Source organism: Ruegeria sp. YTSA226, assembly GCF_059609905.1.
This window is the reverse complement of sequence record NZ_JBXWMQ010000009.1, coordinates 1-56,224: the sequence shown is the minus strand read 5'-3', so window position 1 is coordinate 56,224 and position 56,224 is coordinate 1. Positions and strand designations below refer to the sequence as shown.

At 57.3% G+C, this 56,224-nt stretch carries 56 protein-coding genes and 1 pseudogene (1 of these 57 cut by a window edge); 28 read left to right on the top strand and 29 right to left on the bottom strand.

Annotated features, from left to right (window positions below; translation table 11 throughout):
* The 4 genes in view from AC2FFF_RS12960 to AC2FFF_RS12945 are tightly spaced (each overlapping or abutting the next) and all read right to left on the bottom strand, a layout consistent with a single transcriptional unit that may run on beyond the window.
* Positions 1–1,158, bottom strand: partial view of a hypothetical protein gene (locus AC2FFF_RS12960; RefSeq protein ID WP_496882964.1) — the 5' portion only. 885 nt of this gene lie to the left of the window's left edge; 1,158 of the gene's 2,043 nt are visible here — the first part of the coding sequence; it begins with the start codon at positions 1,156–1,158; its stop codon lies off the left edge, out of view.
* The gene (locus AC2FFF_RS12955) at positions 1,155–3,917 is read right to left on the bottom strand and encodes a DUF4159 domain-containing protein (protein WP_142638557.1); all 2,763 of its coding nucleotides are present in this window, start codon (positions 3,915–3,917) and stop codon (positions 1,155–1,157) included. Before AC2FFF_RS12955 ends, AC2FFF_RS12960 begins: the two co-directional genes overlap by 4 nt.
* Positions 3,914–4,789 carry a DUF58 domain-containing protein gene (locus AC2FFF_RS12950; protein ID WP_142638555.1) on the bottom strand — a complete coding sequence of 292 codons (876 nt, stop codon included), beginning with the start codon at positions 4,787–4,789 and terminating at the stop codon, positions 3,914–3,916. The genes AC2FFF_RS12955 and AC2FFF_RS12950 overlap by 4 nt, the downstream gene beginning before the upstream one ends.
* Positions 4,786–5,793, bottom strand: a complete 1,008-nt coding sequence (locus tag AC2FFF_RS12945; RefSeq protein WP_142638553.1) for an AAA family ATPase — start codon at positions 5,791–5,793, stop codon at positions 4,786–4,788. Before AC2FFF_RS12945 ends, AC2FFF_RS12950 begins: the two co-directional genes overlap by 4 nt.
* A 64-nt stretch (positions 5,794–5,857) precedes the next feature.
* Here AC2FFF_RS12945 and AC2FFF_RS12940 point away from each other — a divergent pair, with 64 nt between their 5' ends.
* The gene (locus tag AC2FFF_RS12940) at positions 5,858–6,433 is read left to right on the top strand and encodes a DUF1285 domain-containing protein (protein WP_281973328.1); all 576 of its coding nucleotides are present in this window, start codon (positions 5,858–5,860) and stop codon (positions 6,431–6,433) included.
* Here the strand turns inward: AC2FFF_RS12940 and AC2FFF_RS12935 are convergent.
* Entirely contained in the window at positions 6,416–7,366 is a 951-nt protein-coding gene (locus tag AC2FFF_RS12935) for a DMT family transporter (RefSeq protein WP_496882963.1), read from the bottom strand. The genes AC2FFF_RS12940 and AC2FFF_RS12935 overlap by 18 nt on opposite strands.
* A 172-nt stretch (positions 7,367–7,538) precedes the next feature.
* Between AC2FFF_RS12935 and AC2FFF_RS12930 the strand changes: the two genes are divergently transcribed.
* Together AC2FFF_RS12930 and AC2FFF_RS12925 are read left to right on the top strand one after the other, a co-directional pair.
* Complete coding sequence (locus AC2FFF_RS12930) at positions 7,539–8,294, top strand: hydroxypyruvate isomerase family protein (RefSeq protein WP_496678454.1); 756 nt, start codon at positions 7,539–7,541, stop codon at positions 8,292–8,294.
* 31 nt (positions 8,295–8,325) lie between these two features.
* The gene (locus AC2FFF_RS12925) at positions 8,326–8,595 is read left to right on the top strand and encodes a DUF2798 domain-containing protein (RefSeq protein ID WP_334223323.1); all 270 of its coding nucleotides are present in this window, start codon (positions 8,326–8,328) and stop codon (positions 8,593–8,595) included.
* 42 nt (positions 8,596–8,637) lie between these two features.
* Here AC2FFF_RS12925 and polA read toward each other — a convergent pair whose 3' ends face one another.
* The 4 genes from polA to AC2FFF_RS12905 form a co-directional block, all read right to left on the bottom strand.
* Positions 8,638–11,436, bottom strand: a complete 2,799-nt coding sequence (gene polA / locus AC2FFF_RS12920) for a DNA polymerase I (RefSeq protein ID WP_271951817.1) — start codon at positions 11,434–11,436, stop codon at positions 8,638–8,640.
* 70 nt (positions 11,437–11,506) lie between these two features.
* On the bottom strand, positions 11,507–11,974 hold the full coding sequence (locus tag AC2FFF_RS12915; protein WP_281973333.1) for a hypothetical protein: 468 nt from the start codon (positions 11,972–11,974) through the stop codon (positions 11,507–11,509).
* Between the two features lie 64 nt (positions 11,975–12,038).
* A complete protein-coding gene (locus AC2FFF_RS12910; RefSeq protein ID WP_281973334.1) occupies positions 12,039–12,386 on the bottom strand; it encodes a DUF2459 domain-containing protein in 348 nt (115 codons plus the stop codon).
* Positions 12,387–12,566 (bottom strand): zinc-finger domain-containing protein, encoded by a 180-nt coding sequence (locus AC2FFF_RS12905; RefSeq protein ID WP_142638543.1) that lies wholly within the window; start codon positions 12,564–12,566, stop codon positions 12,387–12,389.
* 87 nt (positions 12,567–12,653) lie between these two features.
* Here AC2FFF_RS12905 and AC2FFF_RS12900 point away from each other — a divergent pair, with 87 nt between their 5' ends.
* Entirely contained in the window at positions 12,654–13,646 is a 993-nt protein-coding gene (locus AC2FFF_RS12900) for an ABC transporter ATP-binding protein (RefSeq protein ID WP_496750938.1), read from the top strand.
* Here AC2FFF_RS12900 and AC2FFF_RS12895 read toward each other — a convergent pair.
* Positions 13,643–14,110, bottom strand: coding sequence for a DUF1203 domain-containing protein (locus AC2FFF_RS12895; protein WP_142638541.1), 468 nt, complete (start codon positions 14,108–14,110; stop codon positions 13,643–13,645). The genes AC2FFF_RS12900 and AC2FFF_RS12895 overlap by 4 nt on opposite strands.
* A 165-nt stretch (positions 14,111–14,275) precedes the next feature.
* Between AC2FFF_RS12895 and AC2FFF_RS12890 the strand changes: the two genes are divergently transcribed.
* Both AC2FFF_RS12890 and AC2FFF_RS12885 read left to right on the top strand, forming a co-directional pair.
* Positions 14,276–14,707, top strand: a complete 432-nt coding sequence (locus AC2FFF_RS12890; protein WP_281973335.1) for a group III truncated hemoglobin — start codon at positions 14,276–14,278, stop codon at positions 14,705–14,707.
* 112 nt (positions 14,708–14,819) lie between these two features.
* Positions 14,820–15,758 (top strand): DMT family transporter, encoded by a 939-nt coding sequence (locus AC2FFF_RS12885; RefSeq protein ID WP_281973336.1) that lies wholly within the window; start codon positions 14,820–14,822, stop codon positions 15,756–15,758.
* 8 nt (positions 15,759–15,766) lie between these two features.
* Here AC2FFF_RS12885 and AC2FFF_RS12880 read toward each other — a convergent pair whose 3' ends face one another.
* Together AC2FFF_RS12880 and AC2FFF_RS12875 are read right to left on the bottom strand one after the other, a co-directional pair.
* Positions 15,767–16,492: an NYN domain-containing protein gene (locus tag AC2FFF_RS12880; protein WP_281973337.1), complete on the bottom strand. Its 726-nt coding sequence runs from the start codon at positions 16,490–16,492 to the stop codon at positions 15,767–15,769.
* 95 nt (positions 16,493–16,587) lie between these two features.
* On the bottom strand, positions 16,588–17,700 hold the full coding sequence (locus AC2FFF_RS12875; protein WP_496882962.1) for an S-(hydroxymethyl)glutathione dehydrogenase/class III alcohol dehydrogenase: 1,113 nt from the start codon (positions 17,698–17,700) through the stop codon (positions 16,588–16,590).
* A gap of 130 nt (positions 17,701–17,830) precedes the next feature.
* Here AC2FFF_RS12875 and AC2FFF_RS12870 point away from each other — a divergent pair, with 130 nt between their 5' ends.
* On the top strand, positions 17,831–18,118 hold the full coding sequence (locus tag AC2FFF_RS12870; RefSeq protein ID WP_281973339.1) for an I78 family peptidase inhibitor: 288 nt from the start codon (positions 17,831–17,833) through the stop codon (positions 18,116–18,118).
* Positions 18,119–18,152: 34 nt separating this feature from the next.
* Here the strand turns inward: AC2FFF_RS12870 and AC2FFF_RS12865 are convergent, their stop codons facing one another.
* Positions 18,153–18,878 (bottom strand): SDR family NAD(P)-dependent oxidoreductase, encoded by a 726-nt coding sequence (locus tag AC2FFF_RS12865; protein ID WP_496882961.1) that lies wholly within the window; start codon positions 18,876–18,878, stop codon positions 18,153–18,155.
* Between the two features lie 178 nt (positions 18,879–19,056).
* Between AC2FFF_RS12865 and AC2FFF_RS12860 the strand changes: the two genes are divergently transcribed.
* Genes AC2FFF_RS12860 through AC2FFF_RS12840 form a run of 5 tightly spaced genes read left to right on the top strand, consistent with a single transcriptional unit; the run spans position 19,057 to position 23,263 of the window.
* On the top strand, positions 19,057–20,391 hold the full coding sequence (locus AC2FFF_RS12860) for an NAD(P)/FAD-dependent oxidoreductase (RefSeq protein ID WP_281973341.1): 1,335 nt from the start codon (positions 19,057–19,059) through the stop codon (positions 20,389–20,391).
* Complete coding sequence (locus AC2FFF_RS12855; RefSeq protein ID WP_496708241.1) at positions 20,342–20,887, top strand: hypothetical protein; 546 nt, start codon at positions 20,342–20,344, stop codon at positions 20,885–20,887. The genes AC2FFF_RS12860 and AC2FFF_RS12855 overlap by 50 nt, the downstream gene beginning before the upstream one ends.
* Positions 20,887–22,110, top strand: a complete 1,224-nt coding sequence (locus AC2FFF_RS12850; protein WP_281973343.1) for an MFS transporter — start codon at positions 20,887–20,889, stop codon at positions 22,108–22,110. The genes AC2FFF_RS12855 and AC2FFF_RS12850 overlap by 1 nt, the downstream gene beginning before the upstream one ends.
* Positions 22,107–22,724 (top strand): DUF3833 domain-containing protein, encoded by a 618-nt coding sequence (locus AC2FFF_RS12845; RefSeq protein WP_281973344.1) that lies wholly within the window; start codon positions 22,107–22,109, stop codon positions 22,722–22,724. Before AC2FFF_RS12850 ends, AC2FFF_RS12845 begins: the two co-directional genes overlap by 4 nt.
* Complete coding sequence (locus AC2FFF_RS12840; protein ID WP_142638524.1) at positions 22,721–23,263, top strand: DUF3833 domain-containing protein; 543 nt, start codon at positions 22,721–22,723, stop codon at positions 23,261–23,263. The genes AC2FFF_RS12845 and AC2FFF_RS12840 overlap by 4 nt, the downstream gene beginning before the upstream one ends.
* Before the next feature lie 60 nt (positions 23,264–23,323).
* Here the strand turns inward: AC2FFF_RS12840 and AC2FFF_RS12835 are convergent, their stop codons facing one another.
* The 6 genes from AC2FFF_RS12835 to AC2FFF_RS12810 form a co-directional block, all read right to left on the bottom strand.
* Positions 23,324–24,331, bottom strand: a complete 1,008-nt coding sequence (locus AC2FFF_RS12835; protein WP_142638522.1) for a porin — start codon at positions 24,329–24,331, stop codon at positions 23,324–23,326.
* Between the two features lie 442 nt (positions 24,332–24,773).
* Complete coding sequence (locus tag AC2FFF_RS12830) at positions 24,774–25,907, bottom strand: energy transducer TonB family protein (RefSeq protein ID WP_281973346.1); 1,134 nt, start codon at positions 25,905–25,907, stop codon at positions 24,774–24,776.
* Positions 25,904–26,281: an ExbD/TolR family protein gene (locus AC2FFF_RS12825; protein ID WP_271951792.1), complete on the bottom strand. Its 378-nt coding sequence runs from the start codon at positions 26,279–26,281 to the stop codon at positions 25,904–25,906. Before AC2FFF_RS12825 ends, AC2FFF_RS12830 begins: the two co-directional genes overlap by 4 nt.
* 4 nt (positions 26,282–26,285) lie before the next feature.
* A complete protein-coding gene (locus tag AC2FFF_RS12820; RefSeq protein WP_271951790.1) occupies positions 26,286–26,651 on the bottom strand; it encodes a biopolymer transporter ExbD in 366 nt (121 codons plus the stop codon).
* The gene (locus tag AC2FFF_RS12815) at positions 26,644–27,309 is read right to left on the bottom strand and encodes a MotA/TolQ/ExbB proton channel family protein (RefSeq protein WP_281973348.1); all 666 of its coding nucleotides are present in this window, start codon (positions 27,307–27,309) and stop codon (positions 26,644–26,646) included. The genes AC2FFF_RS12820 and AC2FFF_RS12815 overlap by 8 nt, the downstream gene beginning before the upstream one ends.
* On the bottom strand, positions 27,306–27,740 hold the full coding sequence (locus tag AC2FFF_RS12810) for a hypothetical protein (RefSeq protein ID WP_281973349.1): 435 nt from the start codon (positions 27,738–27,740) through the stop codon (positions 27,306–27,308). The genes AC2FFF_RS12815 and AC2FFF_RS12810 overlap by 4 nt, the downstream gene beginning before the upstream one ends.
* Positions 27,741–28,188: 448 nt before the next feature.
* On the opposite strand from AC2FFF_RS12810, the gene AC2FFF_RS12805 reads away from it, so the two are divergent.
* The 6 genes from AC2FFF_RS12805 to AC2FFF_RS12780 all read left to right on the top strand — a co-directional run bounded on the left by AC2FFF_RS12805 (position 28,189) and on the right by AC2FFF_RS12780 (position 36,880).
* A complete protein-coding gene (locus tag AC2FFF_RS12805) occupies positions 28,189–31,392 on the top strand; it encodes an adenylate/guanylate cyclase domain-containing protein (protein WP_281973350.1) in 3,204 nt (1,067 codons plus the stop codon).
* A gap of 53 nt (positions 31,393–31,445) precedes the next feature.
* Positions 31,446–32,327: an encapsulin gene (locus AC2FFF_RS12800; RefSeq protein WP_271951782.1), complete on the top strand. Its 882-nt coding sequence runs from the start codon at positions 31,446–31,448 to the stop codon at positions 32,325–32,327.
* Positions 32,328–32,341: 14 nt separating this feature from the next.
* Complete coding sequence (locus AC2FFF_RS12795; RefSeq protein ID WP_281973351.1) at positions 32,342–33,169, top strand: DUF3237 domain-containing protein; 828 nt, start codon at positions 32,342–32,344, stop codon at positions 33,167–33,169.
* Positions 33,162–35,210 carry a hydroxysqualene dehydroxylase gene (locus tag AC2FFF_RS12790; RefSeq protein ID WP_281973352.1) on the top strand — a complete coding sequence of 683 codons (2,049 nt, stop codon included), beginning with the start codon at positions 33,162–33,164 and terminating at the stop codon, positions 35,208–35,210. The genes AC2FFF_RS12795 and AC2FFF_RS12790 overlap by 8 nt, the downstream gene beginning before the upstream one ends.
* Before the next feature lie 3 nt (positions 35,211–35,213).
* Positions 35,214–36,284 carry a polyprenyl synthetase family protein gene (locus AC2FFF_RS12785; RefSeq protein ID WP_282022069.1) on the top strand — a complete coding sequence of 357 codons (1,071 nt, stop codon included), beginning with the start codon at positions 35,214–35,216 and terminating at the stop codon, positions 36,282–36,284.
* A gap of 131 nt (positions 36,285–36,415) precedes the next feature.
* Positions 36,416–36,880 carry a hypothetical protein gene (locus AC2FFF_RS12780; protein ID WP_282022068.1) on the top strand — a complete coding sequence of 155 codons (465 nt, stop codon included), beginning with the start codon at positions 36,416–36,418 and terminating at the stop codon, positions 36,878–36,880.
* A gap of 510 nt (positions 36,881–37,390) precedes the next feature.
* Here AC2FFF_RS12780 and AC2FFF_RS12775 read toward each other — a convergent pair.
* Positions 37,391–38,287, bottom strand: coding sequence for an alpha/beta fold hydrolase (locus AC2FFF_RS12775; protein ID WP_281973355.1), 897 nt, complete (start codon positions 38,285–38,287; stop codon positions 37,391–37,393).
* A gap of 26 nt (positions 38,288–38,313) precedes the next feature.
* On the bottom strand, positions 38,314–39,561 hold the full coding sequence (locus AC2FFF_RS12770; RefSeq protein ID WP_496750922.1) for an MFS transporter: 1,248 nt from the start codon (positions 39,559–39,561) through the stop codon (positions 38,314–38,316).
* A gap of 70 nt (positions 39,562–39,631) precedes the next feature.
* Here AC2FFF_RS12770 and AC2FFF_RS12765 point away from each other — a divergent pair, with 70 nt between their 5' ends.
* Positions 39,632–40,048 (top strand): helix-turn-helix domain-containing protein, encoded by a 417-nt coding sequence (locus tag AC2FFF_RS12765; RefSeq protein ID WP_281973357.1) that lies wholly within the window; start codon positions 39,632–39,634, stop codon positions 40,046–40,048.
* Positions 40,049–40,144: 96 nt separating this feature from the next.
* Here the strand turns inward: AC2FFF_RS12765 and AC2FFF_RS12760 are convergent, their stop codons facing one another.
* Complete coding sequence (locus AC2FFF_RS12760) at positions 40,145–41,167, bottom strand: alpha/beta hydrolase family protein (RefSeq protein ID WP_281973358.1); 1,023 nt, start codon at positions 41,165–41,167, stop codon at positions 40,145–40,147.
* A 137-nt stretch (positions 41,168–41,304) separates the two neighbouring features.
* On the opposite strand from AC2FFF_RS12760, the gene AC2FFF_RS12755 reads away from it, so the two are divergent.
* A complete protein-coding gene (locus AC2FFF_RS12755) occupies positions 41,305–42,327 on the top strand; it encodes a helix-turn-helix domain-containing protein (protein ID WP_281973359.1) in 1,023 nt (340 codons plus the stop codon).
* A 237-nt stretch (positions 42,328–42,564) separates the two neighbouring features.
* Positions 42,565–43,221 (top strand): helix-turn-helix domain-containing protein, encoded by a 657-nt coding sequence (locus AC2FFF_RS12750; protein WP_185956716.1) that lies wholly within the window; start codon positions 42,565–42,567, stop codon positions 43,219–43,221.
* Here the strand turns inward: AC2FFF_RS12750 and AC2FFF_RS12745 are convergent.
* From AC2FFF_RS12745 to AC2FFF_RS12725, 5 genes are read right to left on the bottom strand one after another with little or no spacing between them, the layout of a single operon-like run.
* Positions 43,199–43,696, bottom strand: coding sequence for a GNAT family N-acetyltransferase (locus AC2FFF_RS12745; RefSeq protein WP_281973360.1), 498 nt, complete (start codon positions 43,694–43,696; stop codon positions 43,199–43,201). The genes AC2FFF_RS12750 and AC2FFF_RS12745 overlap by 23 nt on opposite strands.
* A gap of 28 nt (positions 43,697–43,724) precedes the next feature.
* Positions 43,725–44,792: a heme-dependent oxidative N-demethylase family protein gene (locus AC2FFF_RS12740; RefSeq protein ID WP_142638490.1), complete on the bottom strand. Its 1,068-nt coding sequence runs from the start codon at positions 44,790–44,792 to the stop codon at positions 43,725–43,727.
* A gap of 13 nt (positions 44,793–44,805) precedes the next feature.
* Entirely contained in the window at positions 44,806–45,768 is a 963-nt protein-coding gene (locus AC2FFF_RS12735) for a PDR/VanB family oxidoreductase (RefSeq protein ID WP_281973362.1), read from the bottom strand.
* On the bottom strand, positions 45,765–46,361 hold the full coding sequence (locus tag AC2FFF_RS12730; protein WP_496692834.1) for a dimethylamine monooxygenase subunit DmmA family protein: 597 nt from the start codon (positions 46,359–46,361) through the stop codon (positions 45,765–45,767). Before AC2FFF_RS12730 ends, AC2FFF_RS12735 begins: the two co-directional genes overlap by 4 nt.
* 54 nt (positions 46,362–46,415) lie before the next feature.
* Positions 46,416–47,561: an aminomethyl transferase family protein gene (locus AC2FFF_RS12725; RefSeq protein ID WP_142638484.1), complete on the bottom strand. Its 1,146-nt coding sequence runs from the start codon at positions 47,559–47,561 to the stop codon at positions 46,416–46,418.
* Positions 47,562–47,900: 339 nt separating this feature from the next.
* Between AC2FFF_RS12725 and AC2FFF_RS12720 the strand changes: the two genes are divergently transcribed.
* The 6 genes from AC2FFF_RS12720 to glnT all read left to right on the top strand — a co-directional run bounded on the left by AC2FFF_RS12720 (position 47,901) and on the right by glnT (position 54,022).
* Positions 47,901–49,274 carry an ammonium transporter gene (locus tag AC2FFF_RS12720; RefSeq protein ID WP_142638482.1) on the top strand — a complete coding sequence of 458 codons (1,374 nt, stop codon included), beginning with the start codon at positions 47,901–47,903 and terminating at the stop codon, positions 49,272–49,274.
* 11 nt (positions 49,275–49,285) lie between these two features.
* Positions 49,286–49,501 (top strand): hypothetical protein, encoded by a 216-nt coding sequence (locus AC2FFF_RS12715; RefSeq protein ID WP_142638480.1) that lies wholly within the window; start codon positions 49,286–49,288, stop codon positions 49,499–49,501.
* Between the two features lie 148 nt (positions 49,502–49,649).
* Positions 49,650–50,579 carry a class II glutamine amidotransferase gene (locus AC2FFF_RS12710; protein WP_142638478.1) on the top strand — a complete coding sequence of 310 codons (930 nt, stop codon included), beginning with the start codon at positions 49,650–49,652 and terminating at the stop codon, positions 50,577–50,579.
* A 1-nt stretch (position 50,580) separates the two neighbouring features.
* Positions 50,581–51,264 carry a GltB/FmdC/FwdC-like GXGXG domain-containing protein gene (locus AC2FFF_RS12705; RefSeq protein ID WP_142638476.1) on the top strand — a complete coding sequence of 228 codons (684 nt, stop codon included), beginning with the start codon at positions 50,581–50,583 and terminating at the stop codon, positions 51,262–51,264.
* 20 nt (positions 51,265–51,284) lie between these two features.
* Positions 51,285–52,613 (top strand): FMN-binding glutamate synthase family protein, encoded by a 1,329-nt coding sequence (locus AC2FFF_RS12700; protein ID WP_142638687.1) that lies wholly within the window; start codon positions 51,285–51,287, stop codon positions 52,611–52,613.
* Positions 52,614–52,693: 80 nt separating this feature from the next.
* The gene (glnT, locus tag AC2FFF_RS12695; RefSeq protein WP_142638474.1) at positions 52,694–54,022 is read left to right on the top strand and encodes a type III glutamate--ammonia ligase; all 1,329 of its coding nucleotides are present in this window, start codon (positions 52,694–52,696) and stop codon (positions 54,020–54,022) included.
* 432 nt (positions 54,023–54,454) lie between these two features.
* Here the strand turns inward: glnT and AC2FFF_RS12690 are convergent, their stop codons facing one another.
* On the bottom strand, positions 54,455–54,889 hold the full coding sequence (locus AC2FFF_RS12690) for a group II truncated hemoglobin (RefSeq protein WP_281973364.1): 435 nt from the start codon (positions 54,887–54,889) through the stop codon (positions 54,455–54,457).
* Between the two features lie 139 nt (positions 54,890–55,028).
* On the opposite strand from AC2FFF_RS12690, the gene AC2FFF_RS12685 reads away from it, so the two are divergent.
* Positions 55,029–55,874 carry an EamA family transporter gene (locus AC2FFF_RS12685; RefSeq protein ID WP_142638470.1) on the top strand — a complete coding sequence of 282 codons (846 nt, stop codon included), beginning with the start codon at positions 55,029–55,031 and terminating at the stop codon, positions 55,872–55,874.
* A gap of 248 nt (positions 55,875–56,122) precedes the next feature.
* Here AC2FFF_RS12685 and AC2FFF_RS12680 read toward each other — a convergent pair.
* Positions 56,123–56,224: pseudogene (locus AC2FFF_RS12680) on the bottom strand (bifunctional methylenetetrahydrofolate dehydrogenase/methenyltetrahydrofolate cyclohydrolase); the annotation flags it as partial.

Sequence of the window (56,224 nt, the reverse complement as noted above, 5' to 3'; positions counted from 1 at the left end):
GGCACTGGCAAAATCAGGACCAGCCGCAATCAGAACCGCACCACCATCATTGATGTAATTGGTGACATTCTCCAGATAGACCGCAGGCAGAATACCGCGCCGCTTATAGCGATCAAAGATGATCAGATCGAAATCGTTGATCTTTTCCAGAAACAGTTCTCGAGTCGGAAAAGCGATCAAAGACAACTCGTCCACAGGCACACCATCCTGCTTTTCAGGCGGTCGCAGGATCGTGAAATGCACCAGATCAACCGAGCTGTCGGATTTCAGAAGGTTCCGCCAGGTCCGTCCACCTGGATGCGGTTCACCCGAAACCAGCAGCACCCGCAGACGGTCGCGCACACCGTTCATCTGAATCAGTGCGGTGTTGTTGCGGTCGGTCAACTCTCCTTCGACGCCGGGTACGGTAAACTGGATGACATTCCGCCCGCCATGGGACAGCTTGACCGGTAGCTCGACATCGACACCGATTGGAATGGTGAAATGCTCTGGCGCATTGCCATCAACCGAAATTTCCAAAGGCGCATTCGCAGCCGCAACAGGAACTGCGCCGCTATCCTCAACCCGCAACGTCAGCGTGACCGGCTCTCCGATAATGGCAAAAGCCGGTGCATTGCGGACGATCAGACGGCGGTCCCAGTCGCTGGCCCGCCCAGTCTGCAACAGGTGCATCGGTGCAGGCAGGTCAGGGGCCTGATCAACGTCATGCACGATCCCATCCGAAACCACGAGGATCCCCGCAATGCGCGCACGGGGTTCCTCGGCCAGGACTTTGTTCAGCGCAGCCATGACCTGTGTGCCCTCATCCCCATCGCTGTCAGCCACCCGGATCCGGCGCAGCTCGGTATTGTCGCGCGTGTCGATCTCGGCCGCCAGTTCGGCAGCGGCCTGTGCTGTCTGTTCCGGGCGATCGGACAGGGTCTGGCTGGCGCTTTCATCCTCGATCATCACCACGATGTCGGTCAGCGGAGTGCGATCTTCGACCTGATAAACAGGCCCCGCCATGGCCGCGATCACGACCAGGGCGGCCAACCCGCGCAAGGCCCAGCCAGACAGGCCCCGCCACAGGGCTAGAACAACGCCTGATATGGCAATCGCGGTAACGACCATCAGAACGGGCCACGGAATCAGAGGGTCAAAGATAACGGTTCCGGTCATTGTCCCAACCTGTCCAGCAGCGCAGGCACATGGACCTGATCCGATTTGTAATTCCCGGTCAGCACATGCATCACCAGATTGACGCCAAACCGATTGGCCAATTCCCGCTGCCGCTCACCGGCATATCCGCGCCCGACCGGCAACAGGGCCTGCCCGTTTCGGTCGACGGCCCAGGCTCCGGCCCAGTCATTCCCGCCGATCACTACCGGGGTCACATTGTCGTTGAGGTTGCGGAACGGCATGCCGTCGATTTGTTCCGCATCCGGCGGGGCGGCTTCGACCCAAATCTCGGTACCGGCATATCGGCCCGGGAAATCCTGCAGCAAATAGAAGGCCCGCGTCAGAACATGGTCATCCGGAACAGGCTCTAACGAAGGGATATTCAGCGGGGCGGCCAGTTGTTGCAGCTTGCGGCCATTGGGGCTGGCTGCACCGAAACGCGCCACATCCGCGTCGCGCGTGTCGAACAAGATCATGCCGCCCGAGCGGAGATAGGCATTCAGCTTGGCATAGGCTTCGTCCGAGGGTTGCGGCTGTTCCGGCGTGATCGGCCAGTACAGCAGCGGGAAAAACGCCAGCTCGTCCCGTTCCAGATCAACGCCGATGGGCTCTGCCGGTTCGACCGAAGTGCGGAAGAACAAAGTTTGCGCCAAGCCACGCATCCCGGCGCCCGCGATATCGTCAACCTGCGCGTTTCCAGTCATGACATGAGCCAGTACCAGCTCTTGCGTTGCCATCAGGGCAAAATCGGTTTCCTTGGACGTCTGTGCCTGAAGGTCAGGTGCAATCAGCAACGCACCCAGCGCCATCGCCGCGGCCCGGGCCAGCCCAAGTCGCCCCGACAACAGAAGTGACGCAATAACGTCCACCGTCAGCAAGATCAGCGCGAGGCTAAGCAAAATGCCCCCGATCGGCGTTTCGGCGCTGATTTCCTGCCCTTTGATGGGCACATCGGATGGCCAGACAGCGGGCATCAGAACCGAGTCCGCGTCCAGCACATTCAGTGCCAGCTTCTGCTTACCGCTTTCATACAGGCCGGGTCGCAGTTCTGGCCCGATAGCGCCGGCGGCAAGATCAACCCCATCGACGCCTGCTAGATTATCTGCATCCGATAAGCCTCCAAATCCGTCCATGACCTGCAGCGGTTCCCAAGTTGTGCCCTGCAACTGCGACTCCTCTCGGGATTTCGCAGCCGAGGCGACGGCCAGCCGATCCAGCATCTCGACAAACAGGCCCGAGAGGGGAAGGCTCGACCATTCGGCATCAGCGGTGACATGGAACAGCACCACCTGCCCCAGCCCCAAGGCCTTGCGCGTGACCAAAGGCGTGCCATCCGAGAGCGATGCAATCACCCGATCGGCCAAATTTGGGTCTGGTTGCGCCATGACCTGTGTGGTCACGGAAACATCCGATGGCACGCGCAGCCCGTAGAAGGGTGAGGTTTCGGGGAACGGGGCCAGACCTTTGGCCTCACCCCAGCTCATCGCGCCGCCGACCGAACGGCCACCGCTGCGCAGGCGCACCGGCAGCAAGGTATCCTCGACATCCCGCCCCAGATCGCTGGCGGCCATGCGCGGCCCGGCAAAGCGCAACAGCAGCCCGCCCTGTTCGACCCATTCGGTCACCGCCAGTTGTTCCGCTTCGGCCAATTTCGCCACATCCGCCAGAACAATCACATCCGGATTGGCGGGCAACACATCCATCAGGCCGCCCTCGACAAAATCCGCGGTCGGGACCAAAACCTGTGTCAGATAATGCAGCGGCGACAACAGCTCTAACCCTTCACGGTTCAAACTGCCCGCAAGCAAGGCCACCTCACGCCTGCGCAGGCTGTCATCGGTCAGCGTTACGGCACCCGCCGACCGCTGACCCTGAATCTCGAACCGGGTGATTCTGGCCCGTAGTTCCGAGGGCAGCGCCAGCTCCACCTGAGCAAGCGTTTCGCCTTCAGCAAAGACGATATTGGCGGATTGCAGAACCCGCATTGCGCCCGCCGGATCGCGCCCCTGTGCCAAAATGGTCAGGATGTTTTCCGGACCAGCAGTGGCGCGTTGGGCCGTCAGTTGAATGACACCATCCTGATAGGCGGCGGGCAGAATCGCATAAACAGGCGAGCCTGACTGGTACACGGTTACTTCCCCGCGCGATTGCAACGCAGCCAGAACCGTTTCCCGACCCGCAAATTCCAGACCGTCGCTGAACCAATATGTATCAAAACCACCATCAAGCTGATCCAGCATATCGAGCACCTGATCCATCTGCAGCTGAGTTGGTTGCCAGGGCATCGGAGTCACCCCCGGAAGCCGACCCCGCCACGCTTCGGCGGCCTGAAAGACTGGGGCTTCTGGCTCCGTCAAGTTGAGCAAGGCCACCGTGCGTCCGGCGCGTCCGGCCTCGGTCAGCTGCGTATCAAGCTGGTCCTGAAGCGATGGCCAGCCGCTTGCACCTGCCCAGCTGGCATCCAGCACCAACAACAGCGGCCCCGAACCCACCTGATCCCGCGAGGGATTCAAAACCGGCCCGGCCAGACCGATAATGATCGCCGCCGCCGCCAGCATTCGCAACAGCAGCAGCCACCATGGTGTCCGATCCGAAACACTCTCGTCGTCCTTCAGCCCCAGCAGCAGCGTTACGGCCGGAAACATTCGCCGGATCGGCGCAGGCGGCACAGCGCGCAGGACCAGCCACAGGATGGGCAGGGTCAACAATCCCAGCAACACCCAGGGCGCGGTAAAGCCTATCCCAGCCAAAACCGTCATACTCTGCCCCCGTCCAAAGCGCTATACAGCCATAACAGAGCCGCCTGTGCGCTGTCGCCAGTGTGGTGCAGCCCCAGTTGCCATCCCGTCACCCGACACAAGCGCATCAAGGTATCCTTTCGTTCGGCAAGGCGCGCAAGATACCGGTCACGAAGATCAGAAGCCTTTAGCGTTTCATGCCGGGCCGAGCCGCCCACGCTTTCGAAAATGGTGCGTCCACGATAGGGGAAATTCTCTTCACCGGGATCCAGCACCTGCAGGACCACCCCGCGCACGCCACGATCCGCAGCTTTGGACAGGGCCAGTTCAACCTCTTCCATCGGGCCAAGAAAATCGGAGATGAACACCGCCCGCGCATGGGGGATCATGGCGCGGTGTTCGGGTGGCGCATAGTCGGCTTGATCATCCTCGGACCAGGCCTGCGCAAGCCGGATGATCTGGGCATTGCCGCGCCGGGGCGGCAGAGTTGTGCCCGTCAGGCCCACACGCTCACCACCACGCGCCAGCAAGATCGAAGTTGCCAGGCCCAGCAACCGCGCCCGATCCGCCTTGGTGGGCAGCGAAGCGTCCGAGGCAAAGCGCATCGACGCGCCCTGATCCACCCACAGCATCACCGATTGGGCAATCTGCCACTCGCGTTCGCGCACAAATTGTTGATCGCCACGGGCCGAGCGGCGGTGGTCGATCATCCGGCGGCTGTCGCCAACCTGTGCCGGGCGGTATTGCCAGAAATCATCACCCATCCCGGATCGGCGACGCCCATGGTCACCCAGCAAGACGGTTCCGGCCAGATGTTCCGCCCGCGCCAACAGGGGCGGTAGCCGGGATGCCTCGGCCTCGGATCTTTCACGAAGAGTCAACCCGGCATTCACGCCGCAGCCTCGGTTCGGATCAGCCCAAGCGCGGTCGAGTCAATCAGATCAGCCAGGCTGTCACCGCGCGCCCGGGCCGCAAAGTTCAGCGCCATACGATGGCTGAGAACCGGGCGGGCCATCTCAAGAACATCCTCGGCATTGGGGGCCAGTCGCCCCTGTAACATGGCGTTGGCACGCACCGTCATCATCAACGCCTGCGCCGCGCGGGGGCCAGGGCCCCAGGCCACGGTTTCGGCCACACGATCGGACACGCCTGCCTCGCCGGGGCGGAACGCGCGGACCAGATCCAGTATCAATTCGACCACCGACTCGCCGACCGGCATCCGGCGCAACAAAAGCTGCGCCGCCAGCAATTCCTCTTTGGTGAAAATCTGATGAGCGTCGTCTTCTTCGACACCGGTCGTGGCCAGTAGGATATCCCGCTCGGTCTGACGATCCGGGTATTCGACGTCAATCTGCACCAAAAAGCGGTCCAACTGCGCCTCGGGCAGCGGATAGGTGCCTTCTTGTTCAATCGGGTTCTGCGTGGCCAGTACGTGAAACGGCTCATCCAGCGCACGATTCTCGCCCGCGACGGTGACGGTGCGTTCCTGCATCGCTTGCAGCAAGGCCGACTGTGTGCGCGGGCTGGCGCGGTTGATCTCATCCGCCATCAGCAATTCACAGAAGATTGGGCCGGGAATGAACCGGAAGTGGCGACTGCCATCCTCGGCCGTATCCAGAACCTCGGACCCCAGAATATCAGCTGGCATCAGATCCGGCGTGAACTGGATACGGTTGCCATGCAGGCCCATCACGGTCGACAAAGTCTCAACCAGCCGGGTCTTGCCCAGCCCTGGCAATCCGATCAGCAATGCGTGCCCGCCGCATAACAGCGCGGCCAGCGTCAGATCCACGACCCGCTCTTGCCCGATAAAGCGTCGGGTGATCGAGGCCTTGGCCTCTTGCAGTTTAGTTTCCAGCGCTTCGATCTCGGATACGAGGTCGGCAGGTTCGCTCATGACTTTCCCTTCCGTGGACGAGTATGGTTGAAGTGTATCGCGCGAAAAGGAAATGGCAAAAGTAATGAGCGGACAAATCCCTGTGACACCTTCTCCTGATGGCATTGCGGCATCAGTCAAAGCCGCGAAAACACGGGATTTACCCCCTGTTCACCTGTGGAATCCCCCGTTTTGTGGCGATCTGGACATCAAGATCGCAAAAGATGGTTCTTGGAGTTATTTAGGCTCGCCCATCAACAGGTTCGAGCTTGTGAAGCTTTTTTCCTCAATTCTTAAGAAAGAAGAAGGCAAATATTACCTGGTGACCCCGGTCGAAAAGGTGGGAATCACGGTTGAGGATGTCCCGTTCGTCGCTGTCGACTTTGATGCCACGGGCTCAGGCGCGGCGCAGATTTTGACTTTCAGCACCCATGTGGGTGACACGGCCAAGGCCGGACCGGATCACCCGATCCGTGTTGAGTTTGATCCGAAGACCCAGGAACCCTCGCCCTATATCCTGATCCGCGCAAATCTAGAGGCGCGCATTGACCGCAAAAGCTTTTACCGACTGGTCGAGATCGGCACCGATCATGAAGACTGGTTCGGGGTGTGGTCGGGAGGTCAGTTCTTTCCGCTGATCCGCTCAGCCGATCTGGGCTGAGCGCGGCCTGCGATCCTGCGCCAGAACAACGGCGACCGCCACGATGCCCGCGCCCAGTGCGCGGGTTGAATTCCACTCATCCCCCAGCACAATCATGATCAGCATCACGTAAAATGGCGCGATGTTCATATGGAATGAGGCCAGCGCCACGCCCAGCTTTCCAACCGAAGCAACGAACAGGATCTGGCTCAGCCCCAGCGAAATCAGCGCGTAAATCCCCAGCATCCCGATCTGCTGCCCGTCAATCGCAACCTTAGGCACCACATCCATACCCAGCAGCCCAGCGGCAAAGCACAAGATCACGGCCATGGCAAAGCCCCCGATCAACGTGATCGTCGCGCGCCCGGTCTGGCTGAGTTCGGGAAAATCGCGCGCTGTGGTCATGCTGCCCCAGCTGAAAAAGACGACCGACACGACCGCGCATAAGGCCCCAAGGCCCAGCTGCGCCGGGGCGACGGCGCTGGTGGCGATCAGCCCGCCGATAATTGAAACCAGAACGCCTAGGCCAAAATTCCAGCTCAGCCGACGTGTGCCCGCCTTAAGCTCCAGCAGGGTTGCGATTAGTGGCGCGCAAGAGGCGATGATGACGACGGTTACCGGATCGGTCAGCTTTTGCGCCAGGATCAGCAGGAACATCGGGCAGCCAAAGCCAAACGCTCCGACAATCATCGCCCATCCCCATCTGGCCCTTAGAATACGGCTGGGACCGTCCAGCATCAGCCAGATCGGCAGCAGCACCAGAACCGCCAGACCCAGACGTGCCGCAAGCAAGCCCACCGGCGACCAGCTTTGCAACAAGACCTCCGCCGCCGGAAAACCTGCGGCCCATGCCAGCATCGAGGCAACCGCCAACCCGTTGCCAGACAACGCGGAGTTGCGGTCGGCAGACATAGAAATAGCGGTCCCGCGCACGGGGTCAGGGCTCAGTGCCATGGGTCATACCTCTGGTCAAAGCGACGCCAGAAATGATTCGCCGCATTGTCCCGAACGTCACTGAATTAAACTGGGTGATCTGGCCGATTTTCGACAATCTGTCGTTTTCAGTCCCTTTCGCTGAAATCACCCGACCGATATGGTCCGGCGAACAGACACGCAAAGGCCATCCATGCCCAAATTCGCTGCAAATATCTCATTGCTCTTTACCGAACTGCCCTATCTCGACAGGTTTCAAGCTGCCGCGCAGGCCGGGTTCAAGGCTGTTGAGGTTCTGTTTCCCTATGATCTGGCTTCCAAGGAAACCCGCCGTGCTCTGCTGGCTAACGGGCTCGACCTGGTGCTGATCAACGCGCCGCCACCCAACTACACCGACGGAACTCCCGGATATGCCGCCGTTCCGGGCGGTGAGGCGCGGTTCCAGTCCGACATCCGCCGTGTTCTACGCTATGCTCAGGCGCTGCGGCCCGAGAAAATCCACATCATGTCGGGATATGCGACGGGTTCGGCTGCCATGGATTGTTTTGTGCAGAACCTGCAATGGGCAGCGGACCACGCGCCCCAGCAACCCTTCACGATCGAGCCGCTCAACCCAGTATCGCAGCCCGACTATTTCCTGAATTCCTACGATCTGGTGGCCGAGGTTCTGGATCGCGTCGACCGACCCAATGTCGGCCTGCAATATGACAGCTTCCACGCCCAGATGATCCATGGCAACGCGCTGCAAGTCTGGAAGGATTACCAAGACCGCATCGTACACGCCCAGATCGGAGCGGCCCCGGATCGCTCAGAGCCCGGTCGAGGTGAGATGAATTTTGCCGAGTTGTTCCGAGCGATTGATGACAGCGGCTACACCGGCTGGGTCAGTGCCGAATATCAGCCCTCGATCCAACGTACCGTCGAGACGCTCGGCTGGATGCACCTTTAATTGTCCGCTGGCACTGGTATTACCCGGAAAAATGTCGCCGATCAGTGCCACTCACACCAAGGATGTCCGGATGATCCCTGCCCGCTATGCCCGCGCCCTGTTCAGCCTGATCATGTCAGGCATGATGTCCTGCATCGTCACCGGTATCGCCACGGCCAAGGCCGTCGGCTTCGGTCCTGCGACGCTGGGCGACTGGATGGGCTCATGGGTTTTCTCCTGGCCCATCGCGTTCACAGTTATCCTACTGCTGGGCCCCAGCGTGCAACGGATGGTCAACCGCATGGTCAGACCGCAGGGCTGATCCGCCGCGAAGAGGGCCCGCAGGGCTTGATGAACGGCGGCGCTAGTGCGCCTCGGCCCAATTCGCGCCCTGTCCCGCATCAACGCTGAGTTTCACATCCAGTTTCACCGCTGGGTCCGAGGCCCCCTCCATCACGTCGCGCGCCGCGTCGATCAGCGGGTCAACGGCGTCCTCGGATACTTCGAACAGCAATTCGTCATGCACTTGCAGCAACATTTTCGCAGGCAACCCATGGATCGCATCCGGCATCCGCACCATGGCGCGTCGGATCACGTCGGCCGCGGTGCCTTGAATCGGAGCGTTGATCGCTGCCCGACGCGAAAATCCCGCATGCGGCCCCTTGGCATTGATTTCGGGCGTATGGATTTTGCGCCCGAATAGGGTCTGCACATAGCCATTCTCTTTGGCAAAGGCGACGGTGTCGTCCATATAGGTCCGAATGCCGGGGAAGCGTTCGAAATAGCGGTCGATGAAGCCCTGCGCCTCGGCCCGTGGAATACGCAGGTTGCGCGCCAGACCAAAACCCGAGATGCCATAGATCACACCAAAGTTGATCGCCTTGGCCTGACGGCGAATATCCGGCGTCATCTCATCCAGCGGCACGTCGAACATTTCCGACGCGGTCATGGCGTGAATGTCCAACCCATCGGTAAACGCCTGTTTCAAGGCCGGAATATCGGCAATATGCGCCAGAATGCGCAGCTCGATCTGGCTATAGTCGAGGCTGACCAGCACATTTCCGGGCTCGGCAATGAACGCCTCGCGGATGCGGCGGCCTTCTTCGGTGCGCACGGGGATGTTCTGCAGGTTCGGATCGGTCGAGGCCAAACGACCGGTGTTCGCCCCGGTGATCGAATAGGATGTATGTACCCGGCCCGTATCGGGGTTGATATGGGTCTGCAGCGCGTCCGTATAGGTCGATTTCAGTTTCGATAGCTGCCGCCAATCCAGCACCCGACGCGGCAATTCATGCTCGGTCGCCAGATCCTCAAGGATATCGGCCCCGGTTGAATATTTACCGGTCTTGCCCTTCTTGCCGCCTTCCAGACTCATCTTGTCGAACAGAATCTCGCCCAGCTGAGCGGGCGAGCCGACATTGAAGCTTTCACCAGCCAATTCGTGGATTTCAGCCTCTAACCCGGCCATTTTCTGGGCAAACGCGTTGGACATGCGGCTGAGGACATCGCGGTCAACCTTGATGCCATGCATCTCCATTTCGGCCAGAACCGGCACCAGAGGGCGCTCCAGCGTTTCATAGACGGTCGTTACCTGAACCTGATGCAGATGAGGTTTGAACAGTTTCCACAGCCGCAGGGTGATATCAGCGTCCTCGGCGGCATAGGCCGTGGCCTCGTCAATCGGAACCTTGTCGAAGGTGATCGCGGATTTGCCGGATCCCAGCAGCGGTTTGATCGGAATCGGCGTGTGGTTCAGATAACGCTCGGACAGGGTGTCCATGCCATGCCCATGCTCGCCGCCATGCATCGCATAGGACATCAACATCGTGTCATCAATCGGCGCCACATCCACGCCATAGCGGGCAAAAATCTTGGCATCGTATTTCATGTTTTGCCCGATCTTGAGGATCGACGGGTCCTCTAACATCGGTTTTATCAGTGTTAGAGCCTGTTCAATCGGCATTTGCCCCTCGGCCAGAGCGTCCGAGCCGAACAGATCGTCGGTGGCGCTTTGACGATGGATCAATGGGATATAGCAGGCCTCGCCCGCCTCAATGCAGAGCGAAATGCCGACCAGATCTGCGATCATCTCGTTCAGCCCAGTGGTCTCGGTGTCCACTGCAACCCAGCCACGCTCATATGCCTGGTCTATCCATTTCTGCAAAGCCCCCGCGTCGCGGACGCATTCATACTTCGACGCGTCGAATGGAATGTCTTCAGCCTCGGCCACATCTGCAACGGGCGCAGGCGCGTCTGCAATCACCGGTGCCTCGGCCCCCAGCTTGTCCGCTATGCGCTTGGTGAGGGTGCGGAACTCCATCTCAGCAAGAAAGCCCAGCAGAGTGTCCGGTTCAGGGTCTTGCACCTCAAGATCGTCTAAGGTGAAATCCAGCGGCGTATTCTCATCCAACTGCACCAGTCTTTTCGACAGCTCAATCTGGGCGCGTTTGTCGATCAGGGTCTGGCGGCGTTTGGGTTGTTTGATCTCTTCGGCGCGGTCCAGCAGGGTTTCCAGATCCCCAAATTCATTGATCAAAAGCGCCGCCGTCTTGATCCCAATGCCCGGAGCCCCCGGCACATTGTCCACGCTGTCCCCGGCCAGCGCCTGCACGTCCACCACACGTTCAGGCCCGACGCCGAATTTCTCGAACACGCCATCGCGGTCGATGCGTTTGTTCTTCATCGCATCCAGCATTTCGACCCCATCGCCGACCAGCTGCATCAGGTCCTTGTCGGAACTGACGATCGTGACGCGACCACCCGCCTCACGCGCCTGTATGGCAAGGGTGGCAATGATGTCGTCGGCCTCATAGCCCTCAAGCTCTTTGCAGGCGATATTGAAGGCGCGGGTCGCCTCGCGGGTCAGGGGCATCTGAGGGCGCAGATCCTCGGGCATGGCCTCGCGATTGGCCTTGTAAAGGTCATACATATCGTTGCGGAACGTATGAGAGCCCTTGTCGAAGATCACCGCCACATGGGTCGGCGCGTCTGGCCCGGTGTTTCCTTCGACATATTTCTGCAGCATGTTGCAAAAGCCCGACACGGCCCCAATCGGCAACCCATCCGACTTCCGCGTCAGCGGCGGCAGCGCGTGATAGGCCCTGAAGATAAAGGCCGATCCGTCAATAAGATGAAGGTGACACCCTTTTCCGAAATTGCTCATGCGCGCGCTCCCTGTCGGTCAGGGATGGTTCTGCCACAGGGGCGCACGGGTGACCAGTACAGAAGGTGAACTATCCGCCGAACAGGCCGCCAAATACATCCGAAAAGCTGTTGAGCAGCGCCATGATGACCAGCACACCGAGGAAAGCGAAAAACGCAAAAGCAAAGAACTGAAACAGGATTGCGCCGATGCCGATTGCGATACCCGCAATGGCCGGGCGCAGTTTTTCGTGGCGCAGAATGCCTATGGCCGACAGGATGACGGCCAATCCTCCCAAAAGGGCTACGCCGATCTGCAGAAAGTCGTCCAGATCACGGACCCGGGCCACCGGCTCGGGTTGGTCCAGCCCGGCGGCCGAGCGCAGGGTGGATTTTCCAAGCTCGGCTGCAAGCTCTCCCAAAGACACGCCAGTCGATTGTTGCGGTGCGAATGGCCCGGCCCAGAACAGGAACAGGGCGCCCAACAGGGCCATCGCGGAAACACTAAAACCAATCCATCCGAAGACCGGTTGGTTGGTATTTTGGATACTGGCGTCCATCAACACACTTCCTCCATTGAGCCGGCGCAAAGCTATCGTCAGAACACGACATTAGTTGGGCAAGTTAGACTTTGCCGGATTGGTTTATCAAGCGGGACAAAGTGATCGAGTAAGGCAATGGCACCCAAGTGCCGAAGTCTTCATTCGCAGCCCACAGCACCTCACCGGCCCAGACATTGCAGGTTCGCAGCGCGTTGAAACGCCCTCTGACCTTAAGAACTGATTGTGGTTGGAAAAACCCGGCACCCAGGAGGCCTGTAGATCGGCCCGCTGACCAGGCGATTTCGATCGTATCATCGCCCTGCGCCCGATTTCCCGATCCGGTTAGAAGCATTCCAATAGCGGCGGCCAGAAAATAGCCAACAGCTCCAATGATCAGGCAGAGGCCAAACCTGCCCGCGGCTTTGCACAATCAGGCGCTGGCCTCGTGCCCTTTTAAGACAAATTTGCAGTCGCAATAGGGGCACTCGACCCAGCCGGTGTCTTCGGGGATCTGTAACCAAACACGTGGGTGGCCCAATGCACCTTCGCCGCCATCACAGGCGACACGAGAGGTTTCGACGATCTTGGTTTCCGGCGCTTCGATTGTCACGGCTGGCGATCCTTCACTGGTTGTCGGCCTCGCGGGCATGCATTAGGTGCGTTTATGAGCGATGAGCAAACCGGGGGCAAGAGCCACATGGACAATGCGGCAATCAGGATCGAAGGGCTGCGCAAGACCTATCGCGGCAGCAAGGGCCAGCCCGAAAAGCAGGCGCTGAAGGGCATCGACCTGACAATCCCGCGCGGTTCTGTCTTTGGATTGCTGGGGCCGAATGGGGCCGGGAAATCGACCCTGATCAACATTCTGGCCGGGTTGGTGGTGAAATCGGCTGGCCATGTGTCGATCTGGGGTCATGACCAAGACCGCAACCCGCGCCAATCTCGCGCTGCCATCGGCGTTATGCCGCAAGAGCTGAACCTGGACCCGTTCTTTACCCCGCGCGGTGCTTTGGAGGTTCAGGCTGGCCTATATGGTGTACCAAAGGCGCAGCGGCGCAGTGATGAAATCCTCGAACTGGTTGGCCTCAGCGACAAGGCCGAGGCCTATGCCCGCACCCTGTCCGGCGGGATGCGGCGCCGGTTGCTGTTGGCCAAGGCTTTGGTGCATAACCCCAAAGTGCTGGTTCTGGACGAACCCACAGCGGGCGTGGATATCGAGCTGCGCCAAATGCTCTGGGCCAACGTGCACAAGCTGAACCAGCAGGGCATGACCATCATCCTGACGACGCATTACCTGGAAGAAGCACAGGAGATGTGCGACCAGATCGCCATCATCAATCATGGCGAAAAGATCGCACAGGACAGCACGGCAGACCTGCTGAGCCGCATGGATGGCCGGACGATGGTAATTATTCCGGATGGCCCCGTCACTGAACTGCCTGCGACCGAGGGAGTCGAGGCCACACTGCGCGACGATGGCAGCTTGGTGCTGCGCTATCGCAGTGCCCAGACCAGTGCCGAACAGGTTCTGGAATCCGTCAGGGCCGTGGGCATCCGTATCCGGGACGTTCGCACCGAAGAAGCGGATCTTGAGGATGTGTTCCTGGCCCTGACCTCGACCCGGGCGGGCGATGTCCCGGCAGCTGATCTTGATCAGCCGCGCCGGGGATTGCACCGGGTTAAGCTTTAGGCGCGGTCGATCCGCGCGTGATAGCAGTTATTCGACGCGGATCTGATGTGGATATAGGCGACATCCGCGCGGGCAAAGATATCCCCGGCAGCGTTTTGCAATTCCGCCTGCGGCGTAATGATCCCGGTGCCGTAAACAATCCTGTCGTCCGATCCGTACCCTTTAATCAGATAATTGGGTGAGGCGGTCAGCGCCTCGGGCAGGTTGGTGAGATCCTCATAGCGCTGACAATGCTCTACACAAAGGTAAATCGGCCCGGTTTCAGCAAAAGGTTGTGTCGCTGGAAAGGGCCGGTGGGCCAGCACCAGCATTTCCTTTCCCTTGGGAATATAGGTCAGGCAATGACGGCAGGGGTTTCCTTCCCCGTTCGATATCGCCCGTTCGGGCGGGTTGCCATAACCATCAGGCGCGCCTTGGCGATAGGCCTGAACCTGCGCGGTGGGCAGGGCAGATATTTTGTGCATGTTAGGTCTCCTTCTTTGTACAAAAGATGCCTGACCCGGCGAGGGGAACCGACCCGTTTCCTGCGCAAACGCTTCTTTGAGACAGCGCGACATATAGGCGCCGTGGCTTGACAGCACGGGCTACAATCCGATCTGAACGGGACGCAATTCAGTTTCGGAACGCCCATGTCCAAACCTACCTCTCCTGCCCGCCCAGGAATTCCTCCGAGGTTTCCCGCCACCGCTGAACAGATCATGTCGCAGGTGAGCGCATTCTACGCCCGCGTCCGGCAGGACGAGGCACTGGCGCCGGTCTTTGCAAACCATGTCAGCGACTGGCCCCCGCATGAGAACAAGATCGCCGCGTTCTGGCGCAACGCCATTCTGTATGAGCGTTGTTATGACGGAAATCCGCAGCGTATTCACATCGAAAGGCCCGATATCAGGCCCGAATTGTTCGATCATTGGCTGGACCTGTTCGAGGAGGTGGCCCATAGCACCCTGCCTCCCGAGACCGCGCTGCCCTGGGTGGCGCTGGCCCGGCGCATCGGCGTAGGGATGAAAGTGGGTGTACAATCCGCGCGCCAGCCAAAGGACGCGCCACCGATCCTGCGATGATCTCAGATCATGGCCGGTAGTCATGTTAGCGGTAAAATAAGGGCTATCAGACTCTGAAAAATGGGTTTATGCAACGGATGAACCCACCATTCCGCTGCCCAAGGCCAGACCGATGAGCACTCAAAACACCACCCTCCGGGGACTTGGCTATGCGTTTCTGGGCTTTGCTGTCTTTGCCAGCCACGATGCTCTGATCAAGGTGCTGGGCGGAACCTATTCGGTGATGCAAATCATCTTTTTCGCCACGCTGTTTTCCTTTGTGCCGATGGCCGTGACAATCCTGACAGACCGCTCTACCGGCAACTTCCTTCCGCACCATCCCTGGCTGGTCCTGCTGCGGTCGGGGTTGATGGTCACAGGCATGTCCTGCGCATTTTATTCCTTTTCGGTCCTGCCTTTGGCCGAGGTATATTCACTCCTGTTCTCTTTCCCGCTGATCGTCACGGTCCTGTCGATCCCCATATTGGGCGAGGTGGTCCGCGCCCAGCGTTGGGCCGCGGTTGGCGTGGGCCTGATCGGCGTGTTGATCGTTCTGCGCCCGGGTACCACGGACATCACGCTAGGCCATCTGGCGGCGCTGACGGCCGCGTTCTGCAGCGCTTTCGCGTCAGTTCTGGTCCGTAAGATCGGCAATGAGGAACGCTCGGCCGTTCTGATCCTTTATCCGATGCTGCTGGCCATAGTGGTCATGAGCATCGCGCAACCGGCCGTTTATCAGCCTCCGTCCCTGTTGCATCTGGCCATGATGGCACTGGTCGGAGTGTTTTCTGTCATTGCCCAACACCTGATTATTCTGGCTTATCGTGCCGCGCCAGCGGGGGTCATCGCCCCCAGCCAATACAGCCAGATCATCTGGGCCACGATCTTTGGCATGGCGTTTTTCGGCGAAAAGCCAGACGGCTGGGTCGCCGTGGGGGCCAGTGTGATCATTGCCTCGGGCGTCTTCGTCGTCTGGCGCGAGAGCCGGTCGAACACCACCTCGACCAATACCCCGGTTTTAAGGGTCCGCTCACCCCGATCGGATACAGGGGCGACGCGGCCGGGGGAATGAAGGTAGCATCAGGTCTCTTTGCACCTTATCTTGAAACCGCCATTTATTTTTCCTTCCTCAAAACGATCAATGGCGCGTACAAGATCACTCAGCCTTTTGTGGCCATAAGTGCGGGCATCAAAATCCGGGTACATCTTTCCAAGCTGACTTCCAACAAACGAAAGACTTGCCCAGCCATCGGCTTCATTGGTGTTTAGAACAATATTGCGGATCAATTGATAGGCATGGTTCAGGTTATGCTTCGATTTCGGGCTCTCGCCCTTTTGGGCTTTTGCCGCGCCGGCATCGGGCTTCTCAATATTTTCAAAATAAATGAACCGATTGCACGCTGCCACAAAGGCCTTGGGGGCTTTGCGCTCTCCTATTCCGAACACATCCAACCCCTGCTCGCGTATCCGACTGGCAAGGCGCGTGAAGTCGCTGTCTGACGAGACCAACACAAAGCCGCTGAACCGACCCGAATGCAGAATATCCATGGCATCAATGACCAGGGCAATGTCGCTGGAGTTCTTGCCGGATGTGTTGGCGAATTGCTGATGCGGAACGATGGCGTATTCGGCCAGAGATTTGGCCTCCCATCCCTGCGGTGATCCGTTCGAGAAATCCCCGTATATCCGCCTTAAACCAGCCTCACCGAGCGTGGCAATTTCTTCGAAAATCTCTGCTGCATGTTTTGCAGAGACATTGTCCGCATCGATCAGAACCGCCAGACGGTCTGTCTTTCCTGTCGTCACCTGAAATCCTCAACCTTAAATTTAATTCATAGTGAGGAATGTAAGACCCAAAAAGGGCGAGCAAAAGCCCGCCCTCGGAAACTATTTCGGTTTTCTCAGTATACCACAACCGAGCGGATGCTTTCGCCCTTATGCATCAGGTCGAACCCATGGTTGATGTCGTCCAGGCCCATGGTGTGGGTGATCATCGGGTCGATCTCGATCTTATCTTCCATGTACCAGTCGACGATCTTGGGCACATCCGTGCGGCCACGGGCGCCGCCAAAGGCCGTACCGCGCCAGGAACGACCGGTGACCAGCTGGAACGGGCGGGTAGAGATCTCGGCCCCAGCAGGTGCCACGCCGATGATGATCGATTCACCCCAGCCCTTATGTGCAGATTCCAGCGCCGTGCGCATCACGCCGACATTGCCCGTTGCGTCAAAGGTGTAATCTGCGCCGCCCTTGGTCAGATTGACCAGATAAGGCACCAGATCGCCTTCGACCTCGGACGGGTTCACGAAATCGGTCATACCGAACCGGGTGGCCATTTCCACCTTGGAGGGGTTCAGGTCGACGCCGACGATCTGGTCGGCCCCTGCCAGTCGCAGGCCTTGGATCACGTTCAGGCCGATGCCACCCAAACCAAAGACAATGGCGCGGCTGCCGATCTCGACCTTGGCGGTGTTGATCACCGCGCCGATGCCGGTGGTCACGCCGCAACCGATATAGCAGATCTTGTCGAAAGGCGCGTCCGGGCGCACTTTGGCCAGCGCGATTTCCGGCAGGACCGTGTGGTTTGCAAAGGTCGAGCAGCCCATGTAATGCAGGATCGGATCACCATCCAGCGTCGAGAACCGCGAGGTGCCATCGGGCATCAGCCCTTGGCCCTGCGTCGAACGGATCGCCTGACACAGGTTGGTTTTGGGATGCAGGCAGTATTCACATTCGCGACACTCGGGGGTGTAAAGCGGGATCACGTGATCGCCCGGCTTCAGGCTGGTCACGCCCGGGCCGACATCGACCACCACACCTGCGCCTTCATGGCCCAGAATGGCGGGGAACAGGCCTTCGGGGTCTGCACCCGACAGGGTGAATTCGTCGGTGTGGCAAATGCCGGTCGCCTTGATCTCGACCAGAACCTCGCCCGCCTTGGGGCCTTCGAGGTTCACATCCATCACTTCCAAAGGTTTGCCGGCCTGAACGGCAACGGCGGCACGGGTGCGCATGATGTACTTCTCCCAGTCAAATTTGGCCTGACCCTGCGTTAAATGCAGGGTTTTTTCAACTGCGCTTTGATGGCAGCAATGCTAAATATTTGATATTACAGAAACGACATTGCCAGAAAGAGGAGCGCCAATGCGCCGTTTGACCCCTGTTTTGATTTTGCTGGTCGCATGTACGGAGTCGCCCGCTCCTGAGGACGCGCCACCGCCACTTGAACCCGCCCCGGTGGATTTGGCTTTTTGCAAAGGAGAGCCATTTGCCGATGCGATTGGCAAGCCTGTATCGACCATTCAGTCGCAATTACCCGAACGGTCGCGCGTTTTAGGCCCCGATGACATCGCCACACAGGATTATCGCATCGACCGGCTGAACGTCTTTGTGGACGGCTCGGGGATCATACAGAGCCTGACCTGCGGTTAAGCCTGGCAGAAGCTCAAAACACCAATGTTAGGGCCTATCTTCCGCGATATATCACCCAATCCGGCAAATAGCCCACAAGGCGGATCAGCCATGAAAACGGCGCTGGGAAGTCTGTGCGGAATCTGTGGCGGGACATTGCCCGAACCACATGCTGGGCCGCGCCCTGAGGCGTCATCAGCATCGGCATCTTGAAACTGTTCTTTTCGGTCAGGCGAGTCTTGATGAAGCCGGGATTTACGATCCGAACCGTAACGCCCGAACCCGCCAGATCATGCCGCATGGTTTCTGCCAGTGAAATCAAAGCCGCCTTGCTGGCACCATACCCGACTGCAGATGGCAGGCCATGATAGCCGGACAGCGACCCGATCAGCGTGATCTCCCCCTGCCCGGCCCTAACAAACCCAGGAAGTATTTCGCCCAGAACCCGCAAAGCGCCCTGAAAATTCACATCGGACATCCGAAGAGCGGCCTCGGTGTTCCACTCCGTGCTGCGTATCGGGTCATAAGCTCCGGCATTATAGATAAGGCCATCCACGTTTCCGGCAGCGGAAGCGGCACGTCGAACAGAGTCTAAATCGGCGACATCGCAACGAATGGCTTTTGAATTTGGCAGAATGCTGCAGATTTCATCCAGGCGTTTCGCGTTTCGCGCCGACAGGATCACCCGGGCGCCGCGATTGCTTAGAGCTTGCGCCAATGCACGACCCAAACCTTCGCTTGCGCCAACTATCCAATAAGTTTTCCCGTCAAAGCTGTTCATGCCGACCATTTCTGAATTGTGTTATTTCAATACGGTTACACGGCCAGTTTGGATCACCTTCGGTTGCTCGCGGTGAGGCCGCTAAATTGCAGCCGCACCTGAAAAACCCCTGTCTTGAATGATCCAATCCTGCTCCTACTGCGTATTCATTATCAAAACGTCACGTAACGAGGCTATCATGTTCGACGAAACCCAAAGGGGCAGGAAAAAAATCGCCATAGTTGGCGCAGGCATTTCCGGCCTTTCAGCAGCTTATTATCTTTCCGAAAACAATGACGTGACACTCTTTGAGGCTGAACCCAGGCTTGGCGGGCATGCCCGCACGGTCATGGCGGGAAAAAATGGCGATCAGCCCGTCGATACCGGTTTTATCGTCTTCAACTATGCCACCTACCCTTACCTGACACGGATGTTCGATACGCTGAACGTGCCTGTCGAAAAATCCGAAATGAGCTTTGGTGCGACCATCGACAACGGGCGCATCGAATACGGGCTGAACAACCTGCGCACTCTTACGGCGCAGAAACGCAACCTTGCGCGGCCGGCCTATTACAAGATGATCGCCGACATCCTGCGTTTTGGCAGAGAGGCCCCGGACGCAGCCAAGGACGATGACACAACGATCGGAGAGCTGGTTGATCAGCTGCGGTTGGGGCACTGGTTTCGGCACAATTACCTAATGCCCATGTGCGGGGCGATCTGGTCGACCCCGGTTGAATTTGTGGATCAATTCCCGGCGCGGTCGCTGGTGCAGTTCTTTCGCAATCACGCTTTGCTGGCCAATGGCCGCGCCAATCAGCACCAATGGTACACGGTCAAGGGCGGCAGCATTGAATATGTCCGCCGGATTGACGCCACCCTGCGTGCCCGCGGGGCCGAAATACGTCTGGCCAGCCCCGTTCAGAGGGTTCAGCGCAATGAGATAGGCGTGACCGTTCACAGCCAAGGCCAGTCGGATCAGTATGATGAGATCATTCTGGCCACCCACTCGGATCAATCCCTTGCCATTCTGGGCCAGGATGCCACCCCAGCCGAAGCAGCCGCGCTTGGCGCGATCCGGTATCAGCCCAACACGGCCATCCTGCATTGCGATCCGTCGCAGATGCCCAAACGCCGGGCCTGCTGGTCCAGCTGGACCTATCGCTCGCAGGCCGGGAATGTCGGGGTGACCTATTGGATGAACAGGCTGCAGAATATTCCCGACAGTGACCCGCTGTTTGTGACGCTGAACGCCTCATCCGAGATCGCCGCCGACAAGATCTATGATCAGGTCGAATTCGCCCATCCGGTTTTTGACAAGGCCGCACTTTGGGCACAGGGGCAAATCCGCGAGATGCAGGGACAGAACCGCACCTGGTTTGCGGGCGCCTATAACCGGCACGGGTTTCACGAAGACGGGATTGCCAGCGCCATGCATGTCGTCGAGCGGATCACTGGCGGCCCGCAAACCATCGGAGCAGACAATGGCACCCCCGAACAGATCGCGGCCATCCCTGTTGCGGCCGATATTTGAGCTGTTGCGCCAGGCCATTCTGGCGCTGGCGATGGTGCTGCCCTGCGGTTTAGCAGCGTCACCTTTGGCTGAACGGTTGGACGATCCAAAAGTTCTGGGCAGCTCTACGTTCCGGTTCCTGGGTTTGCCGGTTTACGATGCCAGGCTTTATACGCCCGGCGGCGCACCGTTTGACTGGAATCAAGAGTTCGGACTGAAACTGACATACCGCAAATCCATCGCGCAGAAGGCTCTGATCAAGTCGACGCTTGACGAAATGGTGCGACAGGGCAACCCGCCTCCAACCGCCGATCAGTTGCAGGCCTGTTTTCAGGCCGTCAGCAAAGGCGACAGCTATTTGGCAATCTCGGAGGGGCCGGACAAGATCGGGTTCTGGCGCAATGGCAGCAGAACCTGCACCTTGTCGAGCCCGGGCATCACGCGCGCATTCATGTCGATCTTTCTTGGCAGCAACACTAGATCGGCCAACTTTACCCGGCAGTTGAAGGGTCAGTGATGCTGTATCCCCGGGTCAGTCTCTATGCGTTGATGCTCGCCGCTGCAGGCATCCCGCTTTACATTCACCTCCCGCGTTTTGCGGCGGTCAATCTGGGCATTGGCCTTGGGGTGATCGGCGCCGTCCTGTTGCTGATCCGTTTGGTTGACCTTGTGCAGGATCCCCTGATTGGCTGGGCGATTGACCGGTGGCCTGGTGGCCAGCTTTTGTTTGCTGCCCTCGCCGCACTTGGGCTGGCCGTTGGCTTCCCGCTGCTGTTCACTCTGTCTGAGGGCGCGTCCGTTGCCAGTTTGGTGGCCATCCTTATCCTGCTGTTTTCAGCCTACAGCCTGGGAACCATCCTGCTCTATGGCCGCAGCGCCACGTTGGCCAAAACGCCCACCCCGTCCGAGCTGATGACACTCGCCGCCTATCGCGAGGGCGGGCAGCTAACCGGCGTGATACTTGCCGCAAGTGCCCCCGCGCTGTTTGTCGCCTTTGGCGCGCAGGCGCAGGGCTATCCTGCGTTCGGGCTGTTTTTGGGCCTCATCGCCATTCTGACATTTGTCCTGACAGCCCCGATCTGGCGACGCGCGCCGATAACCGGACAAGCCCTGACCTTTTCCGGGCTCGGCGATGCCGGTGCGCTGCGCCTGCTGGTTCTTGCGCTGATCAACAGCTTGCCGGTCGCCATCACTTCGACCCTGTTTCTGTTTTTTGTCGAAGACAGGCTGCAACTGACAGGCATGGCAGGACCACTGTTGATCTTGTTCTTCCTCAGCGCGGGGGCAAGCGTGCCCCTTTGGGCGCGGCTCAGCAATCGGATTGGCCCGAAACAGACCCTAATGATCGCCATGCCGCTGTCGATTGCGGCCTTTGTCAGCGCCGCGACGCTGTCAACCGGCAGCCTAGCCGGGTTCGCCCTGATCTGCATTGCATCGGGCGCCGCACTTGGGGCGGATATGGTGGTGCTGCCGGCCATGTTCTCGGTCGCTCTGACACGCGCAGGTCTGAACGCATCCGCCGCATTCGGCATCTGGTCTTTCGCGGGCAAGCTGGGGCTAGCCCTGGCGGCCTTCTTCACCCTGCCATTGCTGGAACGCAGCGGATTCACCCCGGGACAGGCAAATTCAGCCGAGGCGCTGCGAACGCTCAACCTCGCCTATGCCATTTTGCCCTGCATCCTGAAACTCGGCGCGTTTGGAATGGTCCTGACGCTGCCAACTGAGGTCTCAGCCAAATGAAACTACTTGCTATAGCCCTGCTCATCATCTTCGCCCTGTCCATTGCAAAGGGGCGCTATCTCAGCTTTCGGGCCCAATCGCCTGAGGATTACAGCGGTACCGGCCCCGCCTTTGAGATGAAGGAAAACCTGAACGGGGAGATCCTGTCCGAAGGGCTGATCTATGGCCCCGACGGTAAGATGTCGAACAGCTTTGTCGCCCGTATGGTCGGGCAATGGGACGGCAACACAGGCACTCTGACCGAGAATTTCACCTATTCCAACGGCAAGAAGATGGCCCGCAAATGGTATCTGACTCTGGGCACAGGAAACACATTCATCGCGACAGCAGATGACATCGTGGGCGAAGGGCGCGGCACGGTCTCGGGCTCGACCGTAAAGCTGACCTACAAGATCATCCTGCCCGAGGACGCAGGGGGACACACGCTGGACGTGACCGACTGGATGTACCTGACGGAAAGTGGCGTGATCATGAACCGGTCCGAGATGCGAAAGTTCGGCATCAAAGTCGCCGAGCTGATCGCCACCATGCGCCCGGCGCCCTCCACCAAATCGACCTATCTGGACCGGGCGAATGGCCATGACACCGCCGCTGAAACACGGGTGCTGCAATGAAACCACGTCGTCTTGTCATCGCGGGCCTTGCTGTTCTGGGGCTGACCGTTCTGGCTGCCTGCTCCGCGAAACCCCGAACCCCCAAGACCTTTTTGTCCGATCGGCAGTTGAACCTGGAAGAGTTCTTTGAGGGTCAGACTGTGGCCTATGGTCAATTTCAGGATGTTCTGGGCAATGTGCCACGCCGGTTCACTGTTGATATCAATGGTACATGGGATGGCGAGACGCTGACCCTGATCGAGGATTTCGTTTATGACGACGGCGCAACCGAGCAGCGCGTCTGGACCCTGACCAAAACCGGCGAGGATACCTGGACCGGCACAGCCCCCGGCGTGCTGGGCACCGCCAGCGGGATCGAGCGTGGCGATACCTTCAACTGGACCTACAAGATCGACCTGCCCGTCAAGGATGGGACCATGCGGGTCGATTTCGATGACTGGATGTGGCTGCTGAGCGATGACCGGCTGCTGAACCGGGCCTATGTCTCGCGCTATGGCATCCGGCTGGGTGAAGTCATTTTGTTCTTTGAAAAGAAATAGTCAGACAGAAAAAGGGCGGACCCGAAGGCCCGCCCTTAGATCAATATGGTTCAGATCAGCTTAGAAGTTGAACTGAGCACCAAAGTCGGCACGGATCTTGCCGTCGTCATCGCCGTCTTTGATCTCGCCAACTGCACCACGCAGCGATACACCGCCGCCCAGGTCATAGATGGCGCCAACACCGATGTTGCGGGTGTCGTCGTCAGCCGAACCGTCACCGTAAACCAGCTGCAGCGTGGTTGCCGCACCCAGATCATAGGCGACCGAGAAACCATAAGCGGTGCCGTCTTCGGCGTCGTTGTTGACGTCATCGTCAGCCACGAACAGGGTGCCGTAGAAATCGCCCAGTTCTGCACCCAAGGTCAGAACAGTCAGGCTTTCCTTGTCAACGCCTGCGCCTTCATCAGTTTCACCATATGCCAGCGAGGCGGTGAAGTTGTTGAAGGTGTAAGTTGCGCTTACGTCCCAGCGATCACGGTCGTCAGTGATGCCTGCGCCCAGGAATTTCGTGTCCTGGTCATAGGATGCCGAGAATGCCAGATCGCCAACGGTGTAGCGGAAGAACACAGCATTCGCGCCCGTGCCGGTTGAGCTGTATTCTAGGAAGGAATAGTTCACGCCCGAATACTGACCCAGGAATTCTTCCAGGCCCGGCTCGGTACCGAAGTAGTCATCCAGGTTGTCGAACGAACCCGAAACGTTACCGGCGTCAACACGCAGGCCGCCATAGATAACCGAGAAACGGGCGCCATTCAGGCCAGCTTCGTTCTGCTCGCCGGTGCTTGAATCGTCATCCGCCTGCAGACGAACACGGCCCTGGAATTCAACGCCGCCATCTGTTTCGGCACTGGCGTCGATGTTCAGACGAAAACGCGACACCAAAATGGTATCGTCGGTCGAGGCGTTGTTTGAATTGACCGCACCAGACGCGGTCGTTGTGGTGGTGGTTGCTGAACGGTCTTCTTCATAGCCCAGACCAAAGCGGCCATAGCCGCTGAATTTGACTTCCGCGGCAGCAACACTGGCGGTTGCAATCAGCGCGGTCGATGCGATGAGTACGTTTTTCATGGTTAATCCATAAGTTTTGAGAGGAGTAGTGCCACCGAAGCGGCGGCTAAATTCGTCGAATAATTTCAGCATGGGCACAATAGCGAGACGGGATTTTCCACGCCCTCTGCCTGCAACGGTGTTGCCACTTTGCACCGGGCAAAAAGGCCGCAGGGCACAGATATTCAAGCTTTTCGAGCACTTTGTTCGCTCATTGGAAACGTTACAAAAATTTGAACGCAAAAAAGCCAGACCACCTCTTTAAACCGGGAATTATTGACAGGTCGCACGATTCAGGGATTCTCGGTCCCTAGCCCTGTTGTGACTGCAGCCCAATTTCAGGTGAGTCGCAATCTGAGAGTCCGCATTCCGGGAATTGCCACGCCCAAGAGCACGCCCATTCACACGGCATAATGCCCAGCCGCGCCTCGGGTCGGATTCGATCCTGCTACGACACCATATACTAGTTGCTGTTATAGAAAAATGACAGGCTGCGGCTGACACCGCCAGGGGGCAACGGGAAAGGCGACGCCGCGCGAACCTGCGCCTTGGCAGCACGGTCGACTTCGGGGGATCCAGAGCTGTCGACCACATCGACAAAGGCCAAGGTGCCATCCGGGTTGATCTGAAAAAAGACCTGAGCGAAACCGCGCGCCGAAACATAGACCAAAGGCGCCCGGTTCAGATGCATGAGCACACGGCCAGCATAGTTGGTTTTGGTGGAATTGCCTGGCCCCCTTCCCCCTGAACCGGCACTGGTGTTGCCGCGTGTGAACGGGTCAATTCCCGCGCGTTTGTACTGCGACAGCGGGGATTCGACCTCTTTCTCAGGGAACCGCAGATCACTGAAATCGTTGGAGCCCGGCAAGACGCCCTGCGGTTTGGAACTAGGCCGTTGATCCGGTAGCTTCGGACGCACCGAAGAGGTCAGTGCCGTCTCTGTCTCTTCCTCCGCCTCAGGTTCGGGTTCGGGCTCGACAAGTGGGATGTCGACGTCGGGAATGTCAGCTATCAGCGGTATGTCGGGAACCGGCGATGGCTCGGGCGTGGGAACTTCGGCCGGGGCCGGGTCAACCGCTGCCTGTTCTTCGGCTTGCACCGGGCTGGCCTCGGGCACTCCTTCGGGTGTTTCGGCCTGCTCACTGGGTTCGGCCTGAGGCGTGGAATCTTCGTCCTGGCTGGCGGCTTCATTTGCGTCCGAAGGTGTCTCAGACGTGGTTTCCGACGGCTCAACCGTTTCCGTCACCACCGGGCGCACGATTTCGGACTTGCCCAGATCGGGTGAAGGGACCTGCTGAGGGTTATCAGAGGCGACCAATGCTTCGCTGACCGGCACTTCTTCGGGTTCGGGTGCCGGTTCGGGCTCCAGTGGCTCTTCCGGTTCCGGTTCGGATTCGGGGGCGGGCTCGGGCTCAACCGGGTCCGCAACGACATCGGCAATCTCTTCGAACTCATTGCCCAGCGCGATGGCATCGGCCGGGCCTGCGGGTTCTGCGGTTTCCGTCAGATGGGGCGCCGTCACGCTCAACCCGCCTAAGTGAATCAACAGCGACACCAGCACCGCAATAATCGCAATGAAAACCGAGCGTCTGATCATTCCAGCGCCTTTTCGGTCACGACAAAGACCGACGTCGCCCCCAACCGCCGCAGAGTACCTGTCACCTCGATCAGCCGGTGGCCGGGTGCATCCCGGTCGGGCACGATCCGCACCGGCGCGGGGTCGCGGCCGGTCATATAGGCTTCGGGGGTCATCGGCTGGCCCCGAAAGCTGAGCAATCCGTTCTTGTGCAGAACCAACGCGTCGGGGGGCTCACTGCCCTCCAGTTCTGACGTATCAACAAGCTGCAGATCCGGATCCAGCGGCGGCGCTATCGTTCCGGTGATCAAAAAGAAGATCAGCATCAGAAACACGACATTGATCAAAGCAATGGTCGAATCGCGTTTGCGGCGGGGTCGAATATTGCGGATCATCGCCTCACTCCAGCACCAGAACGCTCAACCCGTCACGGCCACGCAACCGTACCAGCAGATTGACCAGCCTTTGCGAGGTTGTATCGGGGTCGAGGCTGACCAGGACCTGACCGGTGTTCACCTGTTCGACCACGTCGTCCAATGTGACCGGCACACCGTTCAGGATCAGGCGCTCTGATCCCAGCTGCAGAAACACCCGCTGACCCGTAACTTCGTCGGTCGAGGCGCCGCCGGTCGCACTGCTCAATTCGATCTCGGCATATTTCGAGAAGGTCGAAGTCAGCATGAAGAAAAGCAACAAAAGGAAAATGATGTCGATGAGCGGCGTCATCGACATTGGCCGTCGCACAAATGGTGCCCGATTACGCATGATCTGCTGTCGATGGGACAGCGGCCACCTGGGCAGAGTCTGACGATCCCTGCCCCGGAACAAGAACGGTCCTCAAGGCCTTGTCGGCGAAAACCCGTTCGCGCGCAGTGCGACTTTCGAACCAGGACAGAACCATCGAGGTCGGCATCGCCACGGCCAGACCAACCGCTGTGGTGACCAGCGCTACCCAGATACCGCCCGCAAGCAGCGAGGGATCAACGGATGATCCGGCAGTCTGAAGGCTCTGGAACGCTTCGATCATGCCAAGGACGGTGCCGAACAGGCCCAGCAGAGGCGCCAGCTGTGCCACGGTGTCCAGCAGGCGAAAGCCGCGTTCAAGGCCCGCCAAGGCCAACCCGGCCTCGGCATCCAGCCTTTGGTCCAGCCCGGGCATGATGGGCGCATCCATGGCAGTGCTGACTAGCGGCGCAAGATAGCTGCGGCTTTCCGCCAGCTTGGCCCTTGCGGCTTGCGTGTCACCTGCATCCCAGGCCGCAAGCGCCTGGGACAGGATCTTGTGCCGACCGACACCGGAAACGGTGAACTGCCAAAGCTTGTACAGCGTGACGGCCAGCGTCACGATCGACATGGCGATCAGGACCGCAACCACCGGCCCGCCAAGGGCAACAATTTCACGCAAAGCATCAAGCGGGCTCATCTGAGAAACTCCACATCTGTTCGGTTGTTCAGGGTCAGGGCCGCGTCGCACAGATCGCTCTCGGCGCCTTCGACCGTACATGTATTGGATCCGTTGATTAGAATCCGGCCAACATCGCCGCAGCTCATGTCCGCGATGCTGAACTGCCGCACCCGTAGACGACCTGCAGGAATATCGCGGAATTTATACAGCGTCAGGCTGACAACATTGCCCTCAGCGTTAAAGATAACGGTTTCATAATTGGCGGCCTCAATCTCGGCACCGGTCTGATTTTGCACCAGAAATGACAATCGGCAGTTGCCATCGACCTGTTGCAGATTGTTCAGTTCCATCAACAGCCCAGCGCTTGGGTCCTCGGCGGATTGCGCAGGGGACATGGTTGGAATGCCAAGACAAAGGATCGCGAGTTTCGCCAGGCGGAAAGACGTCACAGGTATTCTCCCGGTAATTCAATGAAGACATCGAAGGCCGGCGTTTCGGTGCTGGCGCGTTATTCTTTTATCCAAGAGCTATGGCCCGCGAAAGGGCTCGCGACGCATTTGTGACCAACCGGCATATTTACGGCCATCCGGTCAGGCCACTGGTTTCCGGCCGGATTAACCTGAACCCCTGAGGCCTTGTACCTGGTGCCAATTAACCTCGGACCGACCGAAATTGCGTCTGAGTGGTGCGACCACACCGGGCTGGTTCCGATTTGACAACAAAACCATTCATTTGGGAGGCTTGACCGCAATATCATAGCAATTCGGCCCGACATCTGCCACACTTGTTACCAAATTGGTCTGATACCACGTCAATCTTTTGGATTCGGCGCGATATTGACGCGAATGAGGCATGCAACGATGTGCCGAAGAAGTACCAGGGGGCAAGCGCTGATCAATGACGACTGTCATCGGGAAATCCACACGCCTTTCAACTATTCTGCAAAACGCCGATCTACATGACTTCAGCGCGCGGTTTCTCGAAGAAGGGATAGACGACGTAATATTGGACGAATTGACAGACCCGGAACTTCGAGATCTGGGTTTGACTGTCGGTCAAAGGAAACGTTTTCGGCAAACACAGGCACAACTGAAGCTTCAGGAAGCGTCCGACAGACCCGCAATGTCCCGCGTGGCCGAACGGCGACAGCTGACGCTTGTATTCTGCGATCTGGTCGGGTCCACGCAATTAGCACAGCGGCATGATCCGGAAGAGCTGATGCAGATCATGAATCTGTATCTGGACACCGCCATCGGCACGATGAAACAACACGGATGCCACCTGGCTTATAAGCAGGGCGATGGCATCATGATGTATTTCGGATATCCGAAAGCCACTGAAGATGATACCGAGCGCGCGGTGCGTGCAGTTTTGGAAACCATCGAAGCGGTTCAGAATCTGGAAAACAAGTTCGGTGAAAACCTGGACCTGCGCGCGGGAATCGCAACCGGAGTTGTCGTTGTCGGGGTTGTTTCCTCTGCCAGCCTGGGAACACAGGATTTCATTGTTGGCGAAACGGCCAACCTTGCCTCGCGCCTTCAGGGGTTGGCCAATCCCGGTGAAGTTGTCGTCTCGTCCGAGACATGGCGCCTGACAAAAGGGGCCTTTAACTTTGAACCGCGCGGCAATCACGAATTGAAGGGATTTGATGGTGAGCGCTCGGTCTTCCGCGTTATTGACGAAAAGATCGCCGCCAGCCGGTTCGACGCGCGCACCGGCAAGTCCACGGTCAAATTGGTTGCCCGCGAAGACGACCTGACCGGCCTGACAGGGCTTTGGGATCATGTGCTGCGCGGATCGGGTCAGGTTGCGCTGGTTGGTGGCCCGGCCGGTATCGGGAAATCGCGCCTGATCAATTCCCTCAGCAAAACGCTGGGACAAAGGCCTATGACCCTGCAATGTGTCCCGCATCTTGCCAGTTTGCCCCTGCACCCGCTACGTGCCGAGCTTCGACGGTTTGCAGGGGATGAGACTGATACCGACAAGGTAACCGAGTCGATCAGGGAATACGCGAAAAACGCCTCTCGTTTGACCGAAGAAGATGCTGCGCTGCTATTGGATTTGGCCGGGTTTGAAACTGACGCTCCGGTCGAACCCGATCCGATCAAGAAGGCCCGCAAATCTTTGGATTTGCTGATCCGCTGTGCCGGGAGCATCTGCGATGAACGCGGGTCATTGCTGTTGGTATTCGAAGATGTGCACTGGGCGGACGCAACCACGCTGGATGCCTTGGACGCGCTGATCGACGCCTTGGACCAATTGCCCATCCTTGTGGTTCTGACGCACCGCCCTGAATACGAGCCTCCGGAACATTTTGAAGGCCGCGCGTCAATCGTCGAATTGACACCTCTTTCGGTTCTCGAAGCGTCTGAACTGGTGCGCCGTGTTGCCGTACCGCGCAGCCTGCCGGTCACTTTGGTCAGACAGATTGTCGAAAAAGCCGATGGTGTGCCGCTTTATATCGAGGAAATGACCAAGGCGGTTCTGGATCAGCTGCCGCAGGACGTGCCCATCGACGCCGGGGTAATGGGAACCCTCAGTATCCCCGCAACTCTTCATGACTCGCTGATGTCGCGGCTGGACCGGATGGAAAATGCGCGACCTGTAGCGCAGTTGGGATCCGTGATTGGCCGCAGCTTCACGTCGGCGATGATCCATGCGGTAGCACCCAAGGACACGGATGTGGAATCAGCATTGATCCAACTGATCGGTGCAGGTCTGGTATCCATCACCAGCGAAGCCGGGGCGCCGACTTACACGTTCCACCATGCGCTGGTGCAGGACACAGCGTACCAGTCGCTTTTACTTGAAGACCGGGAACAGATTCACCTGAAAATCGCCAAAGAATTGCTGGCCGGTCACAAGGCTTTTGGTAACCCTACACCGGATACCGTGGCGCATCACTGCGATCTAGGCGGTCTTAAGGGCGAGGCTGTTACCCACTGGGTTCTGGCGGGTGAACAGGCCCTCAGCCGCCTTGCGAACCTACCGGCGATTGCCGCTTTTCAGGCCGCATTGCGCAATATCGAAACGATGCCCGGCGGTCCCGAACGAGATGGGGTAGAGCTTGGCGTTCAGATGAATGTATTGCCTGCGTTCATGGCGATACACGGTTGGTCATCCACACAGGTTGGGCAGACCGCAGCCCGTGCGATGCATCTTGCACAGGCGCTGGGTGCGGGCGAAACCCTGTTTGCCGCAACCTTCTGCCGATGGACGCATTTCTTTGTGTCGGGCCAGATGAACCGCGCACTTGAGATGGCGCAGGCCCTTGACGGCATGGCCAGCCTTGCACCGGATCCGGTTACAAACGTCCTTGCTGCTCGGGCGCTCAGCTATACTCATTATTTCCGCGGCGAGTTTGCCGATTGCGAAAGACAGCTTGAACGGGGCCTTGCCCTGATCACGCCCGAGCTTGACATGGCCATGATGCCGATGACCCAGTCCTCGACCAGCGCGTCGTTCTTTGCCATTCAGGGCTGTCTTCTGTGGCAGCTTGGCAAATTCGACGAGGCCGAAGAGGCCCGCCTGAAGTCGATCGAAATCAGCAAGCCGTTCGAACACGCCCCCAACCTTGTCTACATTATGGGCGCGTCGTCGATGTTCCTTCCGTATGCGGGCGAATGGGACTTGCTGGACGATACGATGAACGAAGCGCGTCGGATCGCGGACGAAGAAGGGTTCCTGTATCTTCACGCAATGCAGGATATCTATCTGGGTCTGGCTCAGGCGGGCAAAGGTGACGTGATCGGGGGGGCTGCTCGTGTCGGGACCTATATGGACCTTGTGTCCCAGGCTGGCGGCAACTTTACCTTCCCGCAAAACCAGATTGTCCTGTCCGAGCTGTTGATAGATCAGGGTCATATCGAGGACGCCCTGAACCGGCTTGAACATGTTTGCACGCCCGGGTGGGACCGTGGAGAGATGTTGAACAAGCCGGAATATCACCGTGTGCGCGCTAAAGCATTGGCCGCCCGTGGCGACCTTGACCAAGCTGTCACTGAGGCAAATCAAGCCCTGCAGCTTGCACGTGACATCGGGGCAGTTGTTCAAGAGAAACGCGCTCTGGATTGCCTGAACAAATTTGCTAAAACGTTATGAAATTAGATAGCTGCCAGATTTAACCGCGCAGTGCCATCCAGAAGGGGGAGACGATGACCGAAGCACTTGAATTGGACCAGCAGCAGTGGGACGCTGTGAACAAGGCCGTCCACGATGAAGCGTTGCGCGCGCGTATTGCTGCCAGTTTTCTGCCGCTCTACGGCCCGCTACCGGCTGATACCCAATCGGTTCCTCTGAACAAGCTTGAACTGGTTCCCGAAGCGACCGGTCCAAAGATGCGCTTTGGCGTGAATGATTTTGATACGACGCGGCTGTCGACAGTGTCCGTGAACGTCCATGTCAAAGGCGCACAGCTTGCAGATCCCGAACTGGCCGCCGCGCTGATTATGTTCCGCCGGGCGGCTGCCATTGTCGCACGGGTCGAGGATGAGATCATTTTTAACGGTCAGGCCGGCACCGGTGAAGGCCCCCAACCCGCGCCCGGCGCACCCGTCACGCTGCCCCCGGTTTATACCGTAAGCGGTGGTGGAAAATACGAAGGCCTGCTGGAAGCGGGGGAGGCACAACCCATTTCCAGCGGTTCCAAGAAAAAGCCTACCGGCCCCGAGGTTTTCGAGGCCGTGGTTGCTGGGATCAGTCAACTGGAATCCCTGGGTCATCTTGGACCCTATGCCTGTGTGATGGGTAACGGCCTGTTCCAGGCGGTCACGACACCGATGGAAAACTCGATGGTCCTGCCCCGCGACAGCATTCTGCCATTTCTGGACGGGCCGCTGCTGCGGTCTGGCGCATTTCCGGTGAACAAGGCCGTGCTGGTGTCTTTGCAGGGCGCACCGGTTGAGATTGTTGTGCCTTCTGACATTGCGGTCAAATATCTGCAGACCTCGGCAGATGGCGATCATATCTTCCGCGTTCAGCAGAAATTCCGCCTCAGGATCAAAGAAGCTCAGGCTATCTCGACCATCACGTGCTGACCGGCGCGATGGGTATGCGGGAATTCAGCGACGGCGGGGTCACCCTGCGCTGGTCCGAAGCCGCCTTTCAGGCCGCCACCGGGGTACAGCGGGTTCTGGTTGAGGCCGGGCCTGCGATATCTCCGCATGACACGCTGCGCCTGTTCTATCGCGAAGGGGGCGGACCTGAACGGGCTGTCCGTGGGTGGCCACTGGGTCAGGATCCACAAACGGGGTTGCAACAATTTGCAGCGGCCCTGCCGGTTCCCGCTGTGGGAAAACAGATGACCTGGCGGCCGGTTCTGACCTCGGGCGGGCGCGATTATGACCCCGGAAACGCGGTCGCGCCGAAACCAGAAGATCGCGCGCCAAAACACGAGACATCCAGTCCGGTGCTGGATCATATCGCCCATTTTGAGGTGCCGTTTTCGGGCAACTTCAACCCATCGGGTGAAACTCCCGATGGCATATGGCTGCATTTTGCGATCAAAGAAGGCGGTACCGTGACCGGCCCGAAACTGAACGGAACGATCGAGCCCGTGGGCGGAGACTGGATGCGCGTGCGCCCTGATGGCGTGGGTATTCTGCATGCCAAGGCGCTTATCAATCCGACAACCGGCGGTGCCCCGGTCATGTTCGACGATACCGGGATCTGCGATTTCGGTACGGATGGCTATGCCGCCCTTGCCAAGGGCAAGCTGCCACCCAGTGCCCCGGTTCGGCTGGCACCCCGGTATCTGACCTCGAATCCGCGTTATATGTGGATCAACCGTCTGCAGGGTTTCGGGATCGGAGAGGCCAGCCTGTCCGACATCACCCTGCGATTTGACGTCTATTCCGCGAAAGGAACATCCGATGGCTGAAAAGGTGGTCATATTAGGCGGAGGCGTCGGCGGGATGAGCGCCGCGCATGAGCTGATCGAACGGGGTTTCGAAGTCGAAGTGTATGAGCGTCAGCTTATCGCCGGCGGCAAGGCACGCAGCATTCCCGTGCTTGAAGGTGAAGACGATCACGGTTCGAAAGAGGAACATATCAGAGCGCTGAAAGACTGGATCGGGATGCACGGCTATGACCTGCCACCCGGTGTCAAACGCCCCTGGTTGCCCGGTGAACATGGGTTCCGGTTCTTCCCAAACTTCTACCGGCACATCACCAATACGATGTCGCGCACGCCCTATTATGACAAGGGCACCTGCTACGACAATCTGGTTCCGACAACCCAGGTATTGGTCAGCCAGTTCGACCACCCCGGTATCATCGTACCCGAGCGGTTTCCACAATCGCTAAAAGAGGTCGCCAATGCGCTCAAGACCTTTGCCTATACAATCTCGCCGCGCAACGAAATCGACTTTGAGGATATCGAACATTTCCTTGGTTGCATGTGGCGCATAGCGACCTCGTGCAAAGAGCGCCGGTTCGATGAGTATGAACGTATCGGTTGGTGGGAATTCATCGGCGCCGCGGAGCGGTCCGAGGCCTATCAGAAGTTTCTGGCAATCGGCCTGACCCGGTCACTGGTGGCGGCCAAAGCGACAACCGCAAGCACCAAGACCGTCGGCGATGTCGCCATTCAACTGCAGCTTGGGATCGCAACACCCGAGGCAACCAGCAACAGGCTGCTGAACGGGCCAACCAATCTGGTCTGGATTCAGCCTTGGCTGGAATATCTGAAAAGCCGGGGTGTGGTGTACCATTTCGATTCCAAGGTCACCGGGATTGAATGCCGAAACGGCCGAATTTCCAGCGCCACGGTTGAACAGGATGGCGTGCAAAAGCAGGTCACCGGCGACTGGTTCATCAGCGCCCTGCCCATTGAACGCATTGCACCTTTGGTGACGCCGGCCATGACAAAGGTAGATCCGGGTCTGGCCAAGCTGCCATTGCTTGCCGAAGACGTGCAGTGGATGAATGGCATCCAGTTTTACCTGACCAAGGATGTTGAACTGGCCCATGGCCATGTGATCTTTATCGACAGCCCTTGGGCGCTGACGGCTGTTTCGCAAAAACAATTCTGGTCCCAGATAGATTTTGAAAACTGGGCCGACGGTAAGACCAAGGGATTGCTCTCGGTCGATATTTCCGAATGGGACAAGCCGGGCACAAACGGAAAAACCGCGCGCGACAGCTCTCGTGAAGAAATCGCCAAAGAAGTCTGGGAACAGCTCAAACGCAGCCTGAACGTTGATGGCAACATCGTCCTCAGGGATGAAGAACTGCACTATTGGTTCCTGGATCCCGACATCGTCGAGGACCCCGATCATCCTGCCCGAGAAAGCAATGTCGAACCGTTGTTGGTAAACCGCATTAACAGCTGGCGGCTGCGGCCCGAAGCGGCGACGCTGATACCGAACTTTATGCTTGCGTCCGACTACGTCCGGACCAACACCGACCTGGCCACCATGGAAGGCGCAAATGAGGCTGCCCGAAGAGCCGTCAATGCCATCCTGCGGCGCAGTGGTTCTGAGGCGCAGCCCTGTGAAATCTGGGATCTGCATGAGCCCGACATCCTGCAACCCCTGCGGGCCTATGACTATGCCCGATATCAGGCGGGTGAGCCCTGGGATGAACGCTTTGCCATCGCTGTCGAGGCCGCTTTGCGCATGGGACAAGACGCCACCGGCACCAAACGTGGTGGGCAAGGACCGCTGGCCGCGATTGGTCCGCTGACGGCCGAATACTCCAAGCCCGGCGGAATTGTCGAAGACCCTGCGATCTCGGACGCGTTGCGCATGGTCGCGGCACCTCCAGAGCTCTATAATCTGATGGCCGCGCATCTGCCAGGCCGGGACACACCGATCCCCGGCGCGGACTTTGCTGAAGATCTTGCGATCGGCATTGTCGAGGCGACCTCACCGCCAACCGACACGTCCGGTCGCAAAGTGATCATCACGCAGAAAGGCTGACCGGTGACTGTTCCCAAGGCGCAGCCGGCATCCGCGGCCACGCAAGGTTTCCTTGAGCAACTGACGCATTATGGCGATCAGGCGCGCAAGGTACTGTTGGACAAAATGCCAACGGGTGAGCCGCAAGCCTATCTCTATGGGCCTATGCGGGACTATATCGAAACCTCGGGCAAAGGGCTTAGACCTGCCCTTCTTTTGGCCACGTGTGAAGCATTCGGCGGAAAAGCCGAGGATGCCGAAATTGCTGCTGCGGTCATCGAATTGCTGCACAATGCATTTCTGGTTCATGACGATATCGAAGACCTCAGCGATTTCCGACGGGGTCGGGAATGTATGCACAAACGTCTTGGTGTGCCCTTGGCGATCAATATCGGCGACGGCATGCAATCTCTGGCGCTAAGCCTGCTGCGCCAGAACCTCGGCCCTCTGGGCCCGATGACCGGCGCGCGTGTGGTGGACGAATTTGATCACCTGCTGAAAGAGTCGATCGAGGGCCAAGCCCTTGAATTGGGATGGATAAAAGACAATCGCCTTGACCTCAGCCCGTCCGACTATCTGACCATGTGTCTGAAGAAAACCTGCTGGTACAGCTTCATTCACCCGATGCGTATAGGTGCCCTGATCGCGCGCCCGGACGATGTCGCCTCCGGGGCGCTGAATCTGGATGACTTCAACGCGTTCGGCTTTTTTCTGGGGGCCGCCTTTCAGATCCAGGATGACGTTCTGAATCTTGTGGGAAGCCAGGGTAAATACGGCAAAGAGATCGGTGGGGATATCTACGAAGGCAAACGCACGCTGATGCTGGGACGTCTTGGGGCGCAGGCGGATCGGCAGGAACAGTCCCGACTGTCAGAGTTTCTAGAAAAGCCAAGAACGGCCCGTTCGGAGCAAGAGGTCGAATGGGTATTGGCGCGGATGAACCACTATTCTTGCATTGAATATGCTCAGGCCGCAGCAAATGACCTGCTTGCGGCGGCCCGTCGGGAATTCGATGTTGTATTTGCAAATACCAACGCGGCGCCGCGCGCGTTTCTTGGTCAGTTCATGGATTATCTGGTGGCGCGTCAGGTCTAACACTCGCCCTATTTTTTTGTAGATATTCAATATCTTAAATTTCGAAATCCCGTGAATCCACCGCCGAATCCAATACGCATTCCTTTCAAGTTTGTCATTTACTAAACGCTGTAGGCTGTGCACATTGAGCTATGCCTTATTTCGAGCGAAAACCATTTGTCAGCGCTCTCCGCACGGCCACCAAGGCCGTTCCGGAGCAGGATACACTTCCGATATCTCAGATCGCACGGGGCATTCTGAATGCGGAAAACAGCACCACACAACAGCTGGACGGACCCTTTCACTGCCGCAAGCCCTGCAGGCCCGGTGAGACAGGAACCATTCTCTTGTCCTTTGCTGCACCTGCCGGAGCAGACGTTGTCGACTTGCAGTTCGAACCGGGCGACATGATCAGCCGCGACGGCAACGTGTTGCCAACCGACAAGATGAGCATCCAACCTTCCGCAGTCCGTATTCCCCCGGGACAGGCCGTCGACGTTGCCGTAAGCCTCACCATTCATGATCTGGCAGAACCCGGCCAGTATCAGGGGCGCGTATACACCAAAGGCAGCGAAAACACCGCCATCGTTGTGATCTTTGAGGTCGTGGCTGACTAAAGTGATCCTGCCCCGAAGGTAAGGTGCAGTATTGCCCGTGGTCGGAGTTTTCTATTTCGATTGCACATATGCAGAAAAATAGCTTCGAAAAATATTTCGATTTGTAATCATCTGCCTCATACGAAGCTGGCACCGGGCGAGGCTAAACATGCGCCTCATAGATAGCTTAACTATTCCTGCCATTGGGCTGTTTGGTGCCGCAGACAACGTGAACGCAGAGCAAGAACAAACAGCTTCTTAAATCGGGTGAGATGGGTCGCCTTGGCACAAAAATCGACCAAAAGATTACCGGGCAAACGATTTAAACTGTTGAGCAACATCGACGCGCGAAGCGAAATGACCAGCCAGGATTGTCCCCCGTCTCTCGCATACGGAATCGAAGGCGGTCAGGCATCGCGCTTTGCTTCAGCCACCTCACGCAACCAAAAAAATGACGATGCCCTGAACCCAAATTGCGCGCACTCGGTATTGCCGCGATTGTCCTGTTAGAGAACGCGCTTTGCTCGATTCTCAACCGCTCAAGTCTTCGACGGCTTGGCGCACAGCAGCGATCATCTGCGGCGCCAACCCGTTGTGACCCAGTCTCTCAATCTCCTCAAATTGAAGCTTTCCAGCTTGGGCAAAGGCACGGGCAGGTTCAATCGGGCATATTAGGTCATCCTCTCCATGGATCAAACGATGTGGGAGTACGGCGATTGTATTTGGATCTCCGGGGCCCGTAGCAGGTAGGAAGAAATTATTAAGCCAGTACCAAAGGTACACGTGGGTGCGATTTATGTCGCTTTGGGTGACGGCTGCCGGAAGCCGCACAGTGCCAGGTTGCGGTCCATGAAACGCATCTTCAAGAGCCATCACACGGCGGGCTGCCTCACGTGCTTGCGCGTCATTGTCTTCCATACGGGCAAACCATGCTATGGCAGGATGGAGCTGTTCAGTCTCATCGAGAGGATCGAGAAACAGGCCGCGCGCAAGCTGCCCGGCTTCGAAACGCTTTGCCCTATCGCGCAAAATCCACTGGTCCATTGAAGGACGGCAGATATGCGTGCTGCGCACGATCAATGCGCGTACCCGATCTGGATGAGCGGATGCGTAGGCCAATGCCAGTGCGCCACCCCATGAACCACCCAGCACAATCCAATCTTCATATCCCAGGGCCATCCGGATGGCCTCGGCATCGCGTAGGGTGTGCTGAGTCGTGTTTGCCGTGACCCGACCAGCTCTGCCCGACAACCCTGTTCCGCGTTGGTCAAAAAGAATTACCCGATGGCGGTCGGCGTCGAAATAGGCTGTGTGCTGCGGGTTGAGACCCGACCCTGGCCCCCCATGGAAAATGAGCGCGGGCGTATCGCCATGCCCCCAAATCTGTACGTTCAAGCCGTCTATTGGGACAGGTTTAAAAGTGTTCATCGGTAGGACTGCGACCTCCTTTATCATTATCTCGCGACTGTCTTACTGGTGATGCTCTTCAACGAAGTTCGACGCGAAAGCCAATACGCCACGATGGCCAATACCCCGCAGATTACAAAGGTGAGCTGCATCCCGTTGGCAATCGCTTCAGCAGATGCTACCTCGACGGTGCGGGCCCCGATCCCAAAGGAAAAGACCGTCCCCATGACAGAGGCGCCGAAAATAAGGCCCAGATTGCGCGACAAGCCAAGCAGCCCTGAAACTGTCCCCCGCTGATCTGCCCGAACCCCCACAATGATCATGGTGTTGTTGGCGGCCTGAAACAACTGGTATCCCGGTGTCAGGATGCTGATAGCGCCAATGTAACCAATGACACCGAATGCGACTGGCAGGACCGCAAGCGCAAAGGTCCCGGTGGTCAGAGCAATGAGCCCAAGCGACAGAACACGCGCCGCCCCCCATGCATCCACAAGCCGACCCGATGGGACGCCGAGGAAGATCGATATGATTGGTCCGACCGACATGACAAGCCCCACTTTCGCCGCGCTCAGCCCAAGAGACTGCCCCAGAAAGAAGGGGCCTATCAGCAAAGTGGTCAACATCACATTTGCCACCAGAAAATTTGCCGCAAGGCCGGGGATTGCGCCGCTCTTTCGCAGTGCAGTTAGTCCGACCAGAGGTGTTATCCCAGAGGCAACACTTGCGGGCAAAAGCCGAACGGCCAAAACGGCCGTAGTCAGGCTCATCGGCACCAGGACAAAGAACACTCCTTGCCACCCGAGTTTTCCAATCAGCACCCCACCCAACGAAGGTCCCAGTGCGGTTCCGACCGCCGACATCGTGCCCAACAGGCCCATGGCTTGCCCGACACGCTCTGTTTCAAAAATATCGCGAACGAGTGCGACGGTCAGCACCATGAGGAGTGCAGCACCAATTCCCTGAAGAGACCGCGCGGCACTCAACACCTTAAGGTTGGGCGCCAAGCCGCAAAACGCAGAGGCCAGCGCGAAAAGTATAAGCCCGAAGATCAGCATCTGCTGTCGTCCAAAGCGGTCCCCAAGTCGTCCAGTCAGCACAGAGAACAGCGTCAGTGTCGCGAGATATGCGATCACCACCCATTGCACTTGATGTACCGGCGCTTTCAGGTCCTGGGCGATTGCAGGCAAGGCGATATTGGCAATGCTGGTGCCCAATGAGGCCAGCAGCATGGACAGGGAGAAACACAACAAAGCGCCGGGTCTCGTTGTCTTCAATGCATTTGATTTGATGTGCACCACTATTTTCCTCTTGTCGGAATCGCTACAGAAGGCGACGTTACGAATTCAAGTCGACTTGAGGTCAAGCATGAAACTTTTGGATATAGGCGAGGTGTCGAAAATGACCGGCACCCCAACTTCAACGCTGCGTTACTATGATGAGCTTGGCCTGATTTCGTCTGTTGCGCGGCACGGGCTTCGTCGGCAGTTCACGCCGGATGTCTTATTGCAACTAGCCCTGATCACGATGGGCAAATCTGCAGGGTTTTCACTTGAGGAAATCTCGGGGATGTTCGGCCTTGATGGAACTCCGAATATCCCCCGGCAAGAGTTTCACATTCGTGCGGATGCGCTGGATCGGCAAATCCGCGAGCTGACGGCGCTGCGCGATACCCTGCGACATGTGGCGGATTGCCCGGCGCCATCGCATTTGGAATGCCCAACATTCAGACGGCTCATCGACCTCGCCCATCACCGGGGCACGAAGAAAGCCAGTGGCAGGTAACTGCACGCCAACTAGGAATTTTTTGGTATACCGCTGAGGGGTATGGTCGGCCCGCACCATTGGATGCAATGCCGATATGTAAATGTCCGAAATACACTAATTCAGATCGAAGTGAGCGGCCAAACTGTCAATTATCATATCAAGGACTTGGGCGCGGTCCGTTCCCACGGGATCAGTGCAAACAGGATCGTCCTGCTCTTTGATCAAAATCGCTTCACCGGCGGGCTTACATAATCCAAGCGCGGTGAAATGCGTTGCGGGCGCGATCGTCATCACCGCAGCCTGAGGAACCAGCGCCTCAAAATTGCTTCCCAGGGCGCTCGTGTCTGTTGCATTCAGCCTGTCGGCCCCGTCACCCAATCCAATCAGAAAAAGCGAGGCTGTCACGTCCCGCACATCCTTACGCGCAAGATCCCAAGTTAGTCCCGGATCAATGGCTGCGACGGCACTGACCCGTGGATCCTTGTAAGATGCCTCATATTTTTCCTGGTCGATTGCGGTTACATTGACACCCTCTGCCGTCAACTTTGCGCAAAATTGTGACCCTGCCCCTGCGGCCTCGCAATAATCGAAAAATCCGTCACGATTGCCCTGGACGCCCGCAAGCGAAAGGGCTGTCCAGCCACCATAAGAGAAGCCCGTGGCGTAGATCCGTGAAGTGTCGATGAGGGGGGCGAAAACCGGGTCTTGCAGCGCGTGATCCAACGCGGCGGACATGTCCTGGGCGCGGGTCCAATGATTAAATGCGGTATCGAAATCCAAATCTAAGGTCGTGCTGCCTGGATGGTTTACTGCCACAACGATTGCACCTTGCGAGACCAGCCCCGCACTAAGCCACGCCATTCGTGCATAATTGCCGCCCCATCCGTGTGAGAGAAGAACAACCGGATGTTGCCCTGGCACCGGCTTGGCGTTTTCGACTACTGCTGTTCCATAGAACACTGCATTTTCTGCAAACATAGTCTGGCGCTGACCTGCCGCAGGGAACATGACAGCCATTTGCATGTCCTGATCATGATGAGATGCGGCAATCGTCAATTCGACGAGGCCGACATCTTGTGCAGCAATTTCCGTGCCCACCGAAAGGGTCATGACGAGGGTAAGAAGAGGAAGTTTCATGGCGCGCCTTTTTTGTAGGGTGGCATTAGTGTCGGCCTACATTCAGACGCTGTCGGGATTTCATACGACCTGAATCCGGTTTAAGGTCGCGCAGATCAGGATTTAGGTCCTATGACAGACGAAAACGGACCCCCCTGATGCCAGTTCTACCAATCCCAATGATTACTGCCCTGCTGCTTTCGGGCTTTCTTTTACATCGCTTTCTGACCCGCAAAACCCATCCCACGCTTTTGGTCCTCATCGGATGCTGCGCAGCACAAAGTGCGGTTATCGCGCTTGTGCAATATTATGGCTTTACGGGTCTCAGGGTCGTTCAGCCCATTCTTGCGACTGTAATTGCCGCATCCGCGTGGCTGTCCTTTCGTCAGGCCTCGGTGGGTTATCTGCGCAGACAGGACTTGTATTTGCATGCGGTAGGTCCGGCCCTTGCGATAAGTTTTCTGGCAACCCGACCCGAAGCGCTGGACGTGTTGATCCCCTTTCTCTTTGCGGCATACGGTATCGCCATCGCGTCTATGCTCTTGCGCGGCGAAGATTGTTTGCCCCATAGCCGCTTAGAAAACGGGCGCATGATTGTTTGGGTTTGGCGTGTTCTGGCCATCGCTTTGATCGCCTCAGCAGGCAGCGACATATTCATTGCAGTCCGCCTTGCATCAGGAGACACCGAGGTCTTGCTCTGGCTGCCAAGCCTGTTTTCCGCAATCACATTGCTCATATTAGGGGCGCTCAGCCTATCGCATGCAATCGAAAGCCAGAGCATTGGTTCTGACACGCGCGATGCGTATTCCAAGCAAGATAAAACCCGTGACACCGCTATTGTCGAAAAGCTCGACGCCTATATGGAAACACATAAGCCATATCTCGATCCCGATCTCACACTGGCCCGGTTGGCCCGAAAGTTGCAGGTTCCAGAAAAGCAGCTTTCAAGCGCAATCAACAAAGGCAAAAGCGAGAATGTGTCTCGCTACATCAATAGGCATCGGATATCTCACGCTTGCACCGTAATGAAGACTGGAAAATCGGTGACCGAGGCGATGCTGGCCAGCGGGTTTAACACCAAGTCGAACTTCAACCGCGAGTTCTTAAGGGTGATCGGCGTCAATCCGCGTCGCTGGTTGAGGTCTCCTGTGGAAGTGCCCGATGAAAGGGTCAAAACCTAAGACGTTCTGGTGTACCAAGCATCCTTGCCACAGCTGCCGAACCTTGATTTAGGACATCGGCGTCAGAGCCGTGAAAGCCGTCAAACAGTGAGAATCCGATCTCTATTCTGTTTTCTGTCAGCATGATTATATTACTATCAGGAAAAACTGATGCTATGGTAATCCGAATAGAATTGGGTATTGCGCCGCGCCTGCTTGCAGAACCGGTTTGGACACGTGTAGCAAGACGTTGAAAGAATGAAATTGAAAAAACGCGACAAAGAAATGGCAGCAAACCTGACGCAGGACCCACATTCCGTTCGTTCGGGTGACAGAGAGAAAGTTCTTGAAGTTGCCATCGGCCGCGAGGTTCGTGCCTTTCGCAAACAGCAGAACATAACGGTCGCAGAGCTGGCCCAGTTGACCGGCCTGTCGATTGGCATGCTGTCCAAGATCGAAAACGGAAATACGTCGCCGTCATTGACGACTCTGCAATCGCTGGCGGATGCGCTTTCGGTTCCTTTGACAAGCTTTTTCCGACAGTTTGAAGAACGCCGCGAGGCGGTTCATACAAAAGCAGGAGAAGGCGTCGAACTGGAGCGCGAAGGAACACGTGCGAACCATCAGTATAACCTGTTGGGACATATTGGTGCCAACGGATCCGGCGTGATCGTAGAACCGTATCTGATTACCCTGACCGCTGAATCAGATGTGTTCCCAACTTTCCAACATGGCGGGATCGAGACGATTTACATGCTGGACGGTGAGGTGGATTACCGCCACGGGGACCAGATTTACCCGCTAAAACCCGGCGATACCCTGTTCTTTGATGCAGATGCTCCGCATGGGCCCGAACGGCTTGTCAGTCTGCCGGCGCGGTATATATCAGTGATCAGCTATCCGCAGACAAACTGATCGGTTTGCGCAATAAGAAATCTGTGGGTCTGTCATAACCTTCGCGACTGCCCGTGCTTACGATCGTGAACCCCAGCCTCGAAAATACGCGATGGTTTTCAGTAAGTTCCACGCGTGTTTCCAGTTCCAGCGCAGGTAAGCCAAGCTCTGCAGCACGGCGTGCAGCATGATCCACCAACCTGCGGCCGATACCCTGACCCCGCAATCCATCCTTCACCGCAAGCTTTCCAAGGTACAAACTGTCGGGCTTGGGCGTCAGAAACATACACGCGAAAAGTGGCCGCCCAACGGCCCAGATTTCGCCGCCACCCTGACAATGCGCCTGCATTCCTTCCACGTTCAGACTATGGATAGAAGACGGAGGGTCGATCCGGGCATCCATGTACTGAAATGACGCGCGAAGCAGCGCAAGCACGTCATACAATGCAAATTCGTCACTCGAGATGAGCCAAGGCGCTTCGACCGGATCAATCATATGAGTTGAGAAATTTCGCAAGTCTCGCTTACTTAGACAAAGGTGGTTCCGTTTCCAAATCCGGCCAGATCCCCGGAGACGTGGGCAACCCGTCGTCAAACTGGCTGAGATAGTCCAACATCATGGGGCGGTTATCGATGAACCCTTTATAGGTTGCCAGCTCGACCGGCAGGTCCCGGATGACCCGATGCAGACGACGGCCCCATTTGGGTACGGTCATCAGGTCCTGAAAACTACACAGGTAGCAGCGGATCGGGAACACCAGGGCGTTGGAACGCGGTAGGCGGAAAAAGGTTTGCAACTCGACCCGCAGATACTGTTTGTGCGCTATGTTTTCAGGTGTCAGCGTCGTCTTCTGGATACCCCATTTGTGATAGTTTTCCGGGCTGGTATCCAGCAGCGGATTCACTGTCATAGTCCAATTCAGACGCCGTGCCGGGGCACCCTGTTGAATGTTCAGCAGGAATTTCAGGGCGCGTTGGAAAATGCCCATTTCATGGGCTTTGGGAACCGGCGCGTGCCATTCGAAAAAGTTCATTCCGATGTCAAAATCCAGGCTCCAATCCGCTTGGGTCGTCACCATTCCCGCGTCCATCCACAGCATCTCGTCACGCTGATCCAGCACGGCGAAATCACCCTGTGCCTGACGTGTGATGTATTCCATCGGCCCGTACGGAAGCGTGGTTTCGTCCATGAAGGTAAAGCTGTGATCAATGCCCATCGGTTTGTTGACCCAGCGCCACTGGTTCCCATTGCGATGCAGTTCGAACAGATCGGGATAGTCTTCGGATTTGCTGACCATGATCAGCTCCAGCAAGTCCCAACCGGCCAAAGTCATATGCGGCAGTGACTGGCAGCGCAACGGATCCTGATCCAATACCATGGCGCGGTCTTTCATCTCGGACACATAGTGTTCGTCGACGTCGAATCGCATCTCGTAGACCGATCCTTTGGGCCCGCCGCGATGCTGTTCCATGTTGACCGAATACATATAGCTGTCTTCGTGAAACGGAAACGGAAAGCGTTTGATCGCCCAGTCCGAGTTGTGAAACGTATAGTCATCGCGGAAGGATTCGTCGTTGAATTGAATGGTCATGTTGGGCCTCCTCTCAACGGTCCAGCACGAGGGACTTGCCCTCGAAGCGCGATACACAGGGCATGATTTTCTTGCCCGCGGCCTTTTCTTCGCCGGTCAGCCAGTGATCGCGGTGAACGAAATTACCTTCATGGTCGAGCACAACGGTTTCGCACTGACCGCAGGCCCCTCCGCGGCACAGATACGGTGCGTCCACGCCTTCACGTTCGATGGCCTCCAGCAGGCTTTCGTTTTCACCCACATGAATGACCTTATCCGATGCCGCCAAGCGCACCTCGAACGGTTTGCCGGGCTGAGGCGCCAGGAACTCTTCGTAGTGCACGCAATCTTCGGGCCAGCCTTCGGCGGCAGCCGTGTTTCGGACCCAGTCGATCATGCCCTTTGGACCGCACACATACACATGCGTTCCCAAGGGTTGCCCGCTGAGCAGATTTTTCAGATCGATCGCCTGGCTCTGATCGTCATAGTACAGATGGGTTTCGTTCGGATGCCTGTCTGTCAGTTGCTCAGCATAAGATGCCAAGGCAGTGTTTCGGCACGCGTAATGCAACTCCCAATGCCCGTGCAGCAATTCCAACTGTTTGATCTGCGCCAGAAACGGGGTGATCCCGATGCCACCGGCCAGAAACAGATGCTTGCGGGCGCGCAAGTCCAGTGAAAACAAGTTGACCGGATAGCTGATGGTCATCTCGTCGCCCAGCTTGACCTGGCGGTGCATGAACAGCGACCCCCCCCTGCCCTCATCATCGCGTCGAACCGAAATTGTATAAGATGACTGATCAAACGGATCCGACATCAACGAATAGGGGTTAAGCCGTGTAATGGCACCATCCTGCATTTCGACCACAGTATGTGCCCCGCCCGAAAAGGTTGGTAATGGCGCGCCGTCGATACGTTCGAACCTGAACCGCGTCACCAATTCGTTCAGCGGAGTGATCTCGGTCACCTTGACCTGAATTTTCTCAGCACCGCTCATTCGTAAATCCCCTTCGACTCGGGCACATTACCATGATCCTCGGCGTCGATACGGACGCCCTGATAGGCGGCAAGACGGCGTGAGTAGTGATCGCGCACAAACAGGTTTAGGCCGCAATGTGAACAGACAAACGGGTCAATCTCGACGTCTTCGGTGATGCCCTTGCAATGCACGCATTGCATCCGACGGGCGACCGATCCGCGATGTTCGGTCTGAATCGCCGTGTGTGGCAGACCCACAGCCATCACTTCATTCATGGCCTGCCCCATCATGCCTTCGGTGCCGGTCAGGTAGACCTGCAATCCCATATGCGCGTCCTCCAGAACCCGGCGAATGCGCGTCAGAGACGCCTCGAAAGACGGGCCTTCATAGAACTGAGCAGGGTTCAATGCCCTTAGCTTTTCTGCGAAATCCGTGCCTTTCGGGATATAGATCAGATGGGTTTTGGCCATCAGGTCAGGTGTTGCGATATCGAGAATGGCTTCGGCCCCTTCGGCCTCGGCTATCATGAGATGATGTTCGCCCTGGCGAACCTCTAGCGCGCCCCAGACCGGGCGGCTTGCGATTGACTTGGGAAATTCGAACTTTGACATTGTGCCCTCAATAGGAAAAGGGCGCCACGGTGTGTCCGTCGCGCCCCCTGAAATTCAGCCCTTTGCGGTTCTGATCGATTTGTCCTGATCGTAGAACGGCATCTCTTCCGCAGTTGCCGTTATTTCTGTCCCATCGCCGTTGCGCACCGTCAGCTTGGTGCCGGGTGATGCACATGCGACCGGCATCCGCGCGATACCCACATTGTGACCATTGATATCAGAATACATGCCGAAGGTGACAACGCCGACTTTCTCGCCGTTTTGCAGCAGATCCGCGCCTTCATCCGCCGGCGTCGTGCCGTTCAGTTTGACGCCATAGATCTTAAACCGCTCTTTGCCTTGCGATGCATAGTGGTTCTCGGCGCCGATAAAGCCGGTTTTTCCAGGTGAGACAGTGAAATCCAGGCCCAGTTCCCACAGTGTATCGCCGCAGGTATCGCCATCGAACGGATAGGTTTCGGAATTGTCGCCGGGGTAAAACAGCAGGTAGCTTTCGGTGCGCAACAGGTCGAGCGTCGAGAACTGGACCGGGACGATGCCCATATCCTTGCCATCAGCCAGAATGCTGTCCCACAAGTGCACGGCGTGCTTGGCCTGACAGAAGATCTCATACCCGCGCTCGCCGGTATAACCGGTCCGTGAAATCATCACCGGGCAGCCATATAGCTTGGTCTGCATGATGCCGAAATAGGCCAGATCGCGAATTCCGGGGATGTGCTTAGCCAGGAAGTCTACAGCCACCGGGCCCTGCAGCGACATGTCATGCATGTCATCATCAAAGATGACCGAACAATTCTTACCCGCCGCCACGGATGTCAGCTGCTCCATTCCGGTGCCTGTGCCATGCACCACCAGCCACGTGTTCACCGACAGGCGATAAATGATGCAATCATCAACAAACTTGCCTTCGGCATTCAGGATCGAGGCATAGGTCGACCGTCCCGGCATGATCTTTTCGACGTTCCGCGTGGTGACACGATCAATGACATAGGCGGCATCCTCACCAACCACGTGAACCTTTTTCAAGCCGGAAACATCCATAAGACCAGCTTTGGTTCGAATTGCTTCGTAGTCAGCTTTGGCACGTTCAGGGCTTTGGTCATAGAACCAAGCAGTCCCCATCCCGTTCCAGTCTTCAAGCTCGCCGCCGATCTGGGCGTGGCGTTGCGCAAGGGCCGACGTCCTCCAAAGAATGGCCATGGTTCGGTTCTCCCGTTGATCGTTTTTGTTGCCCATATTGAGGCCGATGTTGGGTTGAAAATCAACACTTGTGTGCAGAATTTTTTCCTGTTGGGAATATTTGCCTGCAATTTTTGCACCCTAAGAACATTCGAGAATATTGATATTTCTTTTCTTTATCTGTGGCTTAGTGCGTTTTTTGACGTGTGAGGACATACATCAAGCACAGACCTTAAAGATGTTTGCCCCACATATCTATTGACAGGTCGCCAATGAGATTGTCCCCTTAGTATACAATTATTCCCAGCAGGAAATGCTTCGCAGAAAGACCTCCTGCTGCAACAACAGGGAGACTACGAAGTGGATGGCAATCTAAATGCACTTACGACGGTCTTTACCGAGTTTTATTACTGGGTAACGGTCGTCTTCATGTTCCTCATCCATGTGGGCTTTTGCATGTACGAAGTCGGCGCCAGCCGGGCCCGTAACCATATGCACACATTGATGAAAAACATCATGATCATCCCGCTGGTGACGGTCACGTTCTTCTTCTTTGGATGGTGGATCTACTGGGCGTTCCCGAACTTTCCGTTCTGGGGCGGTCTCGACACCGAAGCAGGTGCTGCAAATCTACCGTGGGCGAACACAATGGCAACCAATTTGGACGACAGAATCACAGGGGTCTTCTGGGCCGCGTTCCTTCTGTTCTCGTGGACAGCCGCCTCGATCGTTTCTGGTTCAGTGATCGAACGGATCAGGTCATCAGCTTTGTGGGTCCATGCAGTCATGATCGGGTCCGTCTGGTGGATCATCGACGCTGCTTGGGGCTGGCACTATGGTGGCTGGATGGTGCGCATCTTGGGGTATCACGATGCTTATGCATCAGGCGTTATCCATGCAATCGCAGGTGGTTACGCACTTGGTGTGATCATGGTGCTGGGTCCGCGACTTGGCAAGTTTGCCAAGGATGGAACGCCGCGGGATATTCCTCCGCATAATCCATGGTTGCTGACCATCGGTATTTTCCTGATCTATACCGGGTTCTGGGGTTTCTATGCCGCCTGTAACGTTCCGGTAATCTCGCCCGAGGTTATCGACGGTCAGATCGTTGGCGCCACCTGGACTGCAACCAACATCTATCTGGCCCCGACCACGCTGTCGGCGATTACCTTTAACTTCCTGATGTCGCTGTCGGGTGGGTTGATGGCAGCCTATGTCGTCTCGAAGGGAGATGCCTTCTGGACCTTCTCGGGCGGTCTGGCCGGTATCATCACCGCGTCTGCTGGAAACGATTTGTATCACCCGATCCAAGCGATGATCATTGCCGCAATCGGCGTCGTGATCGTCTATAATCTGCACTACTGGGTAGAGCGTCGGTTCAAGCTGGATGATGCTGTCGGTGCTGTTGCCGTGCATGGCTATGCAGGTGTCGTCGGGCTGGTCATCGCGGGCTTTGTCCTGTGGGGCGTGCCTTCGTCACCATATGAAGGTTATGCAACCATCAACCCGATCGGTCAGATCACGGGTGCCGTCATCATGTTCTTTGTCCTTGGGTTCCTGCCAGGCTGGGCTCTGGCGAAAATGCAATCCGCTGCCGGCGTACTGCGCATCCCGGAAGAAGTTGAACTTCAGGGTCTCGATTACGCTGAACACCATGCCTATGAGGACGCCAAAGCTGCCATTATCGAAGCCGATAAAGAAGAACTGGCCGCCCGTGGCGTAGCAGTGAAATGAGGGAGTAAGATATGTCTACGAATGGTTATACAAACTGGGCCGTGGATCTGGCCGAAGTCGGGCCGGTCTATCCCTTCCAAGGTTACGAAGTTCTAATGGTCATCATTGGTGTCGTCTTCTGGGTTGGCTGGCATCGCATCCAATTCGTCCGCGAAGCTGAGCACCTGGAAAAGGCGCGCCATACCGGTGACGAAGAAAAGGTGAAAGCACAGTTGGAGCGATATTGATCCAGCCTTGAATGCTTGCAATGGGCGCGAAAAACACAGGTCGCGCCCATTGCCTCTTAGGAAAAAAACTTTCCTATGATTATTGATGTCCCACTGATTTGTTGGTACCGTCGAATCATAATGAAACACATAAGGAGATCTGCCAGCCATGTGCGGAATTGTTGGATTATTCCTCAAAGACCAGTCTCTTGCGCCCCAACTGGGCAATATGCTGACAGACATGCTGATCACGATGACAGATCGTGGCCCCGATAGTGCCGGTATTGCAATCTACGGCTCTGAGTCCGATGGCAAAACCAAGATTACAGTTCAGTCCCCCAACCCCGAAACGGACTTCGTCGACTTGGCTGATGAGCTAGGCAAAAGTCTTGGCGTGACGGTTGGTCAGGCAGACAATGATACACATGCCGTCTTGGAAATTCCCGCCCGTCAGTTCGAAGCCGCGCGCGCCGCGCTGGCTGAAATCCGGCCGACGGTTCGTATCATGAGTCGTGGCGAAAGCCTCGAAATCTACAAGGAAGTTGGCCTGCCCAAGGATGTTGCAGACCGCTTCAGCCTTAGCGGCATGAGCGGCACTCATGGCATTGGACACACACGCATGGCGACGGAATCCGCCGTGACAACAATGGGCGCACATCCGTTCAACACGGGGTCCGATCAATGTCTGGTTCACAACGGATCCCTGTCCAACCACAACTCGTTGCGCCGCAAGTTGCGCCGCGAAGGCGTTACCATCCAGACAGAGAACGACACCGAAGTTGGTGCCGCATACCTGACCTGGAAAATGATGAATGGCGCCACTTTAGGGGAAGCTCTGGAATCCAGCATTGATGATCTGGACGGGTTTTTCACCTTTGTAGTAGGGACCAAAGACGGGTTTGGCGTCGTACGTGACCCAATCGCTTGCAAGCCTGCAGTGATGGCAGAAACAGATCAATATGTTGCCTTTGGCAGCGAATACCGCGCCTTGGTGAACCTGCCAGGCATTGAAGACGCCCGAGTTTGGGAACCTGAACCGGCCACCGTATATTTCTGGTCGCACAACGACAGTCCCACAACCCACGAAAAGGCCGCCTGAAATGCAGACCTATGATTTAGAGGCAGACGGACTGCGTGGATTGAACTCGTCCCTGCAGGCGCAAAACGCCGAGACCAACCAAACCAGCTGGGAAATTGTAAATCCAAAAGGCAGCCATGCGATTGCTGTCGGACTGGACGCGCCGATCGAAGTGACGGTCAAGGGGTCTACCGGATACTATTGTGCCGGCATGAACCAACAGGCGACCATCAAGGTTCAAGGCTCAGTTGGTCCGGGTGTGGCTGAGAATATGATGTCCGGCCAAGTCATCGTCGATGGCGACGCCAGCCAGTATGCCGGGGCCACAGGCCATGGTGGGTTGCTGGTCATCAAGGGTAACGCAAGCTCGCGCTGCGGTATTTCGATGAAAGGTATCGACATCGTGGTGCATGGCAATATCGGCCACATGTCCGCCTTCATGGCACAGGCAGGAAATCTGGTCGTCTGCGGAGATGCGGGCGATGCGCTGGGGGATTCACTCTACGAGGCACGGCTGTTCGTGCGTGGTTCGGTCAAAAGCCTCGGTGCTGATTGCATCGAGAAAGAAATGCGCCCTGAGCATCTGGATATTCTGAGGGATCTGCTGGACCGCGCTGGCAGCGACGCCAAGCCGGAAGAGTTCAAACGCTATGGTTCGGCTCGTCAGCTTTACAATTTCGACATCGACAATTCCGCAGCTTACTGAGGAAGAAGGGTATGAAAGATATGGACGATCAGATCCCCCGCACCCTGCCGATTCAGTCGGCGACATTTACCAATCCGATCAATGCTGAGATCCGTCGCGCCGCTGCGACAGGTATCTATGACATTCGTGGCGGTGGCGCCAAACGGAAAGTTCCTCATTTCGACGATCTACTCTTTCTGGGTGCGTCGGTGTCGCGCTATCCGTTGGAAGGCTATCGGGAACGTTGCGATACCTCAGTAACGTTGGGCACGCGCTTTGCCAAAAAGCCGATCGAGCTGGATATCCCGATCACCATTGCGGGTATGAGCTTTGGCGCATTGTCCGGTCCGGCGAAAGAAGCTCTGGGCCGCGGCGCATCCGCAGCGGGCACGTCAACCACCACCGGTGATGGTGGCATGACGCCCGAGGAACGTGGCCACTCAACCAAGCTGGTGTATCAATACCTGCCCTCACGCTATGGCATGAATCCCAACGATCTGCGTAAGGCTGATGCGATTGAGATTGTGGTTGGCCAAGGCGCCAAACCCGGCGGGGGCGGTATGTTGTTGGGTCAAAAGATCAGTGACCGTGTGGCCGAGATGCGAACCCTGCCCAAAGGCATTGACCAACGGTCCGCTTGCCGCCATCCAGACTGGACAGGGCCGGACGACCTTGAGATCAAGATCCTCGAACTTCGGGAAATCACTGATTGGCAAGTGCCTATCTATGTGAAAGTTGGCGCCACGCGCCCCTACTACGACACTGCATTGGCAGTGAAAGCCGGGGCGGACGTTGTCGTCATGGATGGCATGCAGGGCGGCACCGCTGCGACGCAAGACGTATTCATTGAACATGTCGGGTTGCCAACACTGTCATGCATCCGCCCTGCCGTTCAGGCATTGCAGGATCTGGGCGTACATCGTGAGGTTCAGTTGGTCATCTCGGGCGGCATTCGCACCGGGGCCGATGTGGCCAAGGCATTGGCACTGGGTGCAGATGCAGTTGCCATTGGCACGGCTGCTCTGGTGGCCCTTGGGGACAACGATCCCAAATGGGAATCCGAATACCAGAAGCTGGGCACAACCACTGGCGCTTATGACGATTGGCACGAAGGTCAGGACCCGGCAGGGATCACCACGCAAGACCCCGACCTGGCTGCGCGTCTTGACCCGGTTGCTGCGGGTCGCAGGCTGCGCAACTACTTGAAGGTGATGGCGCTTGAGGCCCAAACCATCGCGCGTGCATGTGGCCACAATCACCTGCACAATCTGGAACCTGAAGACCTGTGTGCCCTGACAATGGAGGCGGCCGCCATGGCGCGAGTCCCCTTGGCGGGCACCAGTTGGTACCCGGGTAAGGAAGGGTTCTGAACCGATGCTGCGCGGCTCCCTGATGGGGGCCGCGTTTTTGCTTTGAAAAACTAGAATTCAACAGGGAAAGGAAAGCAATCGTGACGACAGATCTCGCAGCTTTCGCAAAAGAAAAAGGCGTCAAATACTTCATGATCTCGTTCACCGACCTGTTCGGTGGACAACGGGCCAAGCTTGTGCCAGCGCAGGCGATTGCCGACATGCAGCAAGATGGCGCAGGCTTTGCCGGGTTCGCCACCTGGCTGGATATGACACCGGCTCATCCTGACATGCTGGCAGTTCCAGACCCCTCATCGGTCATTCAGCTGCCCTGGAAGCCCGAAGTGGCTTGGGTTGCTGGCAACTGCGTTATGGAAGGCAGCGATGTCGCGCAAGCCCCTCGTAACGTATTGCGCCGCCTGATCGACGAAGCTGCAAGCGAAGGAATGCATGTCAAAACCGGTATCGAAGCCGAGTTCTTCCTGATGACACCGGACGGAGAGCAGATTAGCGATCCTTTCGATACAGCTGAAAAGCCTTGCTATGACCAACAGGCCGTGATGCGCCGGTATGATGTCGTGCGCGAAATCTGTGACTACATGCTGGAACTGGGCTGGGGACCTTATCAGAACGACCACGAGGACGCCAACGGCCAGTTCGAGATGAATTGGGAATTTGACGACGTTCTGCGCACTGCTGATAAACACTCTTTCTTCAAGTTCATGACCAAATCGGTTGCTGAAAAACACGGGCTGCGTGCGACGTTCATGCCGAAACCGGTGGAAGGCCTGACCGGTAATGGCTGTCATGCGCATATCTCGGTCTGGGATGCGCCAGGCGATGCGGCCAAGACCAACGTGTTTGCAGGCGAGGGCGACGGCCCGACCGGTGAGGTTGGTCTGGGAGAGCGTGGCAAGCACTTCCTCGGCGGCATCATGAAGCACGCGTCAGCACTGGCCGCGATCACCAACCCCACGGTGAACAGCTACAAACGCATCAACGCGCCGCGGACGATGTCGGGTGCAACATGGGCGCCCAACACCGTGACATGGACGGGCAACAACCGGACTCACATGGTGCGTGTGCCCGGCCCCGGGCGGTTTGAATTGCGTCTGCCGGACGGAGCAACCAACCCCTACCTGCTTCAGGCCGTGATCATTGCGGCTGGACTGTCAGGTATCCGATCCAAAGCAGACCCTGGCAAGCGCTGGGATATCGATATGTATGCCGAAGGCCATAAAGTGCGCGGAGCACCAAAGTTGCCGTTGAACATGCTTGATGCACTGCGCGAATACGACAAAGACAAAGACCTGAAGGGCATGATGGGCGCCGAATTCTCGTCTGCTTTCCTGAAGATGAAGCATCAGGAGTGGAATTCCTTCGTGTCGCATTTCTCGCGCTGGGAAAAGGAAAACACGCTGGATATCTGATCCGGTAAAACTGGAAGACATCGAGGTTGCGGCCTGTGCCGCGGCCTTGTTGTTCATTCACCTACAACGATCACGCCGGGATGTTTTTTCAGTCAACACGCGCCGGGCGAAGATCGCGGCGCGTCTTTTGCACACATATCGTCAAACGGGGATTCCGTTGAAATTGTGCGCCTTTAAGACGGGAACCCAATCCCCGCATTGCACAGCTGCTTTGGGCAGCCCCTTGGTTGTCTGGGAAATCGGAACCATCCCTGGCTTGCGGCCGAAAAGAAGTCAATCAGGGCATGGGCTAAGGGTGCTGTGCAAAAGATGACACCTAAACGACGATATCGCGATCGAGCAAATCTCTATGACGTTCAATACTTAAGACCGGCTTCATCTAATCTGAACGGTTGGTTGTTTGACGACTGATTTCGAGACCCTGCAAATAGCCTATTCTGGGACTTCTTGTCCTTTTTTCCTATCCACCTCGATGCGCCAGTCGGGAACGTCGTTAACAAGCATCAATGCCGCACGTCGCAGGGAGGTTCGCATTTTATCCACCGCCGGGCCGCGCAGTTCACAATCTTCCAAAGCGGCGTCAAAGGTTTCCAGCCAAAGCTCTGCATCGGCCTCGCGAATAGGCACATGGGCATGTATTTCCCGTAAATCCATGTGGCCAAATCGTTCCCGGTAATAAGCTCGGCCGCCCAAAAAACCGCTGAGGAACTCGAACTGTGCTTGCCTTGTATGGTTCAATCCGTGACCCCGAAAATGCAGCCGGTGCAAGGAATACACAGCCGGATCGACCTCCATTCGATCATAAAATTGTTCGACAAGCGCGCGCAGGCTCTCTTCGCCTCCAAGTTGATCCAAAGCCGAGGACATAGTGGATTCTCCGGGTCTCCAGCGCCTAATTTATTGCATAACAGGAATATTAGTTTATCAACAGTGACATCTTGGCGCTGTTGATATCTGGGACCGAACACATGCCAATATGGTCGACACTACAACAATCTTCCCTTACATGAGCGCCCTTGCACTCGGGTTGCTAGCTGCGTTGTGCTGGGGCATTCATGATCTCTCGGTCCGCTATATCAGCCAGTCCGTCAGCGTGGTCGCCTCGCTTATGTTTGTGTTACTCTTTGGTGCCATCCTGCAGATCGGGATGGTTGCAGCCTGGGGCGACATCAACCCCATGTCGGGCAACGCGATGGCTTATGCGATTGCAGCAGGTTTTTTTTACCTCTTGGCCGGGCTCAGCATGTACGAGGCTTTTCATCGGGGGCCCGTGCGATTGGTTGCGCCGCTAGTTGCCAGCTATCCGGTCTTGTCCGTCACCGTCGCAATTTGGCGCGGCTCGACTGTCAGTGCATGGCACTGGTTGGCCGTAATTGCGATCGGCCTCGGAGTATCCATCGTCGCAGCCCGCTCAGACAAAACCGAGACAACCTACCCTGCCCGTGGCCCAACCATTGTCTTGTCTTTGCTGGCCGCAACCGGGTTCGCCGCAGCATTTGCCCTGGGGCAATACGCGGCAGAGATCAGCGACGAATACACCGTGTCTCTAATCGGTCGACTTACGGCAATTCTGGTTCTGGCAGCGATAGCTTTTGCGTCTCGCAAGTCGATTTGGCCCGGCACAAAAGCACTGCCCCTTTTGTGCTTAATGGGTTTACTGGATGCGGTCGCAATTCTCAGTGTGGTCGCGGCCGGTAGGTTGCCCAATGCCCAATATGCATCCGTCGCGGCTTCGGTTTTTGGACTACTGACTGTTGTCCTTGCCTGGGCAATCTTGAAAGAGCGTATGTCACCAAGCCAGTGGCTTGGTTGTGTCGTCGCGTTTGCCGGAATCGGCTATCTCGCGCTCTGAGGACGGCCTTGCGAATTGACGTGCCTGATGGGCTGCAGCCGGGCTGTTTCGCAGGCACTCAATCTCGCCTGAGCGTGGCGGTCCGGATTCACACAACGCTCGTAGTAGGGGGATCGGAGGGAATTGGGAGGCGACACGCCAATGGATACGATCACCATGCACAAGTCGCGATCTACAAGGTCGCCAATACCTACCAAAATCAGAACGGAAAAAAGAACAGCCGCAGTTTGAACAGCGGCGGCCTCGTTTTAAGCCGTCAGGCCTTCTGGTTCTGGGAGTTTGTTTGCGCGGCATGCGGCGGTCAGGGTGTTGGCCAGCAGGCATGCGATTGTCATGGGGCCGACGCCACC

Coding starts and splice junctions, on each gene's coding strand:
- AC2FFF_RS12955 (WP_142638557.1), bottom strand. CDS start 3,917: ATGACGGTTTTGGCTGGGATAGGCTTTACCGCGCCCTGGGTGTTGCTG.
- AC2FFF_RS12945 (WP_142638553.1), bottom strand. CDS start 5,793: ATGAGCGAACCTGCCGACCTCGTATCCGAGATCGAAGCGCTGGAAACT.
- AC2FFF_RS12940 (WP_281973328.1), top strand. CDS start 5,858: ATGAGCGGACAAATCCCTGTGACACCTTCTCCTGATGGCATTGCGGCA.
- AC2FFF_RS12935 (WP_496882963.1), bottom strand. CDS start 7,366: ATGGCACTGAGCCCTGACCCCGTGCGCGGGACCGCTATTTCTATGTCT.
- AC2FFF_RS12930 (WP_496678454.1), top strand. CDS start 7,539: ATGCCCAAATTCGCTGCAAATATCTCATTGCTCTTTACCGAACTGCCC.
- AC2FFF_RS12925 (WP_334223323.1), top strand. CDS start 8,326: ATGTCGCCGATCAGTGCCACTCACACCAAGGATGTCCGGATGATCCCT.
- polA (WP_271951817.1), bottom strand. CDS start 11,436: ATGAGCAATTTCGGAAAAGGGTGTCACCTTCATCTTATTGACGGATCG.
- AC2FFF_RS12915 (WP_281973333.1), bottom strand. CDS start 11,974: ATGGACGCCAGTATCCAAAATACCAACCAACCGGTCTTCGGATGGATT.
- AC2FFF_RS12900 (WP_496750938.1), top strand. CDS start 12,654: ATGGACAATGCGGCAATCAGGATCGAAGGGCTGCGCAAGACCTATCGC.
- AC2FFF_RS12895 (WP_142638541.1), bottom strand. CDS start 14,110: ATGCACAAAATATCTGCCCTGCCCACCGCGCAGGTTCAGGCCTATCGC.
- AC2FFF_RS12890 (WP_281973335.1), top strand. CDS start 14,276: ATGTCCAAACCTACCTCTCCTGCCCGCCCAGGAATTCCTCCGAGGTTT.
- AC2FFF_RS12885 (WP_281973336.1), top strand. CDS start 14,820: ATGAGCACTCAAAACACCACCCTCCGGGGACTTGGCTATGCGTTTCTG.
- AC2FFF_RS12875 (WP_496882962.1), bottom strand. CDS start 17,700: ATGCGCACCCGTGCCGCCGTTGCCGTTCAGGCCGGCAAACCTTTGGAA.
- AC2FFF_RS12870 (WP_281973339.1), top strand. CDS start 17,831: ATGCGCCGTTTGACCCCTGTTTTGATTTTGCTGGTCGCATGTACGGAG.
- AC2FFF_RS12865 (WP_496882961.1), bottom strand. CDS start 18,878: ATGAACAGCTTTGACGGGAAAACTTATTGGATAGTTGGCGCAAGCGAA.
- AC2FFF_RS12860 (WP_281973341.1), top strand. CDS start 19,057: ATGTTCGACGAAACCCAAAGGGGCAGGAAAAAAATCGCCATAGTTGGC.
- AC2FFF_RS12855 (WP_496708241.1), top strand. CDS start 20,342: ATGGCACCCCCGAACAGATCGCGGCCATCCCTGTTGCGGCCGATATTT.
- AC2FFF_RS12850 (WP_281973343.1), top strand. CDS start 20,887: ATGCTGTATCCCCGGGTCAGTCTCTATGCGTTGATGCTCGCCGCTGCA.
- AC2FFF_RS12845 (WP_281973344.1), top strand. CDS start 22,107: ATGAAACTACTTGCTATAGCCCTGCTCATCATCTTCGCCCTGTCCATT.
- AC2FFF_RS12840 (WP_142638524.1), top strand. CDS start 22,721: ATGAAACCACGTCGTCTTGTCATCGCGGGCCTTGCTGTTCTGGGGCTG.
- AC2FFF_RS12835 (WP_142638522.1), bottom strand. CDS start 24,331: ATGAAAAACGTACTCATCGCATCGACCGCGCTGATTGCAACCGCCAGT.
- AC2FFF_RS12830 (WP_281973346.1), bottom strand. CDS start 25,907: ATGATCAGACGCTCGGTTTTCATTGCGATTATTGCGGTGCTGGTGTCG.
- AC2FFF_RS12825 (WP_271951792.1), bottom strand. CDS start 26,281: ATGATCCGCAATATTCGACCCCGCCGCAAACGCGATTCGACCATTGCT.
- AC2FFF_RS12820 (WP_271951790.1), bottom strand. CDS start 26,651: ATGCGTAATCGGGCACCATTTGTGCGACGGCCAATGTCGATGACGCCG.
- AC2FFF_RS12815 (WP_281973348.1), bottom strand. CDS start 27,309: ATGAGCCCGCTTGATGCTTTGCGTGAAATTGTTGCCCTTGGCGGGCCG.
- AC2FFF_RS12805 (WP_281973350.1), top strand. CDS start 28,189: ATGACGACTGTCATCGGGAAATCCACACGCCTTTCAACTATTCTGCAA.
- AC2FFF_RS12800 (WP_271951782.1), top strand. CDS start 31,446: ATGACCGAAGCACTTGAATTGGACCAGCAGCAGTGGGACGCTGTGAAC.
- AC2FFF_RS12795 (WP_281973351.1), top strand. CDS start 32,342: ATGCGGGAATTCAGCGACGGCGGGGTCACCCTGCGCTGGTCCGAAGCC.
- AC2FFF_RS12790 (WP_281973352.1), top strand. CDS start 33,162: ATGGCTGAAAAGGTGGTCATATTAGGCGGAGGCGTCGGCGGGATGAGC.
- AC2FFF_RS12780 (WP_282022068.1), top strand. CDS start 36,416: ATGCCTTATTTCGAGCGAAAACCATTTGTCAGCGCTCTCCGCACGGCC.
- AC2FFF_RS12775 (WP_281973355.1), bottom strand. CDS start 38,287: ATGAACACTTTTAAACCTGTCCCAATAGACGGCTTGAACGTACAGATT.
- AC2FFF_RS12765 (WP_281973357.1), top strand. CDS start 39,632: ATGAAACTTTTGGATATAGGCGAGGTGTCGAAAATGACCGGCACCCCA.
- AC2FFF_RS12760 (WP_281973358.1), bottom strand. CDS start 41,167: ATGAAACTTCCTCTTCTTACCCTCGTCATGACCCTTTCGGTGGGCACG.
- AC2FFF_RS12755 (WP_281973359.1), top strand. CDS start 41,305: ATGCCAGTTCTACCAATCCCAATGATTACTGCCCTGCTGCTTTCGGGC.
- AC2FFF_RS12750 (WP_185956716.1), top strand. CDS start 42,565: ATGAAATTGAAAAAACGCGACAAAGAAATGGCAGCAAACCTGACGCAG.
- AC2FFF_RS12745 (WP_281973360.1), bottom strand. CDS start 43,696: ATGATTGATCCGGTCGAAGCGCCTTGGCTCATCTCGAGTGACGAATTT.
- AC2FFF_RS12740 (WP_142638490.1), bottom strand. CDS start 44,792: ATGACCATTCAATTCAACGACGAATCCTTCCGCGATGACTATACGTTT.
- AC2FFF_RS12735 (WP_281973362.1), bottom strand. CDS start 45,768: ATGAGCGGTGCTGAGAAAATTCAGGTCAAGGTGACCGAGATCACTCCG.
- AC2FFF_RS12730 (WP_496692834.1), bottom strand. CDS start 46,361: ATGTCAAAGTTCGAATTTCCCAAGTCAATCGCAAGCCGCCCGGTCTGG.
- AC2FFF_RS12725 (WP_142638484.1), bottom strand. CDS start 47,561: ATGGCCATTCTTTGGAGGACGTCGGCCCTTGCGCAACGCCACGCCCAG.
- AC2FFF_RS12715 (WP_142638480.1), top strand. CDS start 49,286: ATGTCTACGAATGGTTATACAAACTGGGCCGTGGATCTGGCCGAAGTC.
- AC2FFF_RS12710 (WP_142638478.1), top strand. CDS start 49,650: ATGTGCGGAATTGTTGGATTATTCCTCAAAGACCAGTCTCTTGCGCCC.
- AC2FFF_RS12705 (WP_142638476.1), top strand. CDS start 50,581: ATGCAGACCTATGATTTAGAGGCAGACGGACTGCGTGGATTGAACTCG.
- AC2FFF_RS12700 (WP_142638687.1), top strand. CDS start 51,285: ATGGACGATCAGATCCCCCGCACCCTGCCGATTCAGTCGGCGACATTT.
- AC2FFF_RS12690 (WP_281973364.1), bottom strand. CDS start 54,889: ATGTCCTCGGCTTTGGATCAACTTGGAGGCGAAGAGAGCCTGCGCGCG.
- AC2FFF_RS12685 (WP_142638470.1), top strand. CDS start 55,029: ATGAGCGCCCTTGCACTCGGGTTGCTAGCTGCGTTGTGCTGGGGCATT.